Source organism: Fluviicola sp. (genome assembly GCF_039596395.1).
Taxonomy (GTDB): Bacteria; Bacteroidota; Bacteroidia; order Flavobacteriales_D; family Crocinitomicaceae; genus Fluviicola.
Window position 1 is genome coordinate 1,670,597 of sequence record NZ_JBCNJT010000001.1, and the last position, 57,671, is coordinate 1,728,267.

Here is a 57,671-nt window from a genome sequence, read left to right on the forward strand (position 1 = left end):
AGTAGCATCAGCCAAAGAAATAAAAGAAAAACAAGATATAGTCATTAATGAAAAGACTAAATCAAAACGAAAAAAATAACCAAATCACTCATTAAATTCTCTAAAAAACATTAACAGTAACAGCTTTTGAAAATACTGTTTCCTTCAATAAACCCTTACATTTAAAGTCTCCAAACTAAAATGACTGACCAAAAACAGCTGCATAAAAATCTGATTATTTCAATCATTGCGCTTGCAAGTGATAAGCAGTGTCAATTGGATTATACGATTCCGGGTTGCGCAATTTGTGACCTAACAGAGGATTTTTATACTTATGGCAAATATTGCTACAATCCGGATAAGTACAGTCTTGAACAAAATATCGGGATTGGAGAGCTATTATCAATCGTTGACCATTTCTGTACTCTGGACAATGAATGTTTCGATACGGATGTTTTGGATCAAAGTGATTGGACTACAGTCAGACACAAGGCCAAAAATGTGCTAAAAACATTTGGTTATGAATTGACGGAACTCCCAAAAAGTGTTGAGGTTAAAGATGGATTTTGGCAAGTTAACACCCTTAATTATGAATTGAAAAAGATCGAATAATATTCGATTTTCAAATGTTTGAGTAAATTCCATACAAAGATATTATAACAGCGATTGTAAAAATTCTCTCTGCGTAATCCGCTAAATCTGCGAGCCCCCCCAAAAAATCCCAACATCTTTTAACGTTCCCCTATTCCCGCTTGTTGTATCTTAGGGTATCATTGATCCTTAAAAACAAACACCATGACGGAGATTCAAAAAAATCAGATCATTACCGAACTGGCCGAAGCGCTTCAGAACACCGATTACAACAAATTCCTCACTTATTTTGAAGAAGGCGCAGTACTGGAATTACCCTTTGGTGCTGCCGGCGGAACCTCGTTCAAAGGACCCGACGAGATCAAAAAACACTTTGAAACAATCGCTTCAGATCCAGTCACCAAAGGCATTCACACCGAAGAAGTTATGGCAAAAAGCTATCACAGCGATCCCTTCACCATCGTGGAGTATTTTACCAAAGGAAGATCGGTCAAAGCTGGCGGAGCTTTTCACATCCAATCGGCGGTGGCATTCATCCGCTTCGGAGAATCCGGGATTGTTTATTACAAGAACATTCCCAACACGGAAGGACTGGCAAAAAAAGCCGGAATCCAGAACGGAAATGAAAAACAAAACGAAGAGTAAACCATTATTTAAATCCGAAGCGGTTGAAAACCTGCTTTGGATTCTCATTCTGTCAAATAGTACGTCGCCAAATCCACAGAAGACAACTCCGTAAAACCCGCCTGGCGCAGCAAAGTCACCAATTGCCCGCGGTGATAGGTCGAATGGTTCACAATATGCGCGAAACTTTGCCAGTAGAGCATGCGGCCTACTCCGCCCCTGGGATACCTGAAAGTAACCGGATCTGACAAGCGTTCTTCCGGAAATTCGTTTACAAATTGTTCCATGCCTTCCGAAGCCAGTTTCCAGGTGGCCAATAAGTCATTAGTTGAGCCCCTAAATTCGGAAGATAGATACACGGCATCGGGTGAACAGTTCCAGAAATCGATCCAGATCTTTTCTGCACTGGCAATGTGGAGTACGGTTTCCCGGACACTGCTGAAGCTGCTCGTATGAACCTGATTCCATTGCTCCTCCTCCAGTTGTTCCAGCCAACCCATGACTTTCCTATTGGCCCAATGCGTGTAGTTCATCAGGCCTTTGAAATACTGCTTATTCATGAGAGATATTTACTGTTTGGCGTAAATCAATAAGGATGCCTTTGCAAGTGCGTTGCCGTTTAGCAGAAATCCGGTAAAGGCCGCGCTGGTGTTTTCTCCCGCTTCGATCGGTTCTTTCAGCGCGTAAACCGTGATCTGGTAGCGGTGCAGCTCTCCTGCCGGCGGACATGGCCCGAAATAGCCTTTCAAACCGATATCGCTCAACCCGCCAAGTGCGCCTGCGGGCAGTTTGTTTGTTTCCAGGTTACCGGCGTCGCTTTCCAGGGAATGAACGGAAGCCGGAATGTTGTAAACCACCCAATGCCAGAGGCCGCTCCCCGTTGGGGCGTCCAAATCGTATAGGGTTACGGCAAAGGCTTTCGTTCCTTCCGGGGCGTTTTCCCAATGCAGTTCCGGCGATTTGTTTTCTCCTGCGCAGCCATTCCCCACTCCGAAATGCGTGTTGGTAAATTGTCCGCCCAGTTCGTTGCTTTTCAATGTAAATGTTGATCCTTGTGTGCTCATCTTTCTTTGCGTTTTAATGATTACTGCAAAGTTAGAGGGAACACTGCGCCTGAGTTTGTCGCTAATCGGTCAAAGATTGTCGGAGAAAGCTCGTTTTTGCTGCTGGAATTCTTTCGGACTCACCCCGTAAACCTGCTTAAACGACTGCGAAAAGCTGGAATGGTTCTCATACCCGACCTTGTAGAACACTTCTCCGGGATGATCGTTCTCCAGCAGGAAGGTTGCGGCCAGTTCCATCTTCTGCTGCAAAAAATACTGGCGCGGGGTAAGCTGATAGAGTTTTTGGAACCGGCGCTTGAAAGTGGAAACACTCGTGTGGCATAAAAAAGCCAGTTCTTCCAATGTCAGGTTGCTCGTTATGTTCTGCTCCACCGCTTTCCGGATTTCCAGGTCGGAATACTCTTCCTGGCTGCGGATTTGAAAGGACAAAAGCTCTTTCGGATAGTTTTCCAGCAGGTAAAGCATCAATTCTTCGAATTTCAAAGCAATTTTCTGCTCCGAAAGCCCCGGCGTCTCCTGGTTGATAAACTTCAGCGACTGGATGTAATTCCTTATAAACTCATCCTTTTCAAAAACAACAAAAGGTTTCTTATCCGCTGACAGGTCGGGAGAAATCCTTGAGATCAAAGAGGCATATTTCGTGAAAAACCGTGTTAAAGCCGCATTCTCAAAGAAGAGCAAAGTACTGCGGTAAGGTCTGTCTTTGGAAAATTTCTCAGACATCAGGCAATTCCCGGAAGAAAGCAGGATGAATTGCGCATCGGTAATCGTGGTCCGGCTATTGGCATAATGCACCACTTTCTCTCCCTGTTCCACCAGAGTAATAAGGTTTTGCTGCAGGTCGATGCGGTTCTTCAAAACCGGGTTTGTGGAAACATGGTTGAAGAGTCCGAACAGGTTTTCTGCCGGTTTTGCTTCTTGCTGTACCTGTTTTTGCATTTGGGCCATGGATTCACGGTTTATAAAACAAAGATAGGAAAATCCCGCCGCGAATGAGCCGCCCTTCAGGGTATTAAGTCAAGATAAACAACATTTTATTTAACAATTGATTAGTTATTAATCATTTTAAAACTAAAATATAATCAGTAATTTTGTTTTTACTTGCTATTGCAAGCATCAAACTAGTAAATATGTCCGACAATTTTCGTTATAAAAATGGCCGCGGAGCCCAGGTAAATCCGCACAATCGGTTCTTTTCACAGGAAAAAGGCGATGATTTTGACGATATTGATCCTGCCGAAGAACCGGAATTGCGAACCAAATTCATCGATGTCCATCCGAAATCGATTGTGAACAAGCTTTCCAGTCCGGATATCGGCATGTACTACTCGCTCAATCCTTACCAGGGATGCGAACACGGTTGCACCTATTGCTACGCAAGGCCTACACACGAATATTGGGGCTATAGTGCAGGAACGGATTTCGAGCGCATCATTCTCGTGAAGAAAAATGCCCCGCAGCTTCTGGAAGAAACGCTGAACAAAAAATCATGGAAAGTGCAGACCATCACCATTTCCGGGAATACCGACTGTTACCAGCCCTGCGAACGCGATTACGGGATCACGCGAAAACTACTCGAAATCATGCTCAAATACCGGCATCCGGTGGGAATCATCACCAAAAACGCCCTGGTCACCAGGGATCTCGACATCCTGGAAGAATTGGCCAGACTGAATTTGGTGTCTGTCAACATCAGTTTAACCAGTTTGAAAGAAGACCTTCGCAGGAAACTGGAACCGCGAACCGCCACCAGCCACAAGAAACTGGATGCCATTGAAAAACTGACACAACACGGAGTCCCGGTAAATGTACTGATGGCGCCGATTATCCCGGCTTTGAACGACGATGAGATTTTTTCGATTGCGGAAGCTGTAGCCAAACGTGGCGCTCTGGGCATGTACCACCAGATTGTGCGGCTCAATGGCCCTAATGGGGAGATTTTTACCGATTGGGTCACCAAGAATTACCCGGATCGCGCCGAAAAAGTATTGAACCAGTTGCGCGACATGCATGGCGGAAAACTCAATGACAGCCGTTTCGGGGTACGCATGAAAGGCGAAGGAGTGTATGCCATGAACATCCAGCGACAGGTGCAATTGGCCCGCAAAAAGTTTCTCCCGTCAACACCCTTCCCGCGCCTCCGCACAGACCTGTTCCAAATTCCCGATACCAGCGGACAAATGAAATTGTTTTGAGAAACTCAAAAGTACCCTGAAATCTGAGGATTATTTAAAATGTACACAGATCGTAAGGACCTGGAACAATCAGATGACAATGCTAGCAACCCATTATCTGCGTTAATCTGCGCCATCTGCGTGAAAAAAAGATTCGTAGCATATAAGATAGAAAATCTCCAAAACAAAAAAAGGAACCTGCCGCAGCAAATTCCTTTCTTGATTAATTCTTAAACAATTAAACAGTTGCATCCAATAGATCGGATGTTTCTGCCTTTTTAGATCCAATTGCTCCTGAACCATATTCTTTACGAAGGAAATCTGCAACATTGTCACGCAATTTCACTTGTTTCGGCTTGAAAGCAGTTAAAAACACGATGAACGGGATCAAAACTCCCAAAAGAAGGATAGACAACGCAAAAAGCATTTGCCCTCCCATAGTAGGAAATGTCTCAGTTAAACGCACAAATCCCTTTTTCTCACCAAAAATCTGTGCACCTGCAATTTTACCTTCTCCGATGATCAAAACTTTCGGACCTCTGAATTTTACAGTGTATTCAGGAAATGCAGCTTCCAGTTTTGGCTTTAATTCAGCCAATGTATACGGCTGTTCCACTTTTACTTTCATAGTAATCAGTTTTAGTTTGACGGGACTAAAATAACACCTTTTTTTAAATGAGGAAGGAGTTTGAAATGAATATGGAAAGATCATGCCTTTGCAAACTATCCCGTACTAATGCATTTCACTTCTTCTCACATATGTAAAACAACCAACCGGTTCCGGCCTCCAAAAAGAAAGAAAAACGGGTCATATACGGGTCAAGTACGGATCAAGTATGGGTCAAGTACGGGTATAGTATCAAAACGTTATTTATGCAACATTTCAGCTTATTTCTAACAATTCTGAACAGTCGGCTGAAAATCCCGTTCCCACTGGGATTATCAAAACCAGTAATCATAAAACCAGCGCACCGAAAAAATCAAAAAAGAGAATAAATCGGCCAAACAGGCAAAAATCCCCTCTTCACCAACCCGCTCCTTCATTTCCCATAAGTGTAAAAACAAATTTTAGTAAAAACACATCATTACAATTTCAAAATTCGTAATTCGTAATTCGTAATTCGTAATTCGTAATTCGTAATTCGTAATTCGTAATTCATTCCCTATCTTTATCCTCCATTCTCGAAAACTATGAAACATTCTGTTGCTCAATGCTTTTTTCACCTCCTGGTACTTGCTGCCGGCCTGTTGAATACCGCTTTTGCCCAAACATCCTTTCCGTATGATACGCGAAGTGACAGTATTGCGATCAAACACTACAAGGTACACCTGGATTTACGTGATTTTAGCACCTTCATACTAAAAGGCCATACCGAAATCGGCTTCAAACCGCTGGTGAATAACATCACAGAGATCAGGCTGGACTTGATGGGACCGGCCGTAGACAGCGTCCGCGATGCAAACGGGAATAACCTCACCTTCACTCCCGCCCCGCTTGGGTTCAAAGTAAACCTGGGAGCAACCTACAATGCCGGTGATTCTACTTCCATCAAAGTGTTCTACCACGGCACAACAGTTCAGGATCCCACATTCGGAGGGTTTTATTTCAATTCCGCGTATGCTTACAACGTGGGCGTTTCATTGGACGACATTCCGCACAACTATGGAAAAACCTGGTTCCCGTGTTTCGATAATTTCACCACACGTTCTACCTACGACCTGTTTGTAACCACCCTTCCTGCCCACGATGCAGCTTGCGGCGGTGTTTTCCAGGGAACTGTCATCAATCCGGATTTATCGGAAACACACCACTGGAAAGTGTTCCAGTCCATTCCTTCTTACCTGATCTCAGTTGCCGTATCCAATTACGTATTTGTAAACAGCACGTTCACGAATTACCAAAACGATCCCGTTCCGGTAAAATTGGCTGCACATGCTTCGGATACCACGCAAATGAAAAATTCATTCGCCAACCTGGAAAATGCATTCGACATTTTTGAGAATAAATTCGGGCCGTACCGCTGGGATCGCGTGGGCTACGTTTTGGTACCAATGACTGCCGGTGCTATGGAACATGCCATGAACATCGCTTACCCGGAAGTGATCGCTGACGGGAGTTTATCGTACCAGTCCATCATGGCGCACGAACTGTCGCATCACTGGTGGGGCGATTTGGTAACCTGCCGCACTGCAGAAGATATGTGGATCAACGAAGGAAGCGCCGCTTATTGCGAATACGTTTTCAAGGAAGGCCTCACCAACCGGGCAAACTACGAAGCTGCGGTGAGGAATGAGCACAAAAACCTGCTTCGCACCTGCCACATGGACGACGATGGCTACTGGCCGCTTTCGGGAGTGCCACAGGAACACACGTACGGGAACACTACTTATTTGAAAGGCGCCGACGTCATCCACACGCTTAGGGGCTACCTCGGAGATTCCTTATTCTTCAACGGTTTGAAAGAATTATTGGAACAAAATAAATTCTCAGACATCGATGCGATCGAATACCGCGACGACCTGAGCGCGATTACCGGATTCAACCTCGACAACTTCTTCAAAGACTGGATCTTCCAGGGAGGATGGCCGCATGTTTCGATCGACTCATTGACCGTGGTTCAGAACGGCGCGCAGCACGATGTAACCGTTCATCTGAAGCAGAAACTGGTTGGACGAACGAATTACAGCAACCAGGTTCCGTTAACTCTGACCCTGCGCGACGATAACTGGAACACCTTCGAAACGAAAATCCACTCGTCAGGGATGAACAATACCGTAACGGTTTCCGTTCCTTTCATTCCGACTTTCGGTTACCTGAACCGCGATGAATTGATCTCGCATGCAGTAACCGCGACATACAATACTTTTAACACAACCGGTACCAAAAACCTGGCGCATTCCAACCTGACACTGCAAATTCAGAACATCAGTGATTCTGCGTTCGTGTTGGTGGAACACAACTGGGCCGCTCCCGACCCGATTATTCACTGGGAAAACGGGAACCTGATCTCTACACAGCGTTATTGGCGCATCGACGGGATTTGGAATGCAGGTTTCAATACCAATGCGACTTTCCGTTACAGCGGCCAGCTGACCGGTGGAAATGCTTACCTCGACCATTTACTGATCACCGGAACGGAAGACAGCCTGATCCTGCTTTACCGCCCCGACCGTTCGGCAGATTGGATCGAATTCCCGACTTATACCAAGAATTTCGGAAATGTAACCGACAAAACCGGTTCGTTCAATGTAACCAATCTTCTGAAAGGAGAATATGCTATAGGAATGAAAGCGGACAACCTGGCTGTGAACGAACTGGAGGCTGGAAATGTGTCGCTTTACCCGAATCCCGCAAACGGCTTTGTTTCTGTTGAAAGCAAGGTGACTACGGATAAAATCGTGGTGAGCGACATGATGGGAAAAGTGGTCGAACAACGTTTAAACACCGGCAAAACGGCTGATTTCACAACCTCTTCCTGGAAAAAAGGAACTTACTGGATCACAGGCTACAACCAGGATAAATCGGTGTTCCGCAAGTTACTGGTAGTTCAATAACTCACTTTAAAACGATATGAAACAACTAGTTATAACTCTTTTAGTAGCGGCTTTTCTTCCGGGTGGTAAATCCCTGGCACAGAACAAGGGCAATATCATTCCGGAAGTCGGGATCCAGACGGATTATGTCGAAAACGGCGTGAAAGGTTTCCGCATTCTGGTGAATTGTGATTACAACGTGCTCCGGAAAAAATACACTTCCGACAGTTTATTCGAAAGAGCCCTGACAAATGCCAAATTCGCGTTCAAACTGAGTATTTACCAGGATTCGAACCAGGTTCAACCTGCCTTCGGGTACCAGAAAGCTTTGGCCAAAGGCGATGTGATCGATATCCGTATCAGCTGCAATCCGTTTTCAATGAACGAAAAGACCGCTAAGATCAGCAATACGGTCTTCATTCCCTACGCAGGCCTCAAACTGAAAGAAGGAAAACAAAACCTGATGGTTTCAGCGGATCTGACAGGAAAAGACGGGTTCAACAATTCCTATAAACAAAACACGAAATCGGCCCTTTTCAGTTTTAATAAACCGCTTACGAAAATCTTTGAATGCAGCCTGGATTCCCTGGTAGTAAAAACATTGGATAACAACGGCCAGGCCTGGGACCACGATTTGTTCGGAACAGATGCGCCCGACCTGGATTTCTCGCTCAAAATGGGCGACCTGGAAGTCGGGAATGTGCATAAAGGCAACAACTACAAAATCGCATTCCCCGAAAAACCGCGGATCTTCCGTTTCCTGGTTTCTGAAAACGATGAAGTCACTATTTTTCTCACAGATACCGACGATGTATTCCACGATCCTATTGCCAGCTGGCGTTTCGACACTTCCAACATGAAAGAAGGAACTGTTTACGAACAAAAGGAAAACAAGCAAAATATGAAAGCCTTCAGTTTCAAATGCAAGGTCGGGAAGATTACCAACCAAAAAGAACTGGATTCATCAAAATAAATATTGAAAGGAAAACAATGTGAATTCAAAGCATTCCAATTCCTCTTTCGTGATATAACGATATACTGAAATCATGATATCATGTTTTCACAAAACTGATCGAACAAAAAACCGCCTGTCTCCGGAAGAAACAGACGGTTCTATTATTTTATTCGTCTAAAGCTAAAGAAACTTGAACTCTTGAACTTTTAAACCTTCGAAGCTCGCAACGCTTATGCTGAAGCTTCAGCGAAGGCACAGAGCGAAGAAGATTTTGAACTTTTTGAACTTTTAAACTCTTTGAACTTTTAAATCAGCCGCGGCTGAAATTTCTAATTTATTGCAGCTTATTCACGTGCCCTAAGAACTGCTCGCTCTTATTCTTCAATCCGTCTTTCACATCGATCTTCCAGGTGTAAGTTCCGTCTTTCACGAATTCACCATGATAAGTTCCGTCCCATCCGAAGTCCGGGTCGTGGGATTCGAAGATCAACTCACCCCAGCGGTTAAAGATCATCAGGTTGTAATCATCGATCTGGCGGTCTTTGGAGAAAACCGGTTTGAATTGGTTATTAAACTCGTCACCGTCCGGGGTAAAGGTATTCGGCACCCAAACCAGGAAGTCGCCATAGAACTTGATCGGTTTGCAGATAGAATCCGCACAGCCATATTCCGAAATCACCAGCAAACAAACATTGATCGTTTGGTCCGGATCTACCCCATAGAATGTATGTGACGGGTTCTCCGCTGTCGATGTTCCGAAAGAAGTTCCGAAAGTCCAGTCGTAAGTTGTTGCCCCGTAAGAAGTATTCGTGAAATGAACGGTGTTGTCCAATTCTGTCGGTAATTGAGGATTGTAGGTAAAGTTCGCAACCGGGTTGTCGTAAACACAAACCGCAGAAGGGAACGTTCCCGTAACCGGGCAACCGTCAGTTGTCGATCCTGTGAAAACCACATCGTAACATCCCGGATTTGTAAAGGTCGCATTTAAGCTTCCGCAGCCATTGAATGTTTGTCCGTCGGAGAAAGTCCAGGTACAATTCTGAAGATTCGTAATGGACGGATCATTCGAGAAAGTAACATTCAGCGGAGTACATCCCTGCTGTGAGTTCGTTACGAACTGAGCCACCGGAACTGCGTAGAAATTCACCTGTACATTCGTATCCACGGTCACACATACATCCGAAACACTCACATTGTAAAGCGTTGCAGCAGTCGGCGTTACTGTAACCTGGTTCAGGGTATCGGTTGGAGAAGTACTCCACTGATAAGAATAGGCCGGAGCTCCATCTGTTACATTCACGCTCAGTACCAGGCTGCTTCCTGCACAAATCGATGTATCACCCGTGATGCTGAAAGCAAGTACCGGAAGCATGGTCAAATGCACAGAATCAGGTGCAGCTGTCGTACAACCGTTTTGGTCAACCACAGAAACCGTGTAGGTTTGCGGCGTACTTTGGATCACATCCTGGGTTTGTCCCACAAATCCGTTGCTCCAGGTATACGTATATGGTGCTGTTCCACCGAAAGCAATTGCATAAAGCGGCATCGTATCGGCTGTACACATCAAACTGTCTGCTGAAGCGAACAACTGAACAGGAAGCGGCTGTGCAACTGCCACCGAACCGGTAGCAATACAACCGGCAGCATTCGTTGCCTGTACCAGGTAAGCTTGTGCACACAAGGAACCCAATGTATTGGAAGGCCCGAAAGTAGCTCCGTTGTTGAAGCTGTAAGAAACTGCTCCTGCGGCATGAATCGTGGCAGTACCGTCACAAAACGTATTACAGGTTGCATCCGTATGGGTAATCGAATCAATCACGAATTCAGCAGGATTAGCAATCACATAGGTTGTATCGAAAGAACAGTTGTTCGCATCCGTAACTTCCAGCGTATAATTCCCGGCACATAAATTCGGATTGGTATTGGAAGCTCCCGTTACCCCGTCCCAGTGATACGTATAATTCAATGTTCCACCTGTTGCGGTTGCCACTGCAGAACCATTGCAGAAGTTGTAACAAGTCGGATCCGTCAGGTTCAAAGTAGCTGTCAGCAAAGCAGGCTGTGTCAATACTTCAGCTCCTGTAGCCTGACAGTTATGGTCATCACGTACTATGATGTTGTAGTTTCCTGCAGCAAGCAATTGTGCCGTAGACACCAAACCGAAAGTCAAACCACCATCGTAGGAATATTCAAAAGGACCTGTTCCTCCCTGAACCGTTACCGTGATTTGCCCCGATTGGTTCTGGAAACAAGTCAGGTTCGTTGCAGCCGATGTAAACACCAAAGTATCCGGCTGGTCGATAACAATGTTCAAAGTATCCTTACAAGTATTGGCATCCGTAATGATCACATCATAAGTTCCCGCACACAAACCGTTGAATGTGTTGGCTGCCTGGGAAACACCGTTGAGCTCGTAGGTCAAAGCTCCTGTTCCTCCAAGTGCACTTACGTTCGCAACCCCATCACACACGCTGTAACAAGACGGTTCAGTTACATAAACTCCTGAAATAACCGGTGAAGCCATGTTTACAATGGTTACGATCGAATCGACACCGCATCCGTTGGCGTCTTCTGCTTCCAGCGGATAATCCGTAGCAGCCAGTCCGCTGAATACGTTTGTGGTAGTGAAAGTTCCTCCGCCGTCAATACTGTAATTGTATGGCATGGTTCCACCCGCTAAACTCATATCGATTTCTCCGTTTGAGTCTCCACAGGTTGAAGGTGTCAGGGTAACAGTTAAATTCACTCCGGCCGGTGACCCGATAGTGGTATTCACCGTATCGGAACAGTTGTTGAAATCAGTAACGATCAAATCATATCCGCCTGCACAAAGGTTGTTGAACAATCCGTTTACGTTAAAAATAATCCCGCCGTCAACACTGAACAGGTAATTCACAGTTCCTCCTGTACCGGATCCTGTTATAATTCCGTCACAAGCGTTGTTACACAATACGTCTGTTGGAGTTGCTGCCGCTACCAGCAAAGCCGGTTGGGTCAAAGTGATCGTGGTATCCTGTAAACAACCTTCCTGGTCCATTACAGCCACGTTATAAGTCTGTGCCGATAAATTCAGGAATGAACTGCTGGCAAAAAAAGTTCCTCCGCTATCAATCGAAAACTGGTAACCGGAATTTCCACCCGTTGCACCCAATTGAATGAATCCGCTGTTATTGGCAAAACAAGTCAGGTCGACTTTATTATTCGTAATCTCAATCGGAAGTGGCTGCGTAATCGTTTCAGATCCGAACTCCATACATCCGTTGACATCTGTTATCGCTAAATCATAAGTTGCAACAGGAAGGCCGTTGAAGGTTGTTCCCGGAACAAAATTTACACCGTCGATACTAAACATATACGGAACGGTTCCTCCGGCTGCATTTGTAAATTCAATAACTCCGGTAGAATCACCGTTACAGGTAACATCTGTCACCACCGGATCGAAGGAAAGCGGAGCCGGTTGGTCCAGGTTGAAAGGAAGCGTGAACACACAGTTTCCTGCATCCGTAATCACTACGATGTGCGTTCCTTCACACAAGCTAGGGAAAAACCCGGAAGATTGCGTAATCCCCGACATATCCAATTCGTAGTTGATCGGCCCTGCCCCATTCACATTGGTTACCTCCACTGTTCCGTCACAGGAAGCATAACACAACGGATTGGTCTGAGTGATCAGGATACCATCCATTTCCACGTCGTTTACCCCGAAGAACTCATGAGCCTCACAACCCAATACGTCTGTTACAAGAATGTCATAAGCTCCTGCAACGATATTCGGGAAGTTCCCGTCCGATTGCACCGGACCGCCATTCGCAGAGTAATCAAACCCTGGGTTCGGGCCACTTGCAGTAACAATCAAAGTACCGTTGTTAGCCCCGCAATTGGATTCGATCATATCTACCAAATCAATCTGAATTGCCGGCGGATCAACCAATACCGGGTTCACCTCCAGTGTACATCCGTTAGCATCGGTGATAACAACATCTTGTGTACCGCTGCACACATTCAAAAGCGTATTCGAAACCTGGCTTGCACCACCGTTTAAGCTGTAATTGTAAGCGGGAACACCTCCAGCAGGAGTTACGGTAATCGAACCGTCGCAACTTCCGTTACAAACCGGGTCAACGGTAGTAAATGTAGCTGAAAGCGGAGCAGGTTGTGTAATTGTCACGGTGGAGTTGATCAAACATCCTTTGAAATCGCGTACTACCAACTCAACAGATCCTGCACACAGGTTGGTGATCGGATTGGCAGGTGTAAATGTCAGTCCGTTATCGTGCGAATAATCGTAAGGGGCAGTACCTCCTGAAGCTGTAATCTGGATTTGACCGTTGCAAAGCCCGTTACAGGTTGCATTGGTGATCGTTGTTGTATAAGTCAGTAACGGTGGTTGAACAATGGTCACCGGAACGGTTGCAATACAACTGTTGGCATCGGTAACAGTTACGGTGTACGAACCTGCCGCCAGGTTATTAAATACATTTGAAGCCTGGTTTGTAGGACCTCCAGGAGCCAATGAGAAAGTATAACCGGGAGTTCCCCCGCTAACACCGATAACCACAGAACCATTGAATCCGCCGAAACAGCTTACCGGCTGCTGGCTTAAAATAGTAGCTGTAGGAGAAACTGTGGAAGCAACGGTCACCGAAAGGTTTTTCGTACACCCGTTCGCATCTGTTACAATCACGTTGTAAGTTCCGGCAGCCAATGCTGTAAACGTTCCGGATGCATGAGTCACAGCACCTACGGTAAACGTATACCCCGGAGTTCCGCCCGAAGCACTTACGGTTAATGAACCATTAGCCACCCCACAAGAGGAAGGAACTGTTGAAACCAAGCTGATATTCAGTACCGGAGGCTCGGTAATAGTTGTATTCAGGTTCACCGAACAACCGTTTGCATCCGTTACAAGAACCGTATACGGACCATCGCACAAAGCATTAAAACTGTTGGAAGCCTGAGCCGACGCACCGTTTAAACTGTACTGATAAGCAGCAGTTCCACCTGAAGCCGTTACGGTAATACCTCCGTTACAGGTATTGTTACAAGTAGCATTTGTCGCAGCTAAAGTTGCTGTAAGTGGTGTCGGAGCTGTAATAGTAACGTTTGCTGTTGCCGTACAAGTGTTTGCATCGGTCATGGTAACCGAATAATTCCCCGCACACAATCCTGAAATGTTCTGGGTGGTTGCTCCGTTACTCCATAAAAAGGTATAAGAAGGCACTGTCGCAGTGGTAACATTCAATGCCACACTTCCGTTACAGGGAGTTGCACACGATAAATTCGTACCTGTCAAAGCGATTACCGGTCTCGGATTCACCACAACGGCCAGTAAGAACGTATCCTTACATCCTCCCGGTGTCGTATAAATCACCTGGTAATTTCCGGAATGTGTCAAAGCTGCACTCGCAATGGTCGGATTCGCAGCGGTAGATGTGTACCCGTTTGGCCCTGTCCACGCGAAAGTTCCTCCCGGAGTTGAAACAACAGTAGTAAAGTTGATCGCATTGCCAACACAAATCGGTGTATTGACAGTTGCTGTGATATCTGTTACGGTATAAGTGATAAATGTATTCGGTACTGTTCCCGTTTGGCCGGAACCTCCGTTGGTTGCACCGTTTTCCACGAATTCAGTCAATGAACTGGATAAAGTCATACCGCTCTGTCCGCCTGTAATAATTTGAGTCGGAGCCCCTGCTGAGATAGCAATATATCCGCCGCCGCCACCGCCGCCCGGACCTTCACTCTCACTACCAAGTGCTCCCTGGTCACCTCCTTTTCCACCGGTAACATCCAGTGTAAGAGAACCGGCAACGGTTCCTTTAATGATGATCGTTCCACCACCACCACCACCGGCAGGAGCATCATTCCATGCACCATTGGAAGTAGAGATCTGGTTCACTGCCGCTCCACCCACGGAACGGATACTTCCGGAACCGGCAATGTTCGGAGCAATAATATAAACGATTCCTCCACCGCTTCCTCCGGGTGCGTTCGAACCGTTATTGGAATCCCCGGCTCCACCACCTCCTCCGAAGAAAATGCGCGTTTGCGGGTTGATTGTCAAAGGTCTTCCACCGTAACCACCGACAGGATCTCGCTGATCACCTCCCCAGGCGGAGTTACCCGGCGCAATTGTCAATGCATTCTGGTTACTCGAAGCATAGGTATATCCGCCTCGTCCACCACCGGATGAAGTGGTCAATACGTTTCCGTTTGCAATCACATAAGGATCAAGCATCCAGGCTGCTGCTCCCGGACAAGCCGTACACATATTCCCCTGGCCGTTCCAGGTCATGCCGTTATTTGCATTGGATCCACCGCCACCACCGGCGTTGTGACCGTTTCCGCCACCACCACCGTTAGCAGGCGCACCGCGGTTATATGCTCCATTGATATATTCTACACCAAAACCGGCAATACTTTCTCCTTTTTCACCTCCGTCATTGGAACTGGTGGAAACATAAGTGGCCATCACACCGCTTCCTGCTGAAGTAGTGTTTTGCTCCGTTGCACCCGGTCTGAAACCAAAGCCGGTAGCATGGATCGTACCGTTTACAGTCACCGTTCCCAAACAATGGATAGCCACCACACCACCTTTCCGGAATCCGCCGCCATCCTGCCACAAAAGCGGAACGATCGAAGCACCGGCATTAACCGTTAATGTAGTATACGAAGGAACTTTGATCAGCTGTACACGCCCGGTGGCCGTATAGCTATTTGCCAAAGGATTTTGAAGATTCACCGTGTTACCGGATGCAAAAGTCACGTAATTAAATTCATAAAGACCGGAGTTGCCGTAGTCGGTGATCGTTCCGTAAGCATCCGAGTTTGCTGTACTAATGGATGCGCCCTGGGCCTGGTAAATCATGACCATGTCACCACATTCCCAGTTACAGTTACTTCCCCCCGAGTTGTTCACGGTAACGGAAGTCGCTCCTGCTGCTACGTTATTGGTAACCGGACTATAACAATTCACTACAGTATTGAGAGCAGTAATGGTAACCGCTCCATTCTTTCCTGGTTGTCCGAATGCAAAACATGCGGAAAATAAGAGAACGACAGAGAGAACAACGCGAACATATCCCATGTCCGGGCCGAATAGTAATTTTTTCGTTTTCATCGCAGTGTATTAGTTATTTGAATGACGTTATTATGATTGAATTTAACTGGCATCATGAATATTTGTGGACTTCGATCTTTCAATTTGTTACTACAGTCGAACATTAACAATTAAGATTTCAATTTTTTGGCGCAAAATTCGATAATTAAATTGAATTAATTAGCTAGTTGCAAATATCAACATTAGATTAAACCATTGAAATTCAATTACTTAACTTAATTTATGTGATATATCAATTAAAAAAGTTATGTCTGCATGGTTATTTTAACATTCCCAGATTTTATTTTACAATTTTCTTCACAAAAGTAATCATTTAACTGGATTTGTTTAACAATTAGGATTTCAATGTTAAGCGAACCGGATTCTCACGGGTTAAATCCCTCATCTTCTTTACAATTACTTCATGTAAATTAGTTTGATAAATAGTATCTCAATGGCAAAAAGTACTATGAATCCCAGAAAAAAACAGATAATCACATAACACATCATTGGGATTTACTAAAACGATTAAATAAATGAAAATTTAATCCTGAGATTCCAATAATTTAAAATGCAGACAATCAGGCAAATGGGTTGCTGTTAAATTTGGCTAATTATTTACGGAAATACTTGGCGCAACTATTTGTAAATAAAAGTATTCGTTGTATCTTTGCACCCGTTTTCGATGGAAAACACCCGTAAGTTTCGTTTGCGGTTTATTATTAATTTCTTTCAGGTACTACGAAACAACCTGGAATACAAGTAGAAAAAAGCCAAATGGCAAAACAAATTAGCGCGCAGGGATCTGCGGATTTTGATTGGGACGCATTAGCGTTAGACGGGTACACTTTAGCAAAACGTTCAGAGCTTTCTGACGTTTACGAAAAAACCCTTACTTCAATTAACGAGAAAGAAGTAATTGAAGGTACTGTTATTGCAGTTTCCAAAAAAGAAGTAATCATCAATGTTGGTTACAAATCTGAAGGGGTTGTTCCTGCTTCAGAATTTCGTTACAACCCGGATTTAAAGGCTGGTGACAAAGTAGATGTATTCGTTGAGTGTCAGGAAGACAAAAGTGGTCAGTTGATCATTTCTCACCGTACAGCTCGTATGCACAAAGCATGGATCCGCGTAAACGAAGTATTGCGTTCAGGTGAAGTGATCACAGGATACGTGAAATGTCGTACTAAAGGAGGTCTTATCGTTGACGTATTCGGAATCGAAGCATTCTTGCCAGGTTCTCAGATCGATGTTAAGCCAATCCGTGACTACGATGTGTATGTTGGTAAGAACATGGAATTCAAAGTTGTTAAGATTAACCAGGAGTTCAGAAACGTAGTTGTTTCTCACAAAGCGTTGATCGAAGCAGAATTGGAAGAACAAAAGAAACAAATCATCTCCGGCCTAGAGAAAGGACAAGTATTGGAAGGAACTGTGAAAAACATTACTTCTTACGGTGTGTTCATTGATCTTGGTGGTGTAGACGGATTGATTCACATTACAGATTTGTCCTGGGGGCGTGTTAACCACCCGGAGGAAATCGTTGAATTAGACCAGAAATTGAACGTTGTAATCTTGGACTTCGATGATGACAAGAAACGTATCGCTTTAGGTTTGAAACAATTGCAACCACATCCATGGGATGCTTTAGATGCTAACTTAGCTGTTGGTGATAAAGTTTCAGGTAAAGTTGTTGTTTTGGCTGATTACGGTGCATTCGTTGAAATCGCTCCTGGAGTTGAAGGATTGATCCACGTTTCTGAAATGAGCTGGTCTCAGCATTTGCGTTCTGCTCAGGACTTCATGCAAGTTGGTGATACAGTTGAGGCTGTGATCCTTACTTTGGACCGTGAAGAGCGTAAAATGTCTTTAGGTATTAAGCAATTGATGCCGGATCCATGGTCTGCAATCGAAGCGAAGTACGCAGTTGGAACGAAACACCAGGCTAAAGTTCGTAACTTCACTAACTTCGGTGTATTCGTTGAATTGGAAGAAGGTGTTGACGGATTGATCCACATCTCTGACCTTTCATGGCAGAAGAAAATCAAGCACCCATCTGAATTCTGTAAGGTAGGTGACGAGATGGAAGTAGTAGTATTGGAAATCGATCGTGAAAACCGTCGTATTTCTTTAGGACACAAACAATTGGAAGAAAATCCATGGGATGTGTTTGAAACTATCTTCGGAGAAGGTTCTGTACACCAGGGTACTATTATCGAAACAAAAGATAAAGCTGGTATCGTAGCACTTCCTTATGGAGTTGAAGGAATTTGTCCTTCCAAGCATTTACGTAAAGAAGACGGAAGCAACGCAAAAGTTGAAGAAACTCTTGACTTTAAAGTAATTGAATTCAACAAGGAATCTAAGAAAATCGTAGTTTCTCATACACGTACGTTCGAGGACGGAACAGATGAGAAAGTATCCAAGCCTGCAGCAGGTGGTAAAAAAGGATCAGCAGGAGCAGGTTCTTCTACATCACAAGCTGTTAAAGCAAACAACCAAAGCAATGAGAAATCAACTTTGGGTGATTTGGATGCTTTAGCTGCATTGAAAGAGAAAATGGAAGGAAACGAGTAATCGGAATCCTCCTGAGAATAGAATCCCGCTGGTCAGTTGATCAGCGGGATTTTTTTATTTTAAACCACACGGATCACTGTAGGACACATCGATTACAGGTTTGCACGGTTTTGTCAGACTAATGGGTGATTTCGCTCTACTCTCATTTTCTTTTAACCACAACTTGTCTCGATACTTCGGGATAGATCACAATAGAACACATAGATGGTTTTGGAGAGCATATTGTTACCGTGATTTTCAAAAAATTTAATGGTATCAGTATTGACTATGTGTTCTATGTGCACTATTGTGGTTCAATTATAAACCCACATAGGTCACAGTAAGACACATCGATTACAGGTTTGTAGCGTCTTCGTATTTTTTCTTATCTTTGGCCGGAAATGTTTGGACGCAATAATTCACACGTTCAGGCTATTCAGTAATCATTTAAATCAAATTCTATGAAATTAAATTTACGCTCAAAATTACTAACCGCTTGTACCCTGCTTTCAGTAAGCGCGTTCTCACAAGTTATCAATTCAACAGAAGTCCTTCCTTTCGGGAGCACTTACACGTTGAAAGGAATTTCCAACCTGTCCGTAATCGACACCACTATCCAGGGACAAAACGTTACCTGGAATTTTGCTGCACTTACTCCAAGTTCCAGCATCCTGAACGTAACCGTGATGGATCCCAACGATACGCCTTACGGTGCTTTTGTATCCAATACCAATTACGCATTCAAGGAAAGTCCCACTACGGCTTACCGTTATTTCAACGTAACATCCGCCAAAATGGAACGCGTAGGTTCTTACAGCGGTTCAACGCTGAAAACCTATTCGGATCCGCAAATTGAATACACATTCCCGATGCAGTATAACTCCACCAATGTGGATACCTGGAACAACTCCAGCTCTTCCACAGGGGGAACTTATGCGTTTACAGTTATCGGAAGCGGAACGCTTATTTTGCCGAACGGATCTCACGAAGCCATTCTTACACGTGTTCACCTGGAAGAAGGGTTTAATGAGCTTGATGCTTACTATTGGTACGACGGAAGCAACGGAAGTATTCTTGCATTCGTAATCAATCCGGGAATTTTCACCAGCTACCAGGGAAGTTATCAAACCAGCTTAATCCAGTCAACGGCAGGAGAAGAAGAATTCGATGTCATCATGAGCGCCGTATACCAGAACCCGGTTCAGGAAAAACTATATGTAAGCGTGAAAAACTTTACCGGAGGAGATTTGAATTACACCATTTTTGATCTGAACGGGAAATTTATTTCCAGCGGAAAAGCTCAAAATGATCCGGACGATACTTCCATCATCGATACAAATGTGTCCGAATTATCCAAAGGAATCTACCTGTTAACTATTATTTCCGAAAATAATTCAGGGAGCAAAACAATCCGATTTACCAAGGAATAACAAGGCTTTCAGCAATTTTAAAGGACTATTTAACCGTAGTCCTTTTTTATTTTTATAGTACTTTGTATTGCATAGTACCAAATTATACATATATTTGTGTCATAAATAGTACTTGTTATGAATGTAGAAAACACTCAGGCCCAAATGCGGAAAGGAATCCTGGAATTCTGTATTCTCAGCATCCTGAATAATCACGAAGCTTATCCTTCTGAAATTCTGGACCAGCTGAAACAGGCAAAGCTGATTGTGGTGGAAGGAACACTTTACCCGCTTTTGACCCGCCTGAAGAATATCGAACTCCTTACCTATCGCTGGGAAGAATCCACTTCCGGTCCGCCCAGAAAATATTACTCGATAACGGAAACCGGGAAAAGTACGCTGGAAGCCCTTCAAACAACGTGGAACGAGCTTCAGCATGCTGTAGAAACATTAACTGCTAAAAAGAACTGATTATGAAAAAGACACTCTCAATACATTTAGGTCGTCAATTATTTGTCATCGAAGAAGATGCTTACGACCGTTTACAGGCTTACCTGAAGAAACTGGAAGCTTCCCTGGCAAACGAATCCGGGATTACAGAAATCGTTGAAGACATTGAAATGCGCTTTGCCGAGTTATTGACTCAATACCTGGGTGAAACACGCCAGGTCGTTACCATCGGGGATGTTGAGAAAGCAATTGCTTCTTTGGGAGAACCGGAAGAAATCACGGAAGAAACCGAACAGCCGAAACAGCAAACACAGGTAAATGTTGATTCGAACGGTCAGAAACGCATGTACCGCGACGTAGATAATGGCATGCTCGGAGGACTTTGTTCGGGATTTGCAGCTTACCTCGGAATAGACCCGGTAATTATCCGGATTATCTTCGTGATTTTCTTATTCATGGGATTCGGTTTCTTGCTTTATATTATTTTATGGATCATCATTCCCAGTGCAAAAACTCCTTCCGAGCGCTTGCAAATGAGAGGAAAACCGGTGAATATCGATACACTGAAGGAAGAATTTGAAAAAACTGCCGGTCGTTTGAAAGACGATACCATCAACGCAGCAAACAAATTCAAAAGCAATAACCAGCATTTGACAAACCAGGCAGCCAACGTACTGCGCTTTATCGGTAAAATCTTCGGTGTATTCCTGATTGCGGGAGCTCTGATCTGGTTGATCTTCTTTTCACTGATCGTTAGCGGACTCATTGATGTGGTTCCAATGACCGGCGACCAGAACTTCGCTTCCCTTTATGAATTCCTGAAACTGGTCTCTCCCGTGAATAAATCATTTTCACTGATCTGGGCAGGAATCCTGCTGGTAGGATTCGCCAGTCCTTTGCTGTCCATTACATTCGGCGTAAGATTACTGATCGGAAAAGTCAATAAATACTACAAACTGAATTTCATCTTTTTTCCAGTCATTATCTGCATCGGGGTAATCCTTGGATTTATGGGCGCTATTAATTCAGCAAGAGATTACGAAATACAGCGGGAAGTGAAGAACCAGGAATTAACCATCAATACCGATCAATTACAATTGGAAGAACTGCCGCTTATTATTAACAACAAGCAAATTACCGGAACTTCAGGAATTGATTTCATTTCCGTGCACAACGGAAGAATTATGGAGCATGGTATTTACATCAAATACAAAGAATCCAAGGACAGTTTGTTCCATGTTTCCCAGATATTCAGCGCTCACGGTATTGATATGATCGCTGCCGACAAAAGAAGCTCCCACATCAAACATCAATTGAAAATTGAAGGGAAAAAGTTGCTGGTCGATCCTTATTATTCCTTCCCGCTGAAAGACGGGTTAAGAAACCAGGAAATTGAGGTAATCATTGAAGTTCCAAGAGGGAAAAAACTGTTTATCAATGACCAGGAAGTACTGATCAACGGGAAAGAATACTCCGGAGTAATGTATGCCGGCGAACCGTTTGAAGCAGACGAGGATTGACTTCCACTCCGCTCAGTCAACTTTTAAATAACAACTACAATCAAAGGGCGCTGAGCGAGTCGAAGTGCCAACATCGAATCAAAACCAACCCAACATAAGTAAAGTAAAGACAAAGCAAAAGCGGTATTCAGCCTGATTGAATACCGCTTTTTTGTTTGAGGTAGTTGTGGTAATTAACCGATTTTCAATTTAAACCATTGAATTTATTCACTCCGGTCACGAAGCGTTACCTCTTTCTTTTGCGGCAGAATGAACTCCTCCACCCTTTCAAGCTCTCCGTATGGATTAAAATGCTGCCATTTCCTGATTTTTTCATCGTTTTCATTCACAAAACCAATGCTTTTCAGTTGTGCTCCCGAATAGTAACTTTCCCTGCCTCTACCGTACCGGAAATGAATCGGATAATAACTCCCCTGCTCCAGGAGATTCTGCGCGGAATAATGTTCGAATTCCATTCGGAATCGCTGTTTGCCGTAAAAACCATTGAATGCATTGATATCGCCATTGCTATAGTTCACATGCAGGGAATCGAATTCCGCCAAGTCCCTTTCTCCTCCAAAACCAATTGTTTTATCAAACAAATCTTTCCCAAAACGGTTAAAACGCTTCATAAATAACCAAACGGGTTCCTCATTTCTGCTTTTTGCATTCAGGTAATCATTCGATACATCCAATTGATATACCCAATCTCCTTCTTTGATGTATTCTACCAAAGGTGGTTCTTCGTATAAACGCGGCGCATCTATGGGAGAAACAGAATGAGAATGAGAATGAGAATGAGGGCGGGAACGTGAAGAGGTTTTCAAATAGGGTCTTGTTACGCTTATAATGACCGGGCTTTGCGTATAGCTTTGTGATGCCAGTGACATCGTATTCAAAGCTGTCAATTCAATATTCTGGAACCACTGCAGATTTCCCGGATTATGGATTGTTTCATGCCCGCAAGCAATCAGGCGTCCTCCCGGGTTATAAATTTCAGTCCAAACCTTATTTTCTCCCACAGGTTTTCTCACATATTTCAAAGATTCCAACAACTCGTAATTGGTTTTCAATACCGCATTCCCATTCTCGAACAGGATCTCTTCGATCACATTTCCATTGCGGTCAAAACGGGTACGAATCCCATTCAGTTTATCGTTCTTCCAATGTTCTGTTCTGCACAATTGATTGGTCCCGCGGTAGTATTCCAGCCATTTCCCTTCCCGCTTTCCATGTTGGTAAAAACCTACAATCCAGGGTAATTCAGGCGAATAATTTTGTTCCCATCTTCCGTGAAGCACGCCGTCCTTCCCTTCTCCGCGTATCCAGATTTTTGTTTTACCGGCTTCCATGCTACTTTCGTCCAGGTCTTTTTGTTTAAAATTCAAAGCAATTACTTCGGGCTTTTGCGGAATTTCAATACGATTCGGCGCTTCCAGGGCAAAGGGCATGTATGAATCGTAAGCACCCTGGATCAACTTCAATTCTTCCAGTGAAAATCCGGATAACTGCTGCCATTCCAATACTTGCTCACCTTTCAGATCTTTTACCCAAACGTAATTATCCGCTTTGGAGATCTGTTGTGCCAGGTTCTCAAACCCGGTTTGCTGCATCAGGTAACCGACCGCACAATGCGTTTGGTGTTCGTCAATAAATACCGGAATGCGTTCCGGACGGTAATAATTAACCGGGAAATTCCCCTGCAGGCGATAATCGGAAAGAACTGCAAGAAGATGTGTTCTTGTTGCTACTTGTTTTTGGTTCAATTGCCTGGTATCCGCCGATTTCAATAGCTCAAGCACGAATCCCAAATGCGTTTGAATGATTTGTTTATCCGAAAGGAATACACGTTGGGTTTCTGCCGGAACAGCAGATCTGTAGTTGCTCCAGTTCGGGTTAAAGGCACACAACTGATCGAAAAGTGTGCCTGCATGTGTGGATAAGCTGAATCCAAGCATGCATAGGATAAAGGTTGTTTTCATAACGAATCAAATTTTGATTGGTGTTACAAACCACAAAAATTTTCGTTCAACGTTCTACCAAAAAGAATGAAAAATGAACTACAAAGAGAAGAAGAACGCAAAGGTTTAAGTACTTAGTTTTCTTCTTATCTTATTCTCTTTGCGGTTAAAATAATGCCCAATTGCTCTTCAAACCCTGATATACTTTGGGTAACATTCACTATATTTGTGCAACTTTATAACAAAGCTATGGCATCACAAACACCCCAGGAAGAATTGATCGCAGTTGACTTTAATACCTTCAGATCGGAAGTATTGAAAGACTTTCGTCTGGCAAGTATTTCCAGAGAAACCTCTCTGTTAGGGCGAAAAGAAGTTCTTACCGGAAAAGCAAAGTTTGGAATTTTCGGCGACGGAAAGGAATTGGCGCAAATTGCGCTGGCGAAACAATTCAGAGACGGTGACTTCCGCTCGGGATATTACCGCGACCAAACCCTGATGATGGCCATTGACCAGTTGAATGTACGGGAGTATTTCTCCGGATTATTCGGACATACCGACGAAATCATCGAACCGCAATCTGCAGGACGCCAAATGGGTGGACACTTTTCCACGCGTAACCTGGATGAGAACGGTAACTGGAAAGACCTGACAAAACAAAAAAATTCATCTGCTGATATCTCTCCTACTGCGGGGCAAATGCCGCGTTTGTTAGGATTGGCTCAGGCATCAAAAGTATACCGTGAGCACCCGACGTTGAAAGACCTGGAAGCATTCAAAAAATTCTCCAACGGAGGAAATGAAGTTGCTTTCGGAACAATCGGTGATGCATCCACTTCCGAAGGGCCTTTCTGGGAAACCATCAACGCTGCCGGAGTTTTACAGGTACCGATGGTGATGTCGGTTTGGGACGACGGATACGGGATTTCCGTACCACGTGAACACCAGACAACCAAAGGAAGCATTTCAGAAGCTCTGAGCGGAATGCAGCGCACGGCAGATTCCAAAGGATACGAGATCTTCGTAACCAAAGGATGGGATTACGCACATCTGTGTGAAACCTACGAAAAAGCCGTAGAATTAGCGAGAACAGAGCACATTCCGGTGCTGGTACACGTAAAAGAGGTAAACCAGCCGCAGGGACACTCTACTTCGGGATCACATGAGCGTTACAAAGATGCTGCACGTTTGCAGTGGGAATCCGACTTTGATTGTATCAACAAGTTCAAGGAATGGATCCTGAACTTTGATGCGGACGGCCAAAAACTGGCTACGGAAGAAGAATTGGCACAAATCGCCAAAGAAGCGAAAGACTACGTAAACGAACAAAAGAAAGAGGCCTGGGCCTTGTTTACGCAGGATTTGAAACAAGATTTGGAGCGCGCGGTAAGTGTTTTGGAAAGCCTTGCCGGTGAAAGCTCAAACAGCATTTTCATTCGAAGAGAAATCGAAGCACTTCAAAAAACCATGAACCCGATCCGCAAAGATATTTTCAACACCGTTCGAAAAGTATTGCGCCTGGTCCGTGAAGAAAACACGCCGTCCAGAACAGCATTGATTGCCTGGTTGAAACAGGAAACTGAAAACAATGCAGACCGCTACAGCAGCTATCTGTACTCCAATTCCGAAAACAGTGCATTGAAAGTAACAGCGGTTGCTCCTACTTATGACGGAAGCGGACACATGGAAGATGGCCGTATCATTTTACGCGACAACTTCAAAGCAATCTTCGAAAAACACCCGGAAGCATTGATCTTCGGTGAAGATGCCGGAAAAATCGGAGGTGTGAACCAATCATTGGAAGGTTTACAGGAACAATTCGGAACATTGCGCGTTTCTGACGTCGGAATTCGTGAATGCACCATTATCGGTCAGGGAATCGGGATGGCGATGCGCGGATTGCGTCCGATCGCAGAAATCCAATACCTGGATTATTTGCTTTACGGAATCCAGATCATGTCGGATGACCTCGCTACGGTACAATACAGAACCAAAGGCGGACAAAAAGCGCCGTTGATCGTTTCCACGCGCGGACACCGTTTGGAAGGAATCTGGCACAGCGGTTCCCCGATGGGAATGATCATCAACTCCATTCGTGGGGTTCACGTGTGCGTTCCAAGAAATATGACTAAAGCAGCAGGTTTCTACAATACATTAATGCAAGCAGACGAACCGGCTTTGGTGATTGAACCATTGAACGGATACCGCATCAAGGAAGCCATGCCAACCAATATCGGAAGCTTCACTACGCCACTCGGAGTTCCGGAGATTGTAACGGAAGGAACAGATTTAACGATCGTCTCTTACGGTTCAACCTTCAACTTGTGTGAAGTGGCTGCCAAATCATTGACAGAACTGGGCATTTCGGTGGAACTGATCGATGCACAAACGCTGCTTCCTTTCGATATCAATGGAATGGTTGCTGAATCTTTAAAGAAAACAAACCGTTTGATGATCGTTGACGAAGATGTGAGTTCAGGTGCAACTGCATTCCTGTTAGACCAGATCCTGGTAAAACAAGGTGGATATGTTCATTTGGATTCTGCTCCGGTAACATTAAGCGCGAAAGATCACAGACCGGCTTACGGAACGGACGGGGATTATTTCTCCAAACCAAGTATTGACGATATTGTTGAGACAGCTTATTCCATCATGAACGAAGCAGACCCGACAGCTTTCCCTTCGATTTACTAATGACGATTTGAAAAGAGCTGCGGGCATATTGAGTATCATTTTCGTAATAGCCTTGCTTTGGAAGGATATTGCAGCATTCTCATGGAACGTTTGGTTCTACAACAACCAGGTCGAACTCGCAGCCAAATATTGTGTCAATAAGAAAAAACCGATGCTTCATTGTGACGGGAAATGCTTTTTGGCCAAACAACTGAAAAAACTGGAACAGGAAGAAAAGAAAAATCAGACTGTTCCAAAAATGCCTCTGAAGCTGAAGGAAAATGTCTGGAACACAGACTCACCCGTTATTACGGCTTTTGAAGCAAATACTATCGAATTCCTATCAGAAAAAACGAGCACTTTCTTCTATCAAAACACCAAACTGGTTTCCTTTTCAGGTCCCGTTTTCCATCCGCCCGCTGTCGGATAATTTTATTTCATTGCATTGCTGGAATTATTTTATCACAGGTAGATATTCGGCTGATTTTTTCAAATCAGATGTTTAATCTATCCCGTTGCAAGAAAATTAATAAAGCATTTCGATGAATCATTCGTATTGAATGAAGCTTTTCATTGTATGGATCTCGCTCTGCGTACATCTGCAGAATCTGCGTGCCATAAGAAATGGGCTTTCGTCGGTACAATTCCTTTTTAGAAATTAGTAATACAGCATCATGAAAAAAAGTTTCTTCTTTTTCGTGTGTCTTGTTGTGTACCAAACTGCGCTGTCCTGTGACGTCTGCGGCTGCGGGGCGTTTAACTCCACACATGGTTTGGGAACACTGGCACAAGGCAACCGAACGAGTATCGGGCTCAATTATCAATACCGTCTGTACAAAAGCCAGCACCCGGAAGTTTTCGGGAACGGTATCGAACACAGCACGGATTATTTTCAGCGATTGGATGTAACGGGACAACTGCGGATTTCCAGAAGATGGCAGCTGCAGCTTTCCCTTCCTATTGGCTTTAACAAACACGTTGCAGACGATACTACTTCGCAAAAGAACGGGTTGGGAGACCCGACGTTGATGGTCAACTTCTTCCTCTTCGACAAGCAAGACAGTCTGCAAACACGGCGATTTCGCTGGATTGTGGGTGCAGGAGTAAAAAGTCCGGTGGGGAAATTCACCCAGCCAAACGACGTAGACCTGTACCTGTATCCGGGAACCGGAACGTTTGACGCCGTGTTCCAGAATTCATTTTTCTTCCAAAAGAAAAAATGGAGCGTCGTACAAACCGCTCAGTACGTTTTACGCGGAGAAAATAAGTACCAATACATTCCGGGATCGTTGTTCAGCGCCAGTTTATTCGGGCAATACAAATTCAGGACGTGGGGAATTTATGCCGGAACACAATATTCCTGGAGCGGGGTCGATTACCTGAACCGGAAAGCGATTTCCAGTTCTCCAACCCAGGGACAGGTATTAACCGGAATTGTTGGAACATCGGTGCAATTCAATTCGTGGGTTATCCAAGGAAATTACCACATTCCGATTGCTCAAAACCTGGGAGACGGAAACTCCCACCAAAAAACAGCATTTAGTCTTTCACTTAATTATTTTTTCAATTGATATGAAATCTTTTTTTATTCTAACAATTCTTGCAGGTAGTCTGACCGTTTTTACTGCCTGTAAAAAAGACAAATCCACAGATGACAGTACGGAACACGAAGATCATCCGACTGCGGTGATTACCGTTACTTCTCCGAACGAGAACGATACCATCCAGGGGAATTTCTCGGTAACAGGAAACATCGTAGGAACCGGGAATCTTCACGGATACCAGGTTACTGTTACGAATGCCATAAACGATTCTATCGTTTACCAGCACGACATTGATGATCACGTGGCCAATTTCACGATCAACCAGGCGGTAACACATACTTACACTGTTTACACGCCTTTGAAGCTGGAAGTGGTGGCTGCTTTGGATCATGAAGGTCATACCGCAACCAAAACAGTTCATTTTGTAGTACATTAATTAAAACAGTGGGCACGCGATTAATCGCGTGCCCACTGTTTCATGGATTTCATTAATTTTGTTCACCATGACAAAAAAAGAAAAAGCGCAGTATGTAATTGATGAATTGGAAAAATGCTACCCGGAAACTCCTGTTCCGCTGGATCACTGGGATGCATATACCTTACTGATAGCTGTTTTATTGTCAGCACAATGCACCGACGAACGTGTCAACAAAATTACACCGATTTTATTCAAACGCGCTTCCCGCCCGCAGGACATGATCAAATTATCGGTAGAAGAAATCCGGGACATCATCAAACCTTGTGGACTTTCTCCCCGGAAATCGCAGGCCATTTACGATTTGTCCCATTTGATCATCGATAAACACAACGGAGAAGTACCGCAAACTTTTGAAGAACTGGAAGCATTGCCGGGAGTTGGTCACAAAACCGCATCGGTTGTGATGTCACAGGCATTCGGTGTTCCGGCTTTCCCGGTAGATACGCATATTCACCGTTTGATGACACGCTGGGGATTAACGAGCGGTAAAAATGTAGAAGAAACCGAGCGTGATGCCAAGAAGCTTTTCCCGCGCGAATTGTGGAACAAACTGCATTTGCAAATCATTTTCTACGGCAGAAGCCACTCTCCTGCCCGCTCACCGAAACGTGAAATCGATTACATCACAGCAGCCATCGGAACAAAGAAGGCTTTGGAGGAGTTGAAGTAAGAATTCCTACCTTTAATCCAAATCTTGTAAATTCGATCGCATGTCATTTCAAGCATATCTGGACAATATCAAATCGAAAACCGGGAAAACGGCTGAAGAACTTCAAACACTGGCTCAGGAAAAGGGATTTTTGAAGGACGGAAGATTATTGGCCGAAATAAAAGCCGGTCAGATCGTAGACTGGCTGAAAGAAGAATATGATTTGGGCCACGGTCATGCGATGGCTATATACGCGTACTTCAAAGGAAAACGGTCATGAGCTCAAAAGAAATCCGGATCACCAATAAACAAGCTGTAGAAACTATAGCAATCGGTGCTTCTGCCTACAATATCCTGCTAAACAGTCAGCGGTCGGAAGGCCGGTTAGCAATCATCGAAATGCTGGTACCACCCAATGCCGGTCCGGTTCCGCACGAGCATAAAGGATTCCAGGAATGTTTCTATATATTGGAAGGTGAAGTTGAAATGATTACCAAAGAAAACCGGATTCCTGCAAAACAAGGCGATCTGGTGCATATTCCCCTGGACGGACCCGTGCATTGTTTTAAAAACACCGCCTCGGTAAATGCGCGTTTACTGTGTATAGTTGCTCCTTCCGGACTGGACCTATTCTTTGAAGAAGCAGGACGGAAAATTCCTTCCGGCACGCTGCCCGATCCCATTCCGCCAACTCCGGAACAAATTGCTTTTGCCAACCAAACAGCTGAAAAGTACGGCCAGAAATTGTATCCGAAGGATTATTTGGATTAAAGATGAGAGCTATTCGGTTCATAGGGCTTTTTTTGCTTTTCCTGCTGGGATTTTCTAAAGTTGCAGCAGCAGACTCCATTCCGAAAAAAGGAAGAATGGCACTTCAAATTGCTCCGCTTGCCTTACTGGATTTCAACAACGGTTCCTGTTACAAATTGGGCACTGAGATACGTTTGACAAAGAGTTTCTACGTTTCAGCGGATGGCGGCGGATATTTCCGGAATTTCAACAGCTTGAAAAACATGAAAGGCGGAAACCTCGATTTCAGGCTTAAATACCGTTTCCCGCATTCAAACTCCCTGATTTCCATTAGCTATTTTTACAAAAAGCAATCGTTCGAATACCACGATGCTTACGTGGAAGAACCGGACATACCGATCACTGTCTACACCCGGAAAATCGTGAATTGTATCAGTCTCAATTACGAATACAAACTCGTAAATAACTATCGTGGAATAGTTGTGAGTGCTTATGCCGGCCTGGGAATTCGCTTCAGGGATGTCAAATCTTCCTTTGAAACCCATCACGATTTCGACAGGCTGGTAAAGGGCGGCGACTCACAATCCCTTTATTTGGTGCTTATTCCGGGAGAAAAAACCTGGCTCAACTTAAATTTGGGGTTGCGGGTAGGATGCTATCTTTTCTAATTCCGGATGAAGAAGTTAAGATGAAATTCGCAATTTTATAAGGCAATTTGGATTGATAATTAACCGCAAAGAGTCAAAGAACGCAAAAGTTTGAATTCCTCTTCGCGTCCTTCTTTTCTTTGCGGTAAAAGGCTAGCTATTCGCTAGAAACGGACTTTTCCGGATATATTCCTCGCCCGAAAGCTGGTCTGCCAGGAAACAGGCCAAATCGGCGGCGCTGATCTTTTCTCCCGGACAATCTTTCAAATCGACCTTTACCGGAAAATGTTCTTCCGTCTGAATGATCCGCGGAAGCCGGACCATGGTCCAATCTGCATTGCTTCCGGCCAATAATTCATATTCGGCCTGTTTGTCTTTCGTGGTTTCCGGAAAGTTTTGGTACATCCATTCCGTTGCCATACGTGTCTGTTCATTTTTCGCATCACCGGGCGCATTCACATTCAACCCGGTTGTAACCAGGTAGCGATTGATTCCGTGTGCTTTCATTGCCCGAAGAATATTCCCGGTCGCATCACTGAAAATGGAACGTTCGCCTTTTGGCTGTCCCAGGGTACTGATTACTGCAATGCAACCTTCCAAAAGTTTGTGGATTGCTTCATAATCGCGGGCATCTCCGCGAACAATTTCAATCAACGGGTTGTCCGTTTCAAAGGAAGAACTTGTTCGTAATAGGAGTTTAACCGGAATACTTCGACGCATTAATTCCTGAACCAGGTAAGTTCCTGATTTTCCTGTTCCGCCAATCACGGCGATTTTATCTTGTTTCATGATTTTCTTATTAAATAGGTACAAAAAATTCGTTCAGCCTCTTCGAAGAAGCCGATAACCCTGGCGGGTTTTAGTAAATGCTATTTAATAAGAGATTCTAATAGCCTAAAAGTACGACTAATTATCAATTATCAAAATTTAATGATCAAGTTCTTTGATAGATTCTCCTTGATCATTGATCATTAAACACCTGATAATTACTTGAGCGCCTTCTTCAGCGCTTCCGGATCCAGTTGTTTCTCCCAGCGAGCCACAACGATCGTTGCAACGGCATTGCCGATAAAATTTGTCAAAGCACGGCACTCCGACATGAACTTATCCACGCCGAAAATCAGGGTCATTCCTTCAATGGGTACTTTCGGGAAGACAGCCAGTGTGGCTGCCAGCGTAATAAATCCGGCACCGGAAACTCCTGCTGCTCCTTTCGAACTCAACATGGCTACCAGCAATAGTGTAAGCTGTTGGGACAAGGTTAATTCCACATTACAAGCCTGTGCAATAAACAAAGCAGCTAACGTCATGTAAATATTCGTACCATCCAGATTAAAGGAATAGCCGGTCGGTATAACCAACCCGACCACCTGGCTGGAACACCCTGCTGCTTCGAGTTTTTTAATCACTCCGGGCAAAGCCGGTTCCGAAGAACTGGTTCCGAAAACCAGGAAAATCTCCTCTTTGATATACCGGATTAGTTTGAAAATACTGAAACCATTGTAACGGGCGACCAGGCCCAATACTACAATGACGAAAAATGCCGACGTTCCATAAAAAGTCAAAACGAGTTCTCCCAGTTTATTCAAACTTTGAATTCCTGTTTTTCCGACCGTAAATGCCATAGCACCGAATGCTCCGATGGGCGCGACTTTCATCAGGATTTCCACGATTTTAAAGATCGGATAAGTCAAAGCCTGGAAGAAATCGATTACCGGCTTGCTCTTTTCAGCTGTTAAAGACAACCCGATTCCGAACATAATGGCCACAAACAACACCTGCAGGATATTATCTCCGGTCAGTGCACTCATGAAAGTTTTCGGGATAATGTCCAAAATAAATTGTGTGAATGAGTGTTCATGCGCGGAAGCCTGGTAACCGCTGAGTTTGGCCGCCTCTTCACTGGTTTTTGCCACCGAAGAAGGATCGAAATTAAACCCGTCTCCCGGACGAAGCAGGTTACTGACTACCATCCCTATAATCAGCGCCAGCGTGGAGAAAGTAATAAAATAAATAAACGCTTTCCCGGTAACCCTTCCCACTTTTTTCAAATCGTTCATGGAAGCGATTCCAACGGTTATAGTTATGAAAATAACCGGCGCAATGATCATCTTAATCAAGCTGATAAAACCATCGGCAAGCGGCTGCATTTTCTTTCCGAGATCCGGGTTAAAATGTCCAAGCAAAATACCGATTACAATTGCAACAATTACCTGAAAATACAAGGCTCTGTACCACGGTTTCGGTTTTGCGGGTTTCGCGTTCAAATCAACTTCCATCGAAGAATTTCTTTTAGAGAATAATGCCTGAAGATATAAATTATTGGTCAATTAAGCCCTTATCCTGGTAGGAATCGACTTCCACAAAGTCCAAATCCCTTCCGTGGGTCTCCGGAATACTCCAAGTACTGTAAATTCCGATGGCGAAAGCAATAAAACCAACAATTCCGGCAGCAACCAAAACGGCATAGCCCGCTCCTGTCAGCGATTCAAACCCGATGGTCATCAAAATTACCGTTCCGCGCACCATATTCGGGATGGTTGTAGCGGCAGTAGAACGGATATTCGTTCCGAATTGCTCTGCTCCTATCGTTACGAACATGGCCCAGTAACCTGTCCCGAATCCAAACCAGCAACACATGAAATAATACATGCCGGCAGAATGAATGGTACCGGAAAGAATCCAAACAACACTGATCAGCGTAAAAGCCATCATCCAAAGAATCGATTTGCGGCGCGATTTTAGCCAATGGCTCAATACTCCACTGAAAATATCACCCGCTGAAATCCCGATATAGCCCCACATGATCGCGTCACCCGGATTGATCCCTTCTTTGATACCCAAAGCTTCTCCGAAAACATTCCCGAACATAGCCAGGATCCCGATACAAAACCAGGTAGGAAGTCCGATTCCTATGCAACGGATATATCTCCAGAAGCGGTTCCAGTTCGTAAAGAACATCAGGAAATTTCCACGGCTCACTTCCCGTTTCTTTGTTTCATTGAAAATCCCGGATTCCAATACCCCGATTCGCAGTAAAAGCAAACCGATTCCCATGCCGCCACCGATAAAATAAGCGATGTTCCAATCGGGGGTCAATTTAACGGTCAGATTCGCTACCACAGCTCCCGAAAGGCCAATTCCTGCCACCAGCGAAGTTCCCAACGCACGCAATTCTTTGGGCAAAACTTCGGAAACCAGCGTAATTCCTGCTCCCAACTCTCCGGCCAACCCGATTCCTGCAATGAAGCGCAAAGCCACATACAAATACGTCAGGTTTTCTTTATCATTGGGGAAATAAGGCAGGAATCCGCACATCACATTCGCCAGGGAATACATTACTATGGATCCGAAAAGCACCGACAATCGTCCTTTCTTGTCGCCAAGAATTCCCCACACAATTCCGCCTAAAAGCAAACCACCCATTTGCCAGTTCACGATCAGCGTTCCGACATGCGTAATTTCTTTTTCATCAAAACCAAGGCCTTGCAAACTGGGAACGCGAACAATTCCAAAGAGAAGCAGATCGTAAATGTCTACGAAGTAGCCAAGCGCCGCAACAATTACCGGCAAAGACCACAAAGGTTTGTAAGAAGTAATTTTTTCCAAAGTAGTTTGTTTAAGTCTAAAGTAATCATTGAAAAGGTAACTTCGACTCCGCTCAGTTACCTTTTTTCAACAAATCAAGTGTCGAAGTGGATGAGCTTCGATCATCGAGCGGAGTCGAGATGCCGAAGCCCTGGTTATCCATCAGGAATTTGTAATTTTACCAAATGACTTCCGACGAAAAATACATGCTTCGTGCTTTGCAGCTGGCAAAACTGGCCGGTGTCGCAACGAAAACCAATCCGATGGTTGGAGCGGTGATTGTGCTCGATGATCAGATTATTGGCGAAGGATACCATCAAAAATACGGAGAAGCGCATGCAGAGGTGAATGCAGTCAATTCCGTTAAAGACCAATCGGTGTTGAAAGAAGCTACGATTTACGTCACGCTGGAACCTTGCTCCCATTTCGGAAAAACGCCACCGTGCGCAGATTTGCTGATCCGGCATGCGTTCAAACGCGTAGTAATTGCTCAAATCGATCCGTTCTCAGAAGTTTCCGGAAGAGGGATTGAAAAACTAAGAAACGCGGGAATACAGGTTGATTGCGGAATCCTGGAAAAAGAAGCACGCGAATTGAACAAGCGGTTCATTACCTTTCACACTAAAAAACGCCCTTACATTACCTTAAAATGGGCTCAAACGGTAGATGGTTTCATGGATTTAGACCGTTCTGAAAATCCGGAAACCGGAATCAACTGGATTTCCCAACCCGAAACGCAAGTCATTACACACCAACTGCGCTGTACCGAACAAGCTATTTTAGTGGGTTGGCGAACCATTCAAAACGATAATCCGTCGCTCACCACACGCGCTTTCAATGGACCAAATCCGCTCAGAATCGTAATCGACCCCCATTTACAGGCCCCGAAAAACGCAACTGTTTTCACCGACGGAATGCCAACTTGGGTATTTAATCTTCAGGAAGAACATCAAATAAACGAAGTTCGCTACATCAGGATGGACGATCTCAGTCCGGAATCCGTACTTGAAAAATTATACCTGCAAAATATCAATGCTGTTCTTATTGAAGGCGGAGGAAACACACTCACACGTTTCATCGGATCCCATGTATGGGACGAAGCATTGGTAATCACGGGTAGAAATGAATTCAAAACAGGGTTGCGGGCTCCTGTTCTTTGCAAAACTCCTGTAAAATCGGTTGTATTCGGAAAAGATACCCTGAATTATTTTCGGAATTTTTGAAGCTAAACTCCCCGAATTTTCTATTTTTAGTTCGCTGTAGAGAATCTGCCACATAATCAGATTTAACACACTGAAATTAAAGAAGATGAAAATTTACCCTATTGAAACAGGTACCTTTAAACTGGACGGAGGAGCCATGTTCGGAGTAGTGCCGAAAAGCCTTTGGTCAAAAACAAATCCGGCAGACGAAAACAATTTATGCACCTGGTCCATGCGCTGCCTTTTGATTGAGGACGGAAACCGGTTAATTTTGATCGACACCGGAATTGGCGATAAGCAAACGGAAAAGTTCTTTTCGCACTATTACCTGGCAGATACGAAAACCCTGGAACAAAGCCTGAACAAACTCGGATTCGGACTGGACCAGATCACGGATGTGTTTCTTTCACATCTGCATTTCGATCATTGCGGCGGAGCGGTTAAATGGAACTCAGATCGCACCAAACTGGAAACAGTTTTCAAAAATGCAACTTACTGGAGTACGGAAAACCATTGGAAATGGGCAACAGAACCCAATGCACGCGAAAAAGCCTCTTTTCTAAGTGAAAATATCCTGCCATTGCAGGAAAGCGGTCAATTAAAATTCGTGGAACGCACCGGTGATTATACCAAATCGGTCTTCAATAATTTCGATGTACTATTCGTTGACGGACATACGGAAAGCATGATGATCCCACACATTCACTACCAGGACAAAACCCTGGTTTTCATGGCAGACCTATTGCCCAGCACCGGGCACATTCCCCTGCCCTATGTGATGGGTTATGATACGCGGCCTTTGATTACGTTGGGAGAAAAAGGTCGTTTCCTGGATAATGCCGCTAACCGCGAGTTTGTGTTGTTTTTGGAACACGACAGCGTGAATGAGTGCTGCACCGTAGAACAGACAGAAAAAGGAGTCCGTTTAAAAGATCGTATGACTTTTTCATCCATATTTGGATAAAAGTGTAAATTAGAACAAAACTTCGTACCATGAACAATTACTTACTGCAACTATTAAGAGAGGTCAAAACACTGATTATTCCGGGGCTTGGCGCGCTTACCGTCACCAACGAAGCTACCGGCGAGATCTTGTTTATGCCTTATTTGAAGTTTGACGACGGTACACTAGCCAACCACATTGCCGAAAAAGAAAAAATCGAAAAGAACGAGGCCTCGAACATGATTTCCAGGTTTGTTCGTGAAGTTACAGCGGAGCTGGATAAAGGAAATTCCTACGACATGTACCAATTCGGTCGCTTTGTGAAAGTGGACGGAGAAATTGCATTCGAAGCGTGGTCTTCTGCTGCTACAGAACAAAAGCCGGCTGAGGCTCCGAAACAGGAAGCAGTGGTTGAAAAGCCCGTTACACCAGCAGTTGAACCGGTAAAACCGGAACCAAAAGTGGAAATTCCTCCGGTAGTCGAAGAAACCAAAAAAACAGAAACAGCCCTTCCGAAGGCAGAAGAACCGAAGAATCAGGAAATCATTCCTCCGGTAGTTGAAACACCGGCAAATCCGGTTAAAGAAGAACCGAAAAAGCCGATCGAAACTACTCCAAAAGCCGAGCAACCGAAAGTGGAGAAAATCGTTCCTCCTGTAGTTGAAACACCAAAGAAAGAAGAACCTAAAAAAGAGCCTGTAAAACCGGCTGCAAAAAAAGACCCGGTGAAAGAACCGAAAGCTCCGAAAGAAAAAAAGAAGACTTCTGTATTCGCTTATATCTTATGGGGATTCCTGGTACTAATACTGGGAGCCGGAACTTTCATTGCTATCCAATTTGATAGTTTGAAAAAAGACTTCCCGATTTTGGCAGATCTTGCAGGTGAAAACGACGATGTAGCCAAAGGAAGCGAAGATGTGAAACAATTGGAGGAAGATGCAGATGCAAATGCGGATTCCGGCACTGAGGCAGAACCCATTCCTGAAGACCAGGTCCAGATTGTGGAAGACCAGCTTCCGGCTGAGAAACCGGTTAAAGAACCGAAGAAAACCGTGACACTTGCTCCTAAGAAGGAAACACCGGCCCCAAAACCGACTCCGAAACCAAAGGTTGAAGTAACGGTAAATAAAAAACCGGTGAGCAAACCAAAACCTCAAAACACAGGTTCTACAGCCAGCTTTGACGGTTCGAAACACTTCCACATTATCGCAGGTTCGTTCGGTTCTGAAGCAAATGCCAACCGGTTAGCTGCAAAACTTCAATCCAAAGGCTTTGCGGAAGCTTCCGTTACCATGAACAGCGGCATGTACCGCGTTAGCGTAAAAGGATTTGCAACTTTGAATGAAGCAACTGCCGAAGCGGCAAACATTCAGGGGTCTGTGCCGGGTGCATGGGTATTGAAAATGTAAAACAGAAATTCATAAACAAACAAGGGGCGATTGATCGCCCCTTGTTTGTTTACAATGGTTATAAAAATATTGTTTACCCAATTTTCAACACCAAATCAATCAAGCGGTTTGAAAAACCCGCTTCATTATCATACCATCCGACAACTTTCACCATATTCCCGATTACGGAAGTCAATTCACTGTCAAAAATGCAGGAATTCGGATCTCCCAGGATATCTACGGAAACAATCGGGTCATTCGTGTAACGCAGAATTCCTTTCAGGTGTGTATTCGAGGCTTCCAGGAAAGCAGCATTGATTTGTTCCACTGTCGGAGGATTTTTGCGGACAATCACCGTCAGATCCGTCAACGAACCATCCGGAACGGGAACACGCATGCCGCATCCTCCCATCTTCCCCTCCAATTCCGGGAAAATACGCGTAATTGCTTTTGCGGCCCCGGTTGATGTAGGTACAATACTCTGTGCCGCGGCTCTTGCTCTTCGCAGATCTTTATGCGGACTGTCGTGCAAACGCTGATCGGTCGTGTAACTGTGGATCGTGGTAATATATGCTTCTTCGATCTCACAAAATTCTTTCAGCACAGCCACCATCGGGGCAACTGAATTGGTGGTGCAGGAAGCATTACTGATAATAGTATGTTCTTCCGTTATCAGATGATCATTTACACCCAGAACAACTGTCAACACATCCTCTCCAACAGATGGAGCGCTCAAAATAACGCGTTTCGCTCCTGATTTCAAATGTTGCCCGGCTGCTTCTGATGTCAGGAACAATCCGGTAGATTCAATCACCACATCTACTCCCAAATCTCCCCATGGAATTTCTCCCGGGGTTTTGTATTGCAAAAAGGATATCTTCTGAGTTTTGTTATAGATCAGTTCGTTACCGTTTATCTCCAAATCATCGTGCATACGTCCGTGAACGGAATCATACTTTAATAAATGGACCAATGTTCCGATCGGGGCCAGATCGTTGACCGCTACCAATTCAATTTGCGGGTTTGCCAAAGCCAGTCTGCTGAAATAACGTCCTATTCTTCCGAATCCGTTAACGCCTACTTTAATGCGTTTTTCCATCTGTAACTACTGTAATATTTAATACTCTGTTTGCATCATTTCTGAATCCTGCAAAATTAAAAAAGGCCCTGTTTTCACAGAGCCTTTTAACATCATTTATTTTTAGTGGAAGACTTGAACAAATCCTTGTTGTTCTACTTCTTCACCTGTCAGTAGTCTTGCTTTAAACTTGTAGAAGTAAACTCCTTCACTAACTACTTCACCGTTCATGTTTCTTCCGTCCCATGCAGCACCCGGATCGCTGTATTCCGTGATCAGGTTACCCCATCTGTTGACGATGGAAATCTCAAACTTATCAACTCCGTCGTAATCCAGGTAGAATTTATTGTTACCTACTGTAGACGAAAGCACGATGATGTTCGGTGCGGTAATGTAACAAACCTTCCCTCCGATTGTCATGGTCGAAGAATGCGAGTTACATTCATTCGAGGCAGTTACGGTATAAACTCCCGGCCCTACCGTTATATCATGTCCAACCGTACCATCACTCCAAACGTATGTATCGTTTTGAGGATAAACTCCACAGGAAGTAACGATCGTTGATCCGATACAGATTACGGTATCCACTGTGTTTACGTAAGCGTAATTAATGAATTCGATATCGGAAGTCACCGAAGTATTACACTGGTTATCCGTAAAGGTGACCTGGAACGTTCCCGGTATACTCGAGGTTATGACGGGATTCAATACGTTCGCACTCGGCATGAAGTGAATATTCGTATCGGCACTTGACCAAACACCGCCGTTTGCAGCAACTGTTCCGGAAACATTGTAGATGAAATTACAAGTAGATGTATCCGGGAAGATATCCGGCAACAAGAACAGAGTTACCTGTGCTGAAGTGGAGTTGTTACATACATTATCGGTAAACGTCACGGTATATGTTCCGCTCGTAGTAGCCGTAATGATCGGATTTGTTGTTGTATCCTCCGGAAGGAAAATAACCTCCGGTGAAACCGCCGACCAATGTCCTCCTGTCGGATAAACGAGCGTACCCGTCACATTGAATTGATCACCACAGAGAAGCGTATCGTTGAATATCTGAGGATAAGGCGGGAAGATGATCGTCGAGGTGACCGTATCACTACATGCATTATCAATATACGAAACGGTATACGTTCCGGCTGTATTGGTCGTAATCAGGGGGTTATTATTCGTTGTAGAACTGAAGTTCAATCCTGCCGGAGTAGCACTCCAAACACCTCCTGCGTATGCCTGAGTACCGGTTACCTGGTAAGTCATATCACAAGCAATGGTATCCGGGAAAATGATCGGTAACGGCAAGCTGAAGATATCGAAAGTAGTATCGTAAGCACAACCGAAATCATCCACTACATTATAAGTATAGTAACTGTGTCCCGGTGCTGTAGTCTGAACAACAACTAATGTATCGTTCTGTCCGGAAACAATATTCGGAGAAGGACTCCAGAAACCGTCTACATAATAGTTTTGGTATGTTTCGAAATTCGGGTACAAAGATGCATCGAATACAATTCCCCACTGGAAAATATACCCGTCATCAATCCCCTGGTTATCCTGTACGGAAATCGTCCAGTTTCCGTCCAACGGACATCCGATGAAGTCATTGAAGTCTCCGTCGGGTGTATAAGTTCCCGGAATCATTGCTGTATTTCCGGAAGGGTTGCTATAGGTATTTCCCAAATTGGCACAAATAGTACCGAAATCCGGATTCACAAAACTGAAACAGTATGTTTCAACCGGAGATCCCGGAGCACCACCGTCAGTATCCGTATCGCTACCCAGGGAAATTCCTCCACCTGAACAACCGTTTGGAACAAGTTCACCTCCACCAAAACCATTATAAGTATTCATCAATGAAACCATGGTTCCGTTCGGACAGGTCAATGTAATTTCCAAATCCCCGATAAAGGAATGCTCGATGTCCAGACAAATAGAAGAAATATCGGATGGTTGAGTTACTGTACCCGAACCTAATCCGGAAATGTTAATAGTTGTTTCATAAAGTTGTCCGTTTCCATCCGGAAGAAAAGTCAAACCGGCAAAACTTCCGCCGATCGTAAATTCTCCGCCCGGTACTTCCACACCGGCAGTATCCTGTGCTGTTACCCCTCCGATCAAATCCGTTGGCGTACCGATACAAATAGTATCCTCAAGTGGCCCTGCAGTAGCAAAAGACGGTAAAATCGAAACACGCACTTTTGCAGTAATTCCTTTCAATTGAGGGAATTGATCAGTCATTTTCAAATCCACAAAATATCCCTGGCGCGCAGTAGGAACAAACCAAACTGAATCATTGCTGATCCCTAATGGTCCTACGTTAGAAATCGTCCAGTTGTAATTGATGTTGTCCAAATTCTGAGAGTACCCGTAACCCGTTGACTCCAAAGAATAAGGGAATAAAGGTTTTGCAACAAATAAAATACTGTCACCCAAACATACGTTTACATAACCGGTATCAATCGGGTTCAAAACGTTTTGAGGATTCCCGTTCACGTAAGCTTCCAGGTGAGGATAGTAAGGTTGAGCCAGGTTACCACAGGCAACTTTGGCAATCCATCCTGTTCCGTCATTGGCGCCGTCTGTTTTGAATCGCACTGTCAGACATCCGCTCGGGTTATTCTCAAAACTTGCCTGCCAGTTTGCTCCCGTAGGGTTTACCGCCGAGTTGGTAGCAGCAAGCAAAGGTGCTGAAGTATTCGGTCCGTCATAAATATAAAGGGTATCCGACGGGTGAATGTCAAATTCGTAACCGATATTCGTAGCAAAAGCAATGGAAACTTTGGTTCCTTGTGTCAAATCCGGACAAAAAGTAATGGTATCGTCAAAATTGGCAGAGTAGTTACCTGTCATGTCAATAAAGTTCACACCACCTGCTCCCAATGCCGAACAATCCAATTGGTTTGCACCAACGTAATCCGGATCAGACATGGTCATCATTTGTCCGTATGAAACTGATCCCAGGAAAAGGGACCCGATCGCGATCAATAGCTTATTTCTCATTTCTTACGAGTTTTCATTTCATTATCAAGAACCCAGGTGGATTTTACCACCAATAAATCAGTCGTACCTGTGATCCCGTAATACTGGGTTCTGTCGGTAATTTTAATCCCCATAGCCGCAGGGTCAACCAATTTCGCTTTTTGAGACGTGATTTCACCGTTCACCGTTAGCTCTTTTCCTTTAGGACGGGCAATGATATAAGTCCCGTTCTTTGCAGCATATTCCTGCATTTCTTTAGAGACAACCGGCTCTTGTGCCGTGGCTGGCTTGCTTGCATCCTTGCTCAAATTCTGCCCGTAGGCTAAACTTGCTCCAAGAAAAACAATCGTGGAGAATATTGTTTTTTTCATGTTTATAGTTTGCGATTCGTAATTCTAGACTCCTTTCTTAAAAAAAGAGTTGCATGAACGTTTAAAAGTAGTTAAAAAAAAAAGAAGTGGAAGCAAATATAAACCTTAGATTTGCATTGCCAAATAGCAATAATAATGGAGATTCAACAATTACAAGCAGTTGCCTCACAGGTACGAAGAGATATCGTTCGCATGGTTTCAGGAGCAAATTCAGGGCATCCGGGAGGATCATTGGGATGTGCAGATTTCTTAACAGTTCTTTACTTTGAGATTATGAAACACAATCCGGATCATTTTTCAATGGACGGAAAAGAGGAAGATTTATTTTTCCTTTCAAACGGTCATATTTCTCCGGTGTGGTACTCTGTGTTAGCAAGAGCAGGTTATTTTCCGATTGATGAATTGGGGACTTTCCGTAAGTTGAATGCAAGGTTGCAGGGACATCCGAGTACGGATAAAAAAATTCCGGGCGTAAGAATGGCTTCCGGATCTCTGGGACAAGGCCTTTCCAATGCAATCGGTGCGGCTTTAACCAAAAAACTGAACAACGATAACCGCACTGTTTATACCCTGCACGGTGACGGTGAATTACAGGAAGGCCAGATTTGGGAAGCGGCTATGTATGCAGCAGCCAATAAGGTCGATAATTTAATTGCTACCATTGACTACAACGGCCGCCAGATCGACGGTGATGTGGAAGATGTACTTTCCCTGGGAGACCTGAGCGGAAAATGGCAGGCTTTTGGATGGGAAGTTTTGGAAATGGACGGACATAACTATACGTCTTTGATTGAAACCATTAACAAAGCAAAAAGCATGACCGGAAACGGAAAACCGATCGTCATTATTATGAAAACTGAAATGGGTCAGGGAGTTGACTACATGGTTGGTTCTCACAAATGGCACGGTGTAGCTCCGAATGTCGAGCAATTACAGCAAGCTTTAATTCAATTGGAAGAAACTCTAGGAGATTATTAATGAAATACTGCGCGGTCATTGTTTGTTTGTTCTTTTTGAGCTTTTCGAAAGCTCAGGGACAACAACTGACCCGTATTTTATTCATCCTGGATGCTTCCAATTCCATGAATGCCAAATGGGACGGAGCACAGACCCGCATTGATGCAGCAAAAGAACTGTTGATCAAAACAGTCGACAGCCTGAACGGATCGGCCAATCTTCAGATCGGTTTGCGCGTTTACGGTCATCAGTCCCCGATCACTGCAACCTACCAGGATTGTAACGATACCAAACTGGAAGTTCCTTTCGGGCCGGATAATTTCACCAGAGTCCGCAATAAGATCAAAACGGTATTGGCGAAAGGAACAACACCTATCGCACGCTCGCTGGAAGCTGCAGCATCCGATTTCCCGGATACGAATGCACGGAATATCATTATTTTGATCACCGACGGGCTGGAAGCCTGTGACAACGATCCTTGTGTCATTGCAAAAAAATTGCACGATAAAGGAGTAAAAGTGACACCTTTCGTCATCGGTCTGGGACTGGATATCTCCTACCTCGATCAATTCAAGTGCATCGGGAGTTATATGGAAGCTGAAACAAAGGAATCTTTCAGGAATGTGCTGAAAACCGTGGTTTCGAAAGCAGTGATCAATACAACCGTACAGATCAATCTCAATAATATCCATAAGGTCCCGAATGAAACGGACGTAACCATGTTTTTGTATAAGGCCGGAACCAAAGAATTGATGTACACATTTGTTCATACATTGGACCGCCAGGGAAATCCGGATACGTTAACCATGGACCCGAATTTCAAGTACGACCTGGTTGTAAACACCATTCCGAAAGTCTACAAAAACAACATCGGTATTATCAAGAATACACACAATGTTATTCCGGTTGATTGCCCGCAGGGATTCATCAAATTACGCTTTACCAATGCAACGAGTCCTTACCAGGTGATTTCCCGAGTTTATAAAAAAACAGACCAGTTAACTTTGAATTCACAGCTGGTAGGCTCAACGGATAAATACATTGTTGGCGAATATGAGGTCGAAATTCTCACGCTTCCGCGTATTTATCACACGGTGAACGTCACGCAAAGCAGCACGGAAACCATCGATTTGCCTGCACCCGGTCAGTTGAATTACAGCGCAACTAAAATGGTAGCGGCTCAAATCTTCGTGGAAAGCGACAACGGCAAAGTGGATTGGGTTTGCAACCTGGACCAGGTCAACCTGAAAGGCCTGATCTTTCTGCAACCCGGAAATTACCGTGTTGTTTACAGGCAAAAACAACTCCGGGCAACCACCTACACTGTAGAAAAGAAATTTAAAATACAATCCAATAAAACAACTTCGATTAATTTATAACAATGAAGCAATTTGAAATTTTAGGAAAAAAAGATACCAGATCTGGTTTTGGTGAAGGTTTATTAGAAATCGGCCGTCAGAACCCGGATGTAGTAGCATTGTGTGCGGATCTGACAGGATCTCTTAAAATGGATGCATTCCTGAAAGAATTCCCTGATCGCTTTTTCCAGGCCGGAATTGCAGAGGCAAACATGATCGGAATGGCTGCAGGTATGACCATCGGAGGGAAAATTCCTTACACGGGAACATTCGCTAATTTTTCTACCGGGCGTGTTTACGATCAAATCCGTCAATCGGTAGCATACTCTCAGAAAAACGTAAAAATTTGTGCTTCACACGCAGGTTTGACATTGGGTGAAGACGGTGCAACTCACCAAATCCTGGAAGATATCGGGATGATGCGCATGTTGCCGCACATGACCGTGATTGTTCCTTGTGATTTCAACCAGACAAAACAGGCAACGATGGCAATTGCTGCACATCAGGGACCTGTTTACCTGCGTTTCGGAAGACCGGTAGTTCCTATTTTCGTGCAGCCGGATGCCACATTCACCATCGGTAAAGCAGATTTATTGATCGAAGGAACAGATGTAACCATCATTGCATGCGGACATTTGGTATGGAAATCCATCGAAGCAGCTCAGCAATTGGCCGAACAGGGAATCAGTGCAGAAGTAATAAATATGCATACGATTAAACCTTTGGACGAAAAAGCAATCCTAGACTCTGTTAGTAAAACCAAATGTGTGGTTACTGCAGAAGAACACATGTTGAACGGAGGTTTGGGTGATGCTGTTGCACAGGTGCTTTCGCGCCACATGCCTTTGCCTCAGGAATATGTTGGAGTAAACGATACATTCGGGGAATCGGGAACACCTGATGAACTAATGGTAAAATACGGTTTGGATACACCGAACATTGTTGAAGCAGCTAAAAAAGTGATTAAACGCAAATAAAAACATGAGTCAAATTCCCGATGAAAATACTATCATTTCTTATTTTCATCGGGATGATGATTTGGCCTACACCGCTTTTACGTGGATCGTAGACCTGCACAGTAAAAGACTCTATACCACCATTCGTCGCTGGATCAACAATCACGAAATTACCAACGACATCCTACAGGAAGTTTTCATTAAGATCTGGAACAACCGCAAGCAATTTCAGGGAAACAGTGCTTTGTTCTCATGGATTTACCGGATTGCATACAATGAAACCATTCATTTCCTGAAAAAAGAAAACAAGCACAAAAGCCTCGATATTTCAGAACCGGTTGTTTCGTTCTCGCATCAATCAGAACATTACGGCAAAATCTCTTCCGAAGAAATATCCCAACTCTTATTTGAAGCAATCGAAACCTTGCCGGAAAAACAACGCATGGTATTCGAGTACAAGTATTTTGAGGATTTGAAATACGAAGAAATTGCCAAATTAACCGGAGGTTCCGTAGGAGGCTTGAAAGCCAATTACTTCCACGCAGTCGGAAAGATCGAAGAATTTTTAAAAGGCAAATTAAACCATTGAACGAACTAATAATCTTAGAGTTATGAGCCAGGAGGACAAACATATTGTGGATGATTTACAGGTGAACCGGATTCAAATGCCTTCAGATTCGTATTTTGAAGCGTTGAAGCAGAATATCCTTGCTGAAATCGAAAACAATGTCCCGGTAGCTAACGGGACTAAAAAGAAAGAGCAAACACGAATTATTTCCATGTATCGCCGGTGGTACGTTTGGGGATCTGCTGCAGCAATTGGTGCTTTTGCCCTTCTCTTCCCCTGGAACAACTCCAATCCTTCACCCGATTCCGAACCAGTTAACCTGTCTTCTGTAAGTAACGAAGAGATCTATGATTATCTGAAAGAAAACATTGAAGACCTCGATGCCGAAACCATTGCAGTTCATTTAAGCGATGATGCACTTGCAAATTCGTACGGATTGCAAACGGAAGAAACTACTCCGGCGAAAGAAGACCTGGAAACGTTTTCGTCCAAATCAACTATGCTGGAGCATATTGAGGACGAAGAAATCCTGGATTACCTCAAAGAAGAATCCGGTGAATTGGACGAATATTTACTCATCGAAAGTTAAAAATCCCTCGATCCGTCAGCAAAACCGGCGGATATGAAAAAATGAAAAACCATGAAAAGGATACAAAAATTAGCACTGATCTTACTTCCTCTCCTGTTTACGGCAAACGTGTTTGCCCAGGGACCCGGCGATGAAAAAGACAAAGACAAGATCGAAGCGTTAAAAGTAGGATTCATCACCAAAGAATTGAACCTGACTTCAACGGAAGCGGAAAAATTCTGGCCTGTTTACAACGAGATGGACGGGAAAATGAAAGATTTACGCAACGATTGCCGGAAAATCAACCAGGATATGCGCGAATCCGAAGACAAAATGTCTAATGAAGATGCCAAAAAGAAACTGGCAACCCTTTTCGAGAACGATCAAAAAGAACTGGACCTGAAAAAAGAGTACAGCGAAAAATTTATTAAGATCATCGGCGAAAAAAGAACCCTAAAACTCTTAAGTTTGGAACATGAATTCAGACGGGTGCTCCTCGAACGGTTAAAAGACCGCCGGGAAGGAGTTCCGCAAGACAGAAAACCGCATGGAGGCAAACCGTAAAGAAGATTTTTTAAACCATTTAGGACAAACAAATCCCTTCCCCTATTTAATTGATGTTGAATCGGCGGAAGGGATTTTTATTTACGACAAATCCGGGAAACGCTACACCGATATGATTTCCGGGGTTTCGGTAACAAATATCGGGAACCGTCACCCGCAGGTCATCAAACGCATCCGGGAACAACTGGACAAGTACCTGCACGTAATGGTTTACGGGGAATTCATCCAGGATGCTTCCCTTGAAATGTCGCGTTTACTCCGGAAATTCCTCCCGGCAGAATTGGATTGCGTATATCCGGTAAATTCCGGGACGGAAGCCAATGAAGCTGCATTAAAACTGGCAAAACGCGTGACCGGCCGTACCCAGTTAATTGCGTTTAAAGGTTCGTACCACGGAAATACACACGGTTCTTTGAGTGTTTCGGCAAACGAGATCAAAAAAACACCGTTCCGCCCGCTACTTCCGGATGTGGATTTCATTCGTCTGAACGAACCGGAAGATTTGAAACGGATCACCAACCGGACTGCAGGAGTCATCCTGGAAACCGTTCAGGGAGATGCCGGAGTTCGCAAAGCTTCCGGTGAATTTCTACGGGCATTGCGCAAACGATGTGATGAAGTGGGCGCGCTGTTGATCTTCGATGAAATTCAATGCGGAATGGGAAGAACCGGGAAAATGTTCGCATTCGAGCACAGCGGTGTTGTTCCGGACATCCTGACTTTGGGAAAAGCACTAGGCGGTGGTTTACCCATCGGCGCTTTCATTTCCAAATATGCCTACATGAACCAGTTGAGTCATTCACCGATGCTGGGACACATTACCACCTTCGGAGGAAACTCTGTCATTAACGCCGCAGCCTGGGGAACGTTGGAAGTATTCGAATCGGAGATCGATTTCAACGAAGTTGAACGATTAGGTGCACTGCTGGAAAGTTATTTACAGGAAATCGATGAGATCTTCGAAATCCGCCGCGAAGGAATGATGTTTGCCTGCGACATGGAAAGTGATGCACGCGTGGCAAAAGTCGTGGAACGCTTACTGGAACTAGGAGTCATCAGTTTCTGGTTCCTTTCACATCCGTACAGTTTCCGTCTTTCGCCACCTTTGAATATCACGGAGGAACAAATCCACGAGGTCGGGAAATTGATTCAACAGGCAGTTGCAGAAACCAATTATCAATTATGAATGAAATAATTATCAAGGGAGATTCCTTTCTTGATAATTCATAATTGATCATTCATAATTATTTCTGTCAGCACAAACGATTTCCTGAAATTCTTCGTTAGTCAAACAAACGCTTTACCATGAAGGGAATATTCATCCTGTTTTTAGGCCTTACCACCTGTATTCATGCACAAACATGGACTTCTGTCAGTTCCGTTCCAACAGCCGGGCGAGATGATGGAATTTGTTTTTCCCTCCATGGATTCGGATATATCGTAACAGGATATCTTGGTACATTCAACGAAAGCAACCAATTATTCCAATACGATCCTGCTGCCAATTCCTGGAATGAAAAAGCACTGTTCCCGGGAACTCCGCGCCAATATTCAACAGTTTTTACCCTGAAAAACAAAGCTTACCTGATTGGCGGCTATTCAGAATCAGGACAGGCACTGAAAGATGTCTGGCAATACGATTCATTCACGGATTCGTGGACACAACTAAGCGACTTCCCGGGAGTTGCCCGCTGGCATGCAACTGCTCTTCAGATCCAGGAAACCGGGTATTTTGGGATGGGAACAACAGCAGATTCTACCCTGTCCGATTTCTGGAAATACAACGTTGACCTGGATTCCTGGACCAGGCTTTCCGATTATCCCGGAGGACCGAATCGCAGCGTATTGGGCTTTCCATTATTGAACGAAGGAATTTTCGGGGAAGGGTTTGATATCAATCCTATTACCTATTCTCCGGCCTGGTTTTCCTACAATCCGGGAACTGCAATATGGACGCCGATTTCTCCCCTTCCTTCCGGATTGCGTTCTTACGGAACAGCCATCAGTACCGGTTTCAGTGCTGTCGTTTGCGGCGGAATGGATCAGAACAGTGTGTTTCACAACGATTGTTACCTGCTCGATCATACCAAAACCTGGCAACCTGTCGGGGCGCTTCCTCCCAATGGACTGAAAGGTTCCAAAGGATTTACGCTGAACGGGAATTTCTATTTGGGAACAGGCCTAAACGCCAATATGACCCGGATTTCAGACTTTTATAAACTCGAAATGCCGGTTTCAACGGTCCAGGAAACCATGCTTTTTCCCAATCCGAGCAAGGATTATTTCAACCTGATCTCAGAACCCAACGCCAAAGTTTCCGTGTTCTCGGTCGGTGGACAACTTCTTCAAAGCTTAAAGACAAATGATGCAGGCTTTTTGGAAATCAAACAATTGCCGACCGGATTGTATGTATGCCTGATCGAAGGGAAAAATACTTCGGAAATCAAAAAAATTGCGAAACTATAGAAGGTTCAAAAGGTTCAACTGTTTAAATGTTCCAAATTGATCCCGATAGCGATCGGAACTTTGAACTACTAAACTTTTGAACTCTTTAACTTTTGAACTTCTCTGAAATTAGTTCTTTCGCTCCCCAGTAGCTATATTTGTTAGGAAATTCACTTTTCTATGCGGTTCCAACCGATTAAGCAGTTTAACACCATTCTTCAACAGGAATACCTGGAACCAACCATCAGTTGGTCGATCCGGGTGGTTTTGGCGTTAAACGTTCCCTTGATCGTTTTCCCGATGTTCCTCGGTTTTTCCTATCACATTATCTGGGCGGCTTTCGGAGCTTACATGCTCACGCTCATTGATTACAGGGGCTCGCACTACAAAAAGATGCTGATCCAGTTTGTAGAAGCGATTCTCATTCTGATTGCAGCCATTCTCGGGATGAACATCGGAGATTCCGTGACACTTTCCGTCATCGGGATGCTGGTAATAGGCGTTTTTGCTGCTTTGATCCGCAACTGGAGCGATTACGGATCAACGATCGGTGTCGGAGTAGGATTCTTCTACCTGTTCGGAATTTCCAATCCCACGCATTTTACGGAATCACTGGTTTACGGGAAATACATCCTGTTCGGTGCAGCCTGGGCCATTGCCATTATCTTTTTGTCCTTTCCTTTTTCTGCTTCAAATCCTTTAAGAAGATCCGTTGCAACCATCTGGAAACGGAATACCGATTACCTCGATGCGCTGATCGAGCAATTCCTGGAACCGGATGCCAAGCGGGATTTATTGAAAATTACTGCCAAGGAAATTGAGATCCGCAGTTCGATCGATAAATCCATGGAGTTGTTTAACCGGCGGAAAGAAAATTCCACCTTCAAAGCCGAACACTACGATCAGATGATCGAAATCCGGAAGTCTGCGGCTTATTTCGGGGCAAGTATTAAATTGCTGCACGAAGAATTGGAATCTATTAAAAACGAACCGGTTTTACTGCAAAACCGATCGATTCTTTATAAAACACTTTCTGCTTTGTCACAGGCTTCCGCCCGGCTTTCCATTGTCATTTTTACCTTTCGCGGGGAGGATCTGACCATGGCAAAAGTCCGTATCAAGCGTTTTGAGATTGCAGCCGGAATTTTGAAAGAGAATTTGCAGCAACAGGATCTGTCGGAAGACCACAAACTGATCCTGAACCAGTTTATTGTGAGTTTGAACCAGTGTCAGCAGTTCATGGAAAACACCATTCAACTCATGAATCAGAAGTTGAGTTTCAAACGCAGCAATTACTTCGAGAATTACAAATTATCGTTCAACCATTTCATTGCCGGATTGCAGCCTCGAGTATTGTTCCAGATCGTCAGGGAAATTTTCAACCTGGATTCCCAGCAGTTCAAATATGCACTTCGTGTCGGATTGGGGCTTGCGTTGTCCGTTTTCATGTTCAAATTCTTTAAAATTGATCACGGGCACTGGATTGCCTTAACCCTGCTTATTGTCATTCAACCTTATTACGGGGCAACACGCAAAAAAGGATTTGAACGGATCATCGGGACGGTTGCCGGAATTCTTGTCGGTGGGGCAATTATGTTGCTACCGATCAAGCACGAACAGTTTGTCGTCATCCTGATCTTTATTTCCTTCTTCGTGGCTTATTACCTGCGAAACAATTACAAAGTCGGGGTTTTCTTCGTGACCATCATGCTTGTTGTCATGATGCAGCTTTCCAAACAGGGTTCCTGGGATTTGATCTGGTGGCGCGTACTTTCGACATTAATCGGTTCTGCACTGGCGATTCTCATCAGCTTTGCTTTCTGGCCTATTTGGGAAAAGCAGCGCTTCCCGGCATTATTGAACAGTTCTTTCAATCAAAACCTGTTCTTCCTGAACCAGGTTGTTTTGAGTTATCAGAAAAAACTTCCGGCTGGAATTACCTGGCACAAAAGCCGCAGGTTGAGCGAAGCAGCAAATAACAACTTATTTGCCTGTATCCAGCGCATGTATGAAGAACCACAGGCTCACCAGCGCCAGATTGACGTGCATTTTGCAAAAGTCGGTTCGAATATCCGCATTTCCCGGGAGATTACCAGCCTGGCTTTTTCCCTCGAAAAAGAAACTTCCGGAAAATTGACTGAAATCCTGAACGATTACATGGAATCCATCCAGGTTATTTTCTACCAATTCATTCAACAAGAAAAAGAAATGGATTTCAAACCGCTCAAAACCATTCTGCAAGACCCGGTCTTCGAAGAAAACGAGCAATTCCAGGCAATCCAGGTGGATTTGGAGAAAATTGTGTTTGAATTGGAGGCGTTGAAGGCGTTTAGGGGCTAGTACTTCTTATTGTTAAGATAAGGCGGTCTATCTATCTCCCTCCTTGAGGAGGGACTAAGGGAGGTGGCTAGTGTGGGCGTCTCTTGCGATTATCGATTTTTCTACTTAAATTAAAGTATGAAAACATTTAGCCACAATCACGACAACCCCAAACTGAAAGAGTATGCCCGTGAATTACGGACTGAGACTGTTTCCAAAGCAGAAAAGGTGATCTGGAAAGGATTGCTCTCCAGGAAACAAACCGGGGAACGCTTTCTGCGGCAACACCCTATCTATCACTTTATCGTGGATTTCTTTGCCCCTGAGATCGGGCTGATTATTGAGATAGACGGAAATTCGCATTTCAGTAAGCCGGATTATGACCGCTACCGCGAAGATAAACTGGTTTCGCTGGGTTATACGCTGATCCGCTTTAAAGAAGGGGATGTGATCTGGAATATGGATGTGGTCTCGGAACAGGTGCGGCATGTGATTCATGCTTTGAGAGCGGGGATGCCTTCTTCTTCCTCCTGATTCTCAAGCCAACTCTCGATCCTCACGCCACCCTCCTTTATCCTCCCTCAAGGGAGGAGACTCAGATCCGCTTCTCCCCTTGAGGGGAGATCGAGAGGGGTGGTTAGTGTAGGCGATCCTCCTTCACCACCCTCCTTTATAAACTATCCAAAAAATCCAACAACACCACGTGCAGTTTATCCAGTTCTTCTTCCGAAATGCAATATGGCGGATTGAGGTATAGAATATTTCCCAACGGACGGATCAAACAGCCTTTTTCCAGGAAAAAATCGTACGCGCGATCACGAATGGATGAAAAGTAATTGTTTCCCTCGCCGGTTTCTACTTCAAAACGCAAAATAGTACCGCACAAACCGATCTCTTTCACTTTCGGATGCGTTTTCAGCGCTTCGATGAAATAGCGGTGACGTTCTTCGATCCATTCGATGGAATCCCAGGTTTCGGGTTGTTCGAACAGGTCCAAACTCGCATTTGCTACTGCACAAGCCAGCGCGCTTCCCGTAAAGGAATGTCCGTGCAATAAGGCTTTTGCTGTTTCGGGATGCAAAAAAGCATCGTAGATCTCATTGGTGGCGACAGTCAATCCCAACGGCAAGATTCCTCCCGTCAATCCTTTCGACAAACATACAATATCGGGTTCCTGCTCACAGAAATTATGAGCAAATAACTTTCCTGTCCTTCCCCAACCCGTCATGACTTCGTCAAAAATAACGAGTGCATGGTATTTTTTCGCCAGTGCCACAAAAGCATCCAGCCAAGTTGAATCGTACATGCGCATTCCCGCCGATCCCTGGACCAAAGGCTCCACAATCACTGCGGCAACTTCTCCGGTTTTCAGGATTTGCTCCGCTTGAATCAAGGATTGACTTCTTGCTTCGTCTTTCGGGAAATCGATGAAATCTACCTCAAAGAACAAATGCTCGAAAGGCTTGTTGAATGCACCGCGCTGACCGATCGACATCGCACCGAATGTATCTCCGTGATATGCACCGTCGAGAGCAATGACGCGTTTTTTAGTTTCATTCTTATTGAACCAATACTGGAATGCCATTTTTAAAGCCACTTCAACGGCTGTTGAACCATCGTCCGAAAAGAACACTTTTTCCAGTTTTTCCGGAAGTAAGGATGAAATGCGTTCCGCCAGGCGGATTGCCTGCGGATGTGTTGCCCCTGCAAAGATTACGTGATCCAGCTGTGAGAATTGTTCCGTCAAAGCCTGCCCCAAATAAGGATGGCCGTGTCCGTGTACATTTACCCACCAGGAGGAATTTGCGTCGATGTATGTTTTTCCGTTTGAATCAAAGAGTGTTGTTGCTTCTGCTTTTACAATGTGTAACGGTTCTTTCGCCGTTTGCATTTGTGTAAATGGATGCCAAACGTGTTTTTTGTCTTGTTCTAAGCCTGTTGCTCTATCCATAACCGGGCTGCTTGTTGTATGCTTTCTGTTGAAAATTCGTTGATTTCAGGAATGGTGGTAATGGAAAGATCGGGAAAGTGTGAATGATAAATGCGCTCGGAAGCTTCGTTCCGGTCTCCGTTGACAATCAAACCTGCAATCGGGATTTCGCGCATCATCAATGCATTTAAAGTTAACAAGGTATGATTGATACTTCCCAGATAATGCCTGGTTACCACATAAACAGGAAGCTCCCACAACTGGAATAGGTCGATGTAGCACAAGCCATCATCATTCAGCGGAACCATTACACCTCCTGCTCCTTCGATGATGGTTGTTTTGGAAAAACGGGGAAGGTCGAACTGCTCTTCCGTCAATTCAACACCGTCCAAACGGGCTGCTTCGTGCGGTGACATGGCGTGGTTCAGCAACACATTTGCAGGAATGACGTTCGTTTCAGAAGTGTGTGATCTTACAAAATCGCTGTCCAAAGCATGCAAATCGCCGGCTTGAACGGGTTTCCAGTAATCTGCTTTCAATGCTTCGCAAAGTACGGCACTGACAACGGTCTTCCCTACTTCGGTTCCAATTCCGGTTACGACATAAGTTTCCATGATTTACGCTCCAATCGATTTATAGAAAAGTATAAGTTACGAAATCTTCCGGTTCTTATCTCAATTCTGCTCCCAATTGTTTTTCCAGTTCTGTGCGGATCGAATTCATGATCCCGTCTACCTGTGTGTCTTTCAATGTTTGCTCCACGTCCTGGAAGGTAAAGGAAACCGCGTAGGATTTTTTGCCTTCCGGAAGGTTCTTTCCTTCGTATACATCAAACAAACCGACTTTCTGCAGGATTTTCTTGTCTACTTTCTTCGCAATCTGTTCGATTTCTGCAAAACGGACCTTCGAATCCAATAACAAGGAGAAATCACGTCGCACTTCAAATGTTTTCGGCAATTCCTTGTACTGAACTTTTACCAGTTTCAGGGAATCCAGGATAGCATCCCAATCCAGATCAGCCACAAATACGTCTTGTTTCACCCCGAAGTGTTTTTTCACTTTCTGATTGGCCCAGCCCAACGTTCCTACTACATTTTTCAGGATACGGATTTGGTATCCGTCCGCTAAAACTGACTGGTCCTGCAGGTTTTCTTCCTGTATAAAGCCAGCAAGTCCCAATCGTTCGAATAAATTGGAAATCACTCCTTTCAAGGTAAATAAGGTAGATTTCTCCAATTTTTGCGACCACGATTCTTCCTGCTTATTTCCAGTCATCAAGACCAGCAAACGCTTATTTTCCGAATAACTATCGTTTTCAAAAGAATACGTCTTCCCGAATTCGAACAAACGCAAATCCGGATTTTGGCGGTTCTGGTTGTGCGCAACCGTCTCCATTGCCTGGAATAACAAGCTTTGACGCATTACGGCCAAATCCTGGCTTAAAGGATTCAGCATACGAACCGCTTTTTCGACCGGGAATTGAGTTCCTCCCAATTTCTCCGCATATTGCGGGCTCGTCAGGGAATTATTCATCATTTCGTGGAAGCCCATCCCGGCCAACACTTCTGCCAGGTTCACTCCCAAACGCTCCAGATCCGGTTTTTGGCCAAACACCAGCGAGGTATTCAATTTTTCAGGAAGCGGAATCTGGTTAAATCCATAAATGCGCAATACTTCTTCAATGACATCGATTTCGCGATCCACGTCTACGCGGTAATTCGGAACGGAAAGTTCCAATGCTTCATTCGTAGCAGAAAGCACTTCAAAATCCAATGAAATCAAAATATTTTGAATCACAACAGGAGCAATTTCATGTCCCAGCAATTGATTGATACGCTTATAACACAGTGTTACCGTTCTTTTTTGGATGGGTTCCGGATACAAATCCACCGTTTCCATTCCCACTTTTCCGCCGGCAACTTCCCGGATTAACTGGACTGCTCTTTCCAAAGCGTAGGGAACCAAGTCCACATCCACGCCGCGTTCGAAACGGAAACTGGCGTCTGTAGACAAACCGTGTCTTTTTGCAGTTTTACGCACTGAAACCGGCTGGAAATACGCCGCTTCCAAGAACACATTGGTCGTTGTATCGGAAATTCCGGAGTGATTCCCTCCGAAAACTCCCGCAATACACATCGCTTCTTTTTCATTGGCAATCACCAGATCTTCTTCATTCAATTCGCGCTCCACACCATCCAGTGTAATCATCTTCTCTCCTGCTTTTGCCGTGCGAACAATTACTTTCCCGTTCACCACGGAAGCATCGAATGCATGCAGCGGAGTTCCCAATTCACGCATCACGTAATTCGTTACGTCCACCACATTATTGATCGGAGATAAACCAACCGCTCTCAATTTATTTTGCAGCCACGCCGGAGAAGCTTTCACTTCCACTCCGCTGATGGTAATTCCCATGTAGCGCGGGCATTTCTCTGTATTTTCAACCACCACGGAAACCGGAAGATCGGCTTCTTTTACGGGTTTCTTTGTTTCTTTCAGTTGCAATGTTGCAGTGCTTCCTTCGTGACAAGCCATATACGCAAGTACGTCGCGTGCAACACCAATATGTCCCATAGCATCTGCACGGTTCGGCGTCAAACCGATCTCGATCTGAACGTCGCTTTCCAACTCCAGGTATTCAGCCGCAGGAGTTCCGGGCTTGGCATCCGGATTTAAAACCAAAATCCCGTCGTGACTTGTTCCCAGTCCCAATTCGTCTTCGGCACATAACATTCCGAACGATTCTACATCGCGGATTTTGGAAACCTTCATTTTCAAAGGTTCATCCGGTTTCGGGTACAAAACAGCCCCAACCTGCGCCAGGATTACTTTCTGTCCGACAGCTACATTCGGTGCTCCGCAAACAACCTGCAAGATCTCTTTCCCGTTGTTTACCTTCGTCACTTTCAGCCGGTCCGCATTCGGATGTTGTTCACATTCAATCACTTCTGCAACTACAACACCTTCCAGTCCGCCTTTCACACTTTCAATGGTCTCAAAACCTTCTACTTCCAAACCTGTATCTGTCAGAAGCTGATCTAATTGTTCCGGGGATTTGTGAACCGGTAAAAACTCGTGTAACCAAGCGGATGAAATTTTCATTGTTGTGTATTTTTCGAAGTCCAAATTTAAGAAAAAGCGGGGAAAGCGAGGTTTAATTTGACATAAAAGCGTTAAATTCGTTCACACTAATTTTGGAATGAAATCCCTCATCACACAATTCTTATTTCTCCTTGCCATCTCTGCTTCCTGGGGACAGGAAAACGCTACGATCAGCGGCTATATTCACGAAGGAAGTTCCGGAGAACCCATCATTGGCGGACAAGTTTATGTTCCTTCTATCCGGAAAGGAGCGGTTACCAATGAATTCGGATTTTATTCCCTAACGCTCCCGAAAGGTTCCTATGAACTCATTTATCGCGGTGGCGGATTGCCGAATGACACGATATCAATCAACTTAACACAGGATACCACTATCACTTCCGAACTGGGAAAAACCACTACCATCGAGGAAGTGGAAATCAACGCCAAAAAGGCAGACAATGTCAACTCCACGAAGATCGGCCAGATCGAACTGGACATTAACCAAATCAAAAAACTGCCCGCATTTTTAGGAGAAGTCGACGTTTTGAAAACGATCCAGCTGCTCCCCGGAGTTTCATCCGTGAGCGAAGGCGGCCAGGGATTTTACGTACGCGGTGGTGGCCCAGATCAAAACCTGGTTTTACTGGACAATGCCCAGGTTTACAACGCCTCTCACCTCTTCGGATTCTTCTCGGTTTTCAATTCAGATGCCATCAAAAATGTGAACCTGATCA

At 44.5% G+C, this 57,671-nt stretch carries 47 protein-coding genes (2 of these 47 running past the window's edge); 32 read left to right on the top strand and 15 right to left on the bottom strand.

Annotated elements, in window-relative coordinates:
* The 3 genes from ABDW02_RS07395 to ABDW02_RS07405 form a co-directional block, all read left to right on the top strand.
* Positions 1–79, top strand: the 3' end of a protein-coding gene (locus ABDW02_RS07395) for a hypothetical protein (RefSeq protein WP_343633656.1). Its footprint begins 1,280 nt before the window's first position; the window shows 79 of its 1,359 coding nt (coding positions 1,281–1,359); its start codon lies off the left edge, out of view; the stop codon is at positions 77–79.
* Positions 80–180: 101 nt separating this feature from the next.
* A complete protein-coding gene (locus tag ABDW02_RS07400) occupies positions 181–591 on the top strand; it encodes a hypothetical protein (protein WP_343633658.1) in 411 nt (136 codons plus the stop codon).
* A 183-nt stretch (positions 592–774) separates the two neighbouring features.
* Complete coding sequence (locus ABDW02_RS07405; protein ID WP_343633660.1) at positions 775–1,215, top strand: nuclear transport factor 2 family protein; 441 nt, start codon at positions 775–777, stop codon at positions 1,213–1,215.
* A 44-nt stretch (positions 1,216–1,259) separates the two neighbouring features.
* Here the strand turns inward: ABDW02_RS07405 and ABDW02_RS07410 are convergent, their stop codons facing one another.
* From ABDW02_RS07410 to ABDW02_RS07420, 3 genes are all read right to left on the bottom strand, one after another.
* Positions 1,260–1,754 carry a DinB family protein gene (locus ABDW02_RS07410; protein WP_343633662.1) on the bottom strand — a complete coding sequence of 165 codons (495 nt, stop codon included), beginning with the start codon at positions 1,752–1,754 and terminating at the stop codon, positions 1,260–1,262.
* A gap of 9 nt (positions 1,755–1,763) precedes the next feature.
* A complete protein-coding gene (locus ABDW02_RS07415) occupies positions 1,764–2,258 on the bottom strand; it encodes a YbhB/YbcL family Raf kinase inhibitor-like protein (RefSeq protein ID WP_343633664.1) in 495 nt (164 codons plus the stop codon).
* Positions 2,259–2,327: 69 nt separating this feature from the next.
* Positions 2,328–3,206 (bottom strand): AraC family transcriptional regulator, encoded by an 879-nt coding sequence (locus tag ABDW02_RS07420; protein WP_343633666.1) that lies wholly within the window; start codon positions 3,204–3,206, stop codon positions 2,328–2,330.
* A 182-nt stretch (positions 3,207–3,388) separates the two neighbouring features.
* On the opposite strand from ABDW02_RS07420, the gene ABDW02_RS07425 reads away from it, so the two are divergent.
* Positions 3,389–4,453 carry a PA0069 family radical SAM protein gene (locus tag ABDW02_RS07425; protein WP_343633668.1) on the top strand — a complete coding sequence of 355 codons (1,065 nt, stop codon included), beginning with the start codon at positions 3,389–3,391 and terminating at the stop codon, positions 4,451–4,453.
* A gap of 217 nt (positions 4,454–4,670) precedes the next feature.
* On the opposite strand, the gene ABDW02_RS07430 is transcribed toward ABDW02_RS07425, so the two are convergent.
* Positions 4,671–5,060, bottom strand: coding sequence for a hypothetical protein (locus ABDW02_RS07430; protein ID WP_343633670.1), 390 nt, complete (start codon positions 5,058–5,060; stop codon positions 4,671–4,673).
* A 563-nt stretch (positions 5,061–5,623) separates the two neighbouring features.
* On the opposite strand from ABDW02_RS07430, the gene ABDW02_RS07435 reads away from it, so the two are divergent.
* Both ABDW02_RS07435 and ABDW02_RS07440 read left to right on the top strand, forming a co-directional pair.
* A complete protein-coding gene (locus tag ABDW02_RS07435) occupies positions 5,624–7,987 on the top strand; it encodes a M1 family aminopeptidase (protein WP_343633672.1) in 2,364 nt (787 codons plus the stop codon).
* Between the two features lie 16 nt (positions 7,988–8,003).
* Entirely contained in the window at positions 8,004–8,939 is a 936-nt protein-coding gene (locus tag ABDW02_RS07440) for a hypothetical protein (protein WP_343633675.1), read from the top strand.
* Between the two features lie 316 nt (positions 8,940–9,255).
* Here ABDW02_RS07440 and ABDW02_RS07445 read toward each other — a convergent pair whose 3' ends face one another.
* Positions 9,256–16,041, bottom strand: a complete 6,786-nt coding sequence (locus tag ABDW02_RS07445) for a gliding motility-associated C-terminal domain-containing protein (RefSeq protein WP_343633676.1) — start codon at positions 16,039–16,041, stop codon at positions 9,256–9,258.
* A gap of 756 nt (positions 16,042–16,797) precedes the next feature.
* Here ABDW02_RS07445 and rpsA point away from each other — a divergent pair.
* From rpsA to ABDW02_RS07465, 4 genes are all read left to right on the top strand, one after another.
* Positions 16,798–18,597, top strand: a complete 1,800-nt coding sequence (gene rpsA, locus ABDW02_RS07450; RefSeq protein ID WP_343633678.1) for a 30S ribosomal protein S1 — start codon at positions 16,798–16,800, stop codon at positions 18,595–18,597.
* Between the two features lie 440 nt (positions 18,598–19,037).
* Positions 19,038–20,006, top strand: a complete 969-nt coding sequence (locus tag ABDW02_RS07455) for a T9SS type A sorting domain-containing protein (RefSeq protein ID WP_343633680.1) — start codon at positions 19,038–19,040, stop codon at positions 20,004–20,006.
* A 117-nt stretch (positions 20,007–20,123) separates the two neighbouring features.
* Positions 20,124–20,456, top strand: coding sequence for a PadR family transcriptional regulator (locus tag ABDW02_RS07460; protein ID WP_343633682.1), 333 nt, complete (start codon positions 20,124–20,126; stop codon positions 20,454–20,456).
* Between the two features lie 2 nt (positions 20,457–20,458).
* Positions 20,459–21,955, top strand: a complete 1,497-nt coding sequence (locus ABDW02_RS07465) for a PspC domain-containing protein (RefSeq protein ID WP_343633684.1) — start codon at positions 20,459–20,461, stop codon at positions 21,953–21,955.
* A 203-nt stretch (positions 21,956–22,158) separates the two neighbouring features.
* On the opposite strand, the gene ABDW02_RS07470 is transcribed toward ABDW02_RS07465, so the two are convergent.
* Positions 22,159–23,916 (bottom strand): hypothetical protein, encoded by a 1,758-nt coding sequence (locus ABDW02_RS07470; protein ID WP_343633686.1) that lies wholly within the window; start codon positions 23,914–23,916, stop codon positions 22,159–22,161.
* A gap of 228 nt (positions 23,917–24,144) precedes the next feature.
* On the opposite strand from ABDW02_RS07470, the gene ABDW02_RS07475 reads away from it, so the two are divergent.
* From ABDW02_RS07475 to ABDW02_RS07510, 8 genes are all read left to right on the top strand, one after another.
* Complete coding sequence (locus ABDW02_RS07475; RefSeq protein WP_343633688.1) at positions 24,145–26,589, top strand: thiamine pyrophosphate-dependent enzyme; 2,445 nt, start codon at positions 24,145–24,147, stop codon at positions 26,587–26,589.
* Positions 26,590–26,596: 7 nt separating this feature from the next.
* Positions 26,597–26,998 (top strand): hypothetical protein, encoded by a 402-nt coding sequence (locus ABDW02_RS07480; RefSeq protein WP_343633690.1) that lies wholly within the window; start codon positions 26,597–26,599, stop codon positions 26,996–26,998.
* A gap of 244 nt (positions 26,999–27,242) precedes the next feature.
* A complete protein-coding gene (locus tag ABDW02_RS07485; RefSeq protein WP_343633691.1) occupies positions 27,243–28,139 on the top strand; it encodes a hypothetical protein in 897 nt (298 codons plus the stop codon).
* Position 28,140: 1 nt separating this feature from the next.
* Positions 28,141–28,548 carry a hypothetical protein gene (locus ABDW02_RS07490; protein WP_343633693.1) on the top strand — a complete coding sequence of 136 codons (408 nt, stop codon included), beginning with the start codon at positions 28,141–28,143 and terminating at the stop codon, positions 28,546–28,548.
* Between the two features lie 67 nt (positions 28,549–28,615).
* A complete protein-coding gene (gene nth, locus ABDW02_RS07495) occupies positions 28,616–29,260 on the top strand; it encodes an endonuclease III (RefSeq protein WP_144331119.1) in 645 nt (214 codons plus the stop codon).
* A 40-nt stretch (positions 29,261–29,300) separates the two neighbouring features.
* Positions 29,301–29,519 carry a DUF4287 domain-containing protein gene (locus ABDW02_RS07500; RefSeq protein WP_343633698.1) on the top strand — a complete coding sequence of 73 codons (219 nt, stop codon included), beginning with the start codon at positions 29,301–29,303 and terminating at the stop codon, positions 29,517–29,519.
* The gene (locus ABDW02_RS07505) at positions 29,516–30,010 is read left to right on the top strand and encodes a cupin domain-containing protein (protein ID WP_343633700.1); all 495 of its coding nucleotides are present in this window, start codon (positions 29,516–29,518) and stop codon (positions 30,008–30,010) included. The genes ABDW02_RS07500 and ABDW02_RS07505 overlap by 4 nt, the downstream gene beginning before the upstream one ends.
* A gap of 2 nt (positions 30,011–30,012) precedes the next feature.
* Positions 30,013–30,657 carry a hypothetical protein gene (locus tag ABDW02_RS07510; protein ID WP_343633702.1) on the top strand — a complete coding sequence of 215 codons (645 nt, stop codon included), beginning with the start codon at positions 30,013–30,015 and terminating at the stop codon, positions 30,655–30,657.
* 132 nt (positions 30,658–30,789) lie between these two features.
* Here the strand turns inward: ABDW02_RS07510 and ABDW02_RS07515 are convergent, their stop codons facing one another.
* The 3 genes from ABDW02_RS07515 to ABDW02_RS07525 all read right to left on the bottom strand — a co-directional run bounded on the left by ABDW02_RS07515 (position 30,790) and on the right by ABDW02_RS07525 (position 34,245).
* Positions 30,790–31,425 (bottom strand): NAD(P)H-binding protein, encoded by a 636-nt coding sequence (locus ABDW02_RS07515; protein WP_343633704.1) that lies wholly within the window; start codon positions 31,423–31,425, stop codon positions 30,790–30,792.
* Between the two features lie 197 nt (positions 31,426–31,622).
* Entirely contained in the window at positions 31,623–32,915 is a 1,293-nt protein-coding gene (locus tag ABDW02_RS07520) for a dicarboxylate/amino acid:cation symporter (RefSeq protein WP_343633706.1), read from the bottom strand.
* Between the two features lie 40 nt (positions 32,916–32,955).
* Entirely contained in the window at positions 32,956–34,245 is a 1,290-nt protein-coding gene (locus ABDW02_RS07525; protein ID WP_343633708.1) for an MFS transporter, read from the bottom strand.
* A gap of 164 nt (positions 34,246–34,409) precedes the next feature.
* Here ABDW02_RS07525 and ribD point away from each other — a divergent pair, with 164 nt between their 5' ends.
* From ribD to ABDW02_RS07540, 3 genes are all read left to right on the top strand, one after another.
* Complete coding sequence (gene ribD / locus ABDW02_RS07530; protein WP_343633710.1) at positions 34,410–35,447, top strand: bifunctional diaminohydroxyphosphoribosylaminopyrimidine deaminase/5-amino-6-(5-phosphoribosylamino)uracil reductase RibD; 1,038 nt, start codon at positions 34,410–34,412, stop codon at positions 35,445–35,447.
* Between the two features lie 85 nt (positions 35,448–35,532).
* Positions 35,533–36,390, top strand: a complete 858-nt coding sequence (locus ABDW02_RS07535; RefSeq protein ID WP_343633713.1) for an MBL fold metallo-hydrolase — start codon at positions 35,533–35,535, stop codon at positions 36,388–36,390.
* Between the two features lie 29 nt (positions 36,391–36,419).
* Positions 36,420–37,778 (top strand): SPOR domain-containing protein, encoded by a 1,359-nt coding sequence (locus ABDW02_RS07540; RefSeq protein WP_343633715.1) that lies wholly within the window; start codon positions 36,420–36,422, stop codon positions 37,776–37,778.
* A 73-nt stretch (positions 37,779–37,851) separates the two neighbouring features.
* On the opposite strand, the gene gap is transcribed toward ABDW02_RS07540, so the two are convergent.
* The 3 genes from gap to ABDW02_RS07555 all read right to left on the bottom strand — a co-directional run bounded on the left by gap (position 37,852) and on the right by ABDW02_RS07555 (position 42,188).
* Positions 37,852–38,856, bottom strand: a complete 1,005-nt coding sequence (gap, locus tag ABDW02_RS07545) for a type I glyceraldehyde-3-phosphate dehydrogenase (RefSeq protein WP_343633717.1) — start codon at positions 38,854–38,856, stop codon at positions 37,852–37,854.
* A gap of 102 nt (positions 38,857–38,958) precedes the next feature.
* On the bottom strand, positions 38,959–41,838 hold the full coding sequence (locus ABDW02_RS07550) for a proprotein convertase P-domain-containing protein (protein WP_343633719.1): 2,880 nt from the start codon (positions 41,836–41,838) through the stop codon (positions 38,959–38,961).
* Positions 41,835–42,188: a hypothetical protein gene (locus ABDW02_RS07555; protein ID WP_343633721.1), complete on the bottom strand. Its 354-nt coding sequence runs from the start codon at positions 42,186–42,188 to the stop codon at positions 41,835–41,837. Before ABDW02_RS07555 ends, ABDW02_RS07550 begins: the two co-directional genes overlap by 4 nt.
* 135 nt (positions 42,189–42,323) lie before the next feature.
* Here ABDW02_RS07555 and ABDW02_RS07560 point away from each other — a divergent pair, with 135 nt between their 5' ends.
* From ABDW02_RS07560 to ABDW02_RS07605, 10 genes are all read left to right on the top strand, one after another.
* Positions 42,324–43,166: a transketolase gene (locus ABDW02_RS07560; protein ID WP_343633723.1), complete on the top strand. Its 843-nt coding sequence runs from the start codon at positions 42,324–42,326 to the stop codon at positions 43,164–43,166.
* Positions 43,166–44,524: a VWA domain-containing protein gene (locus ABDW02_RS07565; protein WP_343633725.1), complete on the top strand. Its 1,359-nt coding sequence runs from the start codon at positions 43,166–43,168 to the stop codon at positions 44,522–44,524. Before ABDW02_RS07560 ends, ABDW02_RS07565 begins: the two co-directional genes overlap by 1 nt.
* A 2-nt stretch (positions 44,525–44,526) precedes the next feature.
* Positions 44,527–45,480, top strand: a complete 954-nt coding sequence (locus tag ABDW02_RS07570; RefSeq protein WP_343633727.1) for a transketolase family protein — start codon at positions 44,527–44,529, stop codon at positions 45,478–45,480.
* 4 nt (positions 45,481–45,484) lie between these two features.
* Positions 45,485–46,048 carry an RNA polymerase sigma factor gene (locus ABDW02_RS07575; protein WP_343633729.1) on the top strand — a complete coding sequence of 188 codons (564 nt, stop codon included), beginning with the start codon at positions 45,485–45,487 and terminating at the stop codon, positions 46,046–46,048.
* A gap of 22 nt (positions 46,049–46,070) precedes the next feature.
* The gene (locus ABDW02_RS07580) at positions 46,071–46,616 is read left to right on the top strand and encodes a hypothetical protein (RefSeq protein WP_343633731.1); all 546 of its coding nucleotides are present in this window, start codon (positions 46,071–46,073) and stop codon (positions 46,614–46,616) included.
* Between the two features lie 51 nt (positions 46,617–46,667).
* Positions 46,668–47,159 carry a hypothetical protein gene (locus ABDW02_RS07585; protein ID WP_343633733.1) on the top strand — a complete coding sequence of 164 codons (492 nt, stop codon included), beginning with the start codon at positions 46,668–46,670 and terminating at the stop codon, positions 47,157–47,159.
* On the top strand, positions 47,143–48,345 hold the full coding sequence (locus ABDW02_RS07590; protein WP_343633735.1) for an aminotransferase class III-fold pyridoxal phosphate-dependent enzyme: 1,203 nt from the start codon (positions 47,143–47,145) through the stop codon (positions 48,343–48,345). Before ABDW02_RS07585 ends, ABDW02_RS07590 begins: the two co-directional genes overlap by 17 nt.
* A 119-nt stretch (positions 48,346–48,464) precedes the next feature.
* Complete coding sequence (locus ABDW02_RS07595) at positions 48,465–49,625, top strand: kelch repeat-containing protein (protein WP_343633737.1); 1,161 nt, start codon at positions 48,465–48,467, stop codon at positions 49,623–49,625.
* A gap of 159 nt (positions 49,626–49,784) precedes the next feature.
* Complete coding sequence (locus ABDW02_RS07600; protein WP_343633739.1) at positions 49,785–51,944, top strand: FUSC family protein; 2,160 nt, start codon at positions 49,785–49,787, stop codon at positions 51,942–51,944.
* A 117-nt stretch (positions 51,945–52,061) separates the two neighbouring features.
* Positions 52,062–52,457, top strand: a complete 396-nt coding sequence (locus ABDW02_RS07605; protein ID WP_343633741.1) for an endonuclease domain-containing protein — start codon at positions 52,062–52,064, stop codon at positions 52,455–52,457.
* A gap of 136 nt (positions 52,458–52,593) precedes the next feature.
* Here the strand turns inward: ABDW02_RS07605 and bioA are convergent, their stop codons facing one another.
* Genes bioA through pheT form a run of 3 tightly spaced genes read right to left on the bottom strand, consistent with a single transcriptional unit; the run spans position 52,594 to position 56,955 of the window.
* Positions 52,594–53,874, bottom strand: coding sequence for an adenosylmethionine--8-amino-7-oxononanoate transaminase (gene bioA, locus ABDW02_RS07610; RefSeq protein ID WP_343633743.1), 1,281 nt, complete (start codon positions 53,872–53,874; stop codon positions 52,594–52,596).
* Entirely contained in the window at positions 53,853–54,467 is a 615-nt protein-coding gene (bioD, locus tag ABDW02_RS07615; RefSeq protein WP_343633745.1) for a dethiobiotin synthase, read from the bottom strand. Before bioD ends, bioA begins: the two co-directional genes overlap by 22 nt.
* Positions 54,468–54,522: 55 nt before the next feature.
* On the bottom strand, positions 54,523–56,955 hold the full coding sequence (gene pheT / locus ABDW02_RS07620) for a phenylalanine--tRNA ligase subunit beta (protein ID WP_343633747.1): 2,433 nt from the start codon (positions 56,953–56,955) through the stop codon (positions 54,523–54,525).
* A 97-nt stretch (positions 56,956–57,052) separates the two neighbouring features.
* Here pheT and ABDW02_RS07625 point away from each other — a divergent pair, with 97 nt between their 5' ends.
* Positions 57,053–57,671: the start of a carboxypeptidase-like regulatory domain-containing protein gene (locus tag ABDW02_RS07625; RefSeq protein WP_343633749.1), read on the top strand. The gene runs 1,775 nt beyond the window's last position; the window shows 619 of its 2,394 coding nt (coding positions 1–619); the start codon lies at positions 57,053–57,055; its stop codon lies beyond the right edge, outside the window.

Excerpts from the sequence above, each read along its gene's own strand:
- pheT (WP_343633747.1), bottom strand. The coding sequence starts at position 56,955 with ATGAAAATTTCATCCGCTTGGTTACACGAGTTTTTACCGGTTCACAAA.
- ABDW02_RS07515 (WP_343633704.1), bottom strand. The coding sequence starts at position 31,425 with ATGAAACAAGATAAAATCGCCGTGATTGGCGGAACAGGAAAATCAGGA.
- ABDW02_RS07425 (WP_343633668.1), top strand. The coding sequence starts at position 3,389 with ATGTCCGACAATTTTCGTTATAAAAATGGCCGCGGAGCCCAGGTAAAT.
- ABDW02_RS07570 (WP_343633727.1), top strand. The coding sequence starts at position 44,527 with ATGAAGCAATTTGAAATTTTAGGAAAAAAAGATACCAGATCTGGTTTT.
- ABDW02_RS07575 (WP_343633729.1), top strand. The coding sequence starts at position 45,485 with ATGAGTCAAATTCCCGATGAAAATACTATCATTTCTTATTTTCATCGG.
- ABDW02_RS07510 (WP_343633702.1), top strand. The coding sequence starts at position 30,013 with ATGAGAGCTATTCGGTTCATAGGGCTTTTTTTGCTTTTCCTGCTGGGA.
- ABDW02_RS07560 (WP_343633723.1), top strand. The coding sequence starts at position 42,324 with ATGGAGATTCAACAATTACAAGCAGTTGCCTCACAGGTACGAAGAGAT.
- ABDW02_RS07415 (WP_343633664.1), bottom strand. The coding sequence starts at position 2,258 with ATGAGCACACAAGGATCAACATTTACATTGAAAAGCAACGAACTGGGC.
- ABDW02_RS07490 (WP_343633693.1), top strand. The coding sequence starts at position 28,141 with ATGAAATCTTTTTTTATTCTAACAATTCTTGCAGGTAGTCTGACCGTT.
- ABDW02_RS07400 (WP_343633658.1), top strand. The coding sequence starts at position 181 with ATGACTGACCAAAAACAGCTGCATAAAAATCTGATTATTTCAATCATT.
- ABDW02_RS07430 (WP_343633670.1), bottom strand. The coding sequence starts at position 5,060 with ATGAAAGTAAAAGTGGAACAGCCGTATACATTGGCTGAATTAAAGCCA.
- ABDW02_RS07520 (WP_343633706.1), bottom strand. The coding sequence starts at position 32,915 with ATGGAAGTTGATTTGAACGCGAAACCCGCAAAACCGAAACCGTGGTAC.
- ABDW02_RS07475 (WP_343633688.1), top strand. The coding sequence starts at position 24,145 with ATGGCATCACAAACACCCCAGGAAGAATTGATCGCAGTTGACTTTAAT.
- ABDW02_RS07485 (WP_343633691.1), top strand. The coding sequence starts at position 27,243 with ATGAAAAAAAGTTTCTTCTTTTTCGTGTGTCTTGTTGTGTACCAAACT.
- ABDW02_RS07410 (WP_343633662.1), bottom strand. The coding sequence starts at position 1,754 with ATGAATAAGCAGTATTTCAAAGGCCTGATGAACTACACGCATTGGGCC.
- ABDW02_RS07435 (WP_343633672.1), top strand. The coding sequence starts at position 5,624 with ATGAAACATTCTGTTGCTCAATGCTTTTTTCACCTCCTGGTACTTGCT.
- ABDW02_RS07440 (WP_343633675.1), top strand. The coding sequence starts at position 8,004 with ATGAAACAACTAGTTATAACTCTTTTAGTAGCGGCTTTTCTTCCGGGT.
- ABDW02_RS07540 (WP_343633715.1), top strand. The coding sequence starts at position 36,420 with ATGAACAATTACTTACTGCAACTATTAAGAGAGGTCAAAACACTGATT.
- ABDW02_RS07445 (WP_343633676.1), bottom strand. The coding sequence starts at position 16,041 with ATGAAAACGAAAAAATTACTATTCGGCCCGGACATGGGATATGTTCGC.
- gap (WP_343633717.1), bottom strand. The coding sequence starts at position 38,856 with ATGGAAAAACGCATTAAAGTAGGCGTTAACGGATTCGGAAGAATAGGA.
- ribD (WP_343633710.1), top strand. The coding sequence starts at position 34,410 with ATGACTTCCGACGAAAAATACATGCTTCGTGCTTTGCAGCTGGCAAAA.
- ABDW02_RS07470 (WP_343633686.1), bottom strand. The coding sequence starts at position 23,916 with ATGAAAACAACCTTTATCCTATGCATGCTTGGATTCAGCTTATCCACA.
- ABDW02_RS07500 (WP_343633698.1), top strand. The coding sequence starts at position 29,301 with ATGTCATTTCAAGCATATCTGGACAATATCAAATCGAAAACCGGGAAA.
- bioD (WP_343633745.1), bottom strand. The coding sequence starts at position 54,467 with ATGGAAACTTATGTCGTAACCGGAATTGGAACCGAAGTAGGGAAGACC.
- ABDW02_RS07505 (WP_343633700.1), top strand. The coding sequence starts at position 29,516 with ATGAGCTCAAAAGAAATCCGGATCACCAATAAACAAGCTGTAGAAACT.
- ABDW02_RS07565 (WP_343633725.1), top strand. The coding sequence starts at position 43,166 with ATGAAATACTGCGCGGTCATTGTTTGTTTGTTCTTTTTGAGCTTTTCG.
- ABDW02_RS07595 (WP_343633737.1), top strand. The coding sequence starts at position 48,465 with ATGAAGGGAATATTCATCCTGTTTTTAGGCCTTACCACCTGTATTCAT.
- ABDW02_RS07535 (WP_343633713.1), top strand. The coding sequence starts at position 35,533 with ATGAAAATTTACCCTATTGAAACAGGTACCTTTAAACTGGACGGAGGA.
- ABDW02_RS07550 (WP_343633719.1), bottom strand. The coding sequence starts at position 41,838 with ATGAGAAATAAGCTATTGATCGCGATCGGGTCCCTTTTCCTGGGATCA.
- ABDW02_RS07590 (WP_343633735.1), top strand. The coding sequence starts at position 47,143 with ATGGAGGCAAACCGTAAAGAAGATTTTTTAAACCATTTAGGACAAACA.
- nth (WP_144331119.1), top strand. The coding sequence starts at position 28,616 with ATGACAAAAAAAGAAAAAGCGCAGTATGTAATTGATGAATTGGAAAAA.
- ABDW02_RS07580 (WP_343633731.1), top strand. The coding sequence starts at position 46,071 with ATGAGCCAGGAGGACAAACATATTGTGGATGATTTACAGGTGAACCGG.
- bioA (WP_343633743.1), bottom strand. The coding sequence starts at position 53,874 with ATGGATAGAGCAACAGGCTTAGAACAAGACAAAAAACACGTTTGGCAT.
- ABDW02_RS07555 (WP_343633721.1), bottom strand. The coding sequence starts at position 42,188 with ATGAAAAAAACAATATTCTCCACGATTGTTTTTCTTGGAGCAAGTTTA.
- ABDW02_RS07600 (WP_343633739.1), top strand. The coding sequence starts at position 49,785 with ATGCGGTTCCAACCGATTAAGCAGTTTAACACCATTCTTCAACAGGAA.
- ABDW02_RS07455 (WP_343633680.1), top strand. The coding sequence starts at position 19,038 with ATGAAATTAAATTTACGCTCAAAATTACTAACCGCTTGTACCCTGCTT.
- ABDW02_RS07585 (WP_343633733.1), top strand. The coding sequence starts at position 46,668 with ATGAAAAGGATACAAAAATTAGCACTGATCTTACTTCCTCTCCTGTTT.
- ABDW02_RS07420 (WP_343633666.1), bottom strand. The coding sequence starts at position 3,206 with ATGGCCCAAATGCAAAAACAGGTACAGCAAGAAGCAAAACCGGCAGAA.
- ABDW02_RS07465 (WP_343633684.1), top strand. The coding sequence starts at position 20,459 with ATGAAAAAGACACTCTCAATACATTTAGGTCGTCAATTATTTGTCATC.
- rpsA (WP_343633678.1), top strand. The coding sequence starts at position 16,798 with ATGGCAAAACAAATTAGCGCGCAGGGATCTGCGGATTTTGATTGGGAC.
- ABDW02_RS07405 (WP_343633660.1), top strand. The coding sequence starts at position 775 with ATGACGGAGATTCAAAAAAATCAGATCATTACCGAACTGGCCGAAGCG.
- ABDW02_RS07605 (WP_343633741.1), top strand. The coding sequence starts at position 52,062 with ATGAAAACATTTAGCCACAATCACGACAACCCCAAACTGAAAGAGTAT.
- ABDW02_RS07460 (WP_343633682.1), top strand. The coding sequence starts at position 20,124 with ATGAATGTAGAAAACACTCAGGCCCAAATGCGGAAAGGAATCCTGGAA.